This window comes from Pseudomonas sp. RGM 3321 (assembly GCF_022836805.1).
Lineage (GTDB): Bacteria > Pseudomonadota > Gammaproteobacteria > Pseudomonadales > Pseudomonadaceae > Aquipseudomonas.
In genome coordinates, this window is the sequence record NZ_JALHBH010000115.1 from 57,672 (window position 1) to 115,342 (window position 57,671).

A 57,671-nucleotide genomic window follows, 5' to 3' on the forward strand; every position below is an offset into this window, starting at 1 on the left:
CAACGGCGTCGGTGCCGTGACCCTGCGTCGACTGGAAGACGCTTTGCGTGACGGCGATCCGGTGCTGGCGGTACTACGTGGCAGCGCGATCAATAACGACGGTCATCACAAGGTCGGCTACACCGCTCCCTCGGTGGTCGGTCAACGTGAAGTCATTGAGGATGCCCTGCTGCTGGCCGATATCGACTGCGCCAGCATTGGCATGCTCGAAGCACATGGTACCGGCACCCCGCTCGGCGACCCCATCGAGGTTCAAGCGCTGCGCGATTCGTTCGCACGACGCACGGATATCGGTGGATGTGCCCTGGGCTCGGTGAAAGGCAACCTTGGCCATCTGGATACTGCCGCCGGCATCGCGAGCCTGATCAAGACCATTCTGGCGGTCAATCATGGGCGTATTCCGCCAAGCATCAATGTCGAGCAGATCAACCCGGCGCTGCAGCTTGAACAGAGTCCGTTTTATATTCCTACCCAGGACCGGGCATGGCCAGCAGGGCCGCGCCGTGCCGGTGTGTCGTCATTCGGCATTGGTGGCACCAACTGCCATGTGATCGTCGAAGCCCTGCCCGACGCATTGCGCGCACCAGGCCCGAAAGCGCAGGCCAGTGCCCTGTTACTCAGCGCCGCCAGCCAGCACTCGTTGCGCCAGCTGGCGGGCCTTTACGCCGAACGTCTGCATGCCGCAGACGCTGCCGCTGACCTTGCACACACGGCGCTGCATGCCCGGCAACTGGACATGCCGTTCCGTCTGGCGGTGCCGTTGCACGAAGAAACCGCCCCGGCGCTCCAGGCGTTTGCCCAGGGTGGCAGCGATGCCTTGCTGTATGAAGGCCAGCCAGGCCAGGGCGCGCAGGTCTGGCTGTGCAGTGGTCAAGGCAGTCAGTGGGCCGGAATGGGCAAAAGCCTTTACGGTCAGTCAAAAGCCTTCAGCGAGAGCCTGGACCGCAGCTTTGCAGTCTGCGCCGCACACCTGCAACCCTCGTTGCAGTCGGTCATGTTCGGCGAGCACGAAGCGCTGATCGATCGCATGGATTACGCGCAACCTGCCATCGTTGCCTTTGAAGTGGCCATGGCAGCTCACTGGCGCGAAGCGGGTATGACCCCGGACCTGTTGATCGGCCATTCGGTAGGTGAGTTTGCCGCGGTGGTCATCGCCGGGATTTATCGGCTGGAAGACATTTTGCCGTTGGTGATCGCCCGTGGCCGGTTGATGAATCAGTGCGCGGCGCAAGGTTCAATGCTCGCGGTATTCTGCGACGTGGCAACACTCCAGCCTCTGGCGCTCGAACATGGCGTGGAAATCGCCGTGCACAACGCCGAACAGCATCTGGTGGCCTCAGGTGACCGTCACGGCATCGATGCGCTGGCGCAAGCGCTGCAAGAGCGACACGTTCGTCATAATCGCCTGAGCGTGGCGGGCGCAGCACATTCTCGCTTGCTGGAGCCGATTCTCGATGAATTCCAGCAGGCCGGCGCGGGGCTTCGCGCGGCCCCTGCGAAAGTACCGCTGATCTCGACCCTGACCGGCCAACCCCTCGCCCAGGCTGAACTGGAACGCGGCGATTACTGGCGCAGGCACCTGCGTGAACCGGTGCGCTACCACCAGGCGCTGACTCATGCATTGCAAACGGGCCTGACGATCGCACTGGAGCTGGGTGCCGATGCTCCGCTGACCGGGATAGGCACGCGCCTGGAACACGCCGGTGTGCACTGGATCGCCAGCGCACGCCGACACAAACCGCACACCGCCGTCCTGCATGACAGCCTGCTGCGCCTGTTCGCCGCCGGTGCCAGCTTGCCCTGGCGCACCCTGTTGCCCTCGGTCGGCACGCGTGTCCAGGCTCCGCTGTATGCCTTCGATGAACAACGCTACTGGTGCGATGCGCCGCAGCAGCCTGTCGCGACGCCGCAGGATCTTTTGCTGGAAGCCGGTCGCAAGGTTGCGTTGCAGGAAGGTGCCCACCTAGACCTGCCACGCCTGCAGCGCCTGTATCAATGTGTGACCCGACTGCATGCGATCTATGTTGACCAGATGGTTCGCCAGTGTGTGCAGGACACCATCGACCGGGGCGTCGACCCGCTGAGCATTCTGCGCGGCGGCCGGCTGTTGCCACGTCATCGGCAACTGTTGGTGCGGCTGCTCAATGCCTGTGTCGAGGATGGCTACTACGCCAATGAGCGTGGCCTTTATCGAAGCGCCCGACCCGTGCCGCACGGGCAGTACCCGACATTGCTCGCAGAACTGCGCAGTTGCTGCGAAGGGCTGGACGTGATCGCCGAAACCGTTGAGCGGGCAGGCGAGCAACTTTTCGCCATGATGAGCGGAGCCGTCGAGCCAGTCTCGGTAATTTTCCCGGAAAGCGCCTCCAGCGGCGTGGAAGTGCTGTATCAGCAATTCAGCTTCGGCCGTTACTTCAACCAGATCGCAGCAGGCGTGGTCAGCGGGCTGATCCGCGAACACCAGCAGTCCGGGCGCGGTCCGCTGCGGATTCTGGAAGTCGGTGGTGGCACAGGTGGCACCACGGCCTGGCTGCTGCCGGAGCTGAGCAGCGTCGCCGATGTACGTTATTGCTTCACCGATATATCAGCGTTGTTCAGCCGTCGTGCCGAAGAAAAGTTCAGCGAATACGACTTTGTCGAGTACGCCCTGTTCGATCTGCAAAAACCTGCCGCCGAGCAGGGTTTTCCAGCTGAACACTATGATCTGATCGTCGCCGCCAACGTGATCCATGCCACGCAGCATATAGGTCATACGCTGCAAAACCTGCGCCCGTTGCTCAAGCCGGGTGGCGCTTTGCTGATGCGTGAAATCACTCGCCCGATGCGCCTGTTCGATTTTGTCTTCGGTCCGCTGGTATTGCCGCTGCATGACGAGCAGGCACGCGGCGGCGAGTTGTTTCTGTCCACCGAACACTGGCAGCAACAATGCATGGAGCACGGCTTCGAACGCCTGGACTGGCTGCCTGACGATGGCAGTGCCACCTCCGGCATCAGCGAACACATCCTGCTGGCGCGGACTCAGGCAGCGAACATTGCGCGCGCCCCGCTCAGTGTCGGTCACGACAGCGGCAACGCGGTACTGGGCAGGCAGCTCGGCGAACACTTATATCAACCTGACTGGACGGATTGCGCAGGCCAGCCGCAGCGCTGGCAGACCCGCTTGCAGCAAGCATGCGAGCAACTGGCGGCGCGCCACGGCGATACCCGTCGCACGCCGGTATTCGCCCGGAGCGTACCGCTGCCCGAATCCTTGGCAGACCTGACCCTGCGCTGGAGCGCCGACCCGTTCGGGGTTGCACGGGTCGAACTCGGACATTGCAACAATCAAGGGCTTTGGCAGCTACTGGGCAGCGCCGATAATCAGCCTGCGCCCCGCTCTACGCTGCTCGCGCCGCAGACCGCCGTTGGCACCCATTACACCTGGCAGTGGACAGCGACCAAGGTGCCCGATACCTCGAATGCGCCGCTGTGTATCGAACCGGCCAGTGTCCGGGCGGCCTTGGCCGAGGCTGGTATTGCCCATGACCCAAACGCCACAGCGTGCCTGCTGATCGTCGAGGACGGCACGCTGGCAGAAGTTGCCAGCCAGGTGCTCAAGGCCTTGACCGCCACTGACCACCCCTTGCTGGTGGTAACCCGCAACGCCTGGTCACTGGGTACACATCGCACTGTATGCCCCGAGCAACGAGCGCTGTGGGGGTTGCTGCGGGTTGCCTGTGCCGAACAACCACAGCGCGCTCTGGCTGTCATTGACCTGGACGGCAGCGAATGGCAAGACCTTCTACCAGGCTTGAGCGCTGCGCAGACCGGTGAACGCTGGATTGCGGTGCGCCAGGGTGTCGCACAGGTGCAGACACTGAGCGTCCAGCCTCATCAGAGCGCCAGCCTGCCTGCGCAAAGTTTCAAGGACACTGGCTGGCATCTCGTGACCGGCGCATTTGGCGGCCTGGGTCGTCTGAGCACTCATTGGCTGATCGATCAGGGGGCATCGCGGATCGCCCTGCTCGCACCGCGCTGTCCGCATGATGGCGAACAATGGATCGATACGCTGCAACAGCAATACGGCTGTGAAATACGCTGGGTAGTCTGTGATATCAGCGACCAGGCTGCGCTGGCGACCTGCCTCGACGAACTACACGCCGACGGCGGCCTGAGCGGCGCGATTCACAGCGCCGGCCTGCTGGACGACACCCCGCTGAGCAACCTCGACGCTGTGCGCATGCAACCACTGTTGCAGGTCAAATGCTCGGCAGCCCACCAGTTGCAGGCTGCACTTGCCGACCAGGGTCGCTACCTGCTGCTGTATTCCTCGGCAGCCGCCAGTCTGGGCGCAGCTGGTCAAGGGGCTCATGCACTGGCCAGTGCCTATCTGGACGGACTCGCCGAATCGCAGGTCGACGCCCGCCTGCACATTGTCAGTATTGCGTGGGGTGCCTGGGGTGAAACCGGACGCGCAGCCGACGATAAACTGCATGCCCGGCTGGCGCAGGGCGGCATGGGTACGCTGACAACCGGCGAAGGCCTGTGGCACCTGGAACAGGCAGTCATGCGCGGTGTGCCGTGGCATCTGGCGATGCGCATAGACCCTGAACGCATCGATGCGCGCCGCCGACTGCTGGCGCAGACTATCGAGCAACCCGTGACTCGTTCGCCCATAAAAGGCTCTTCCCGGAACGATGCTCTCCCTGCACCTGACATGACCGGCGATCAGCAGGTCGATCAGCAGGCGCTTAGCCAATGGCTAAGCGCCTGCATCTGCCGTCAGTTGCGTCTGAGCCCTGACGCTGCACCCGCGCAGCATCAGGATCTGATGCAGCTGGGTCTCGATTCGTTGCTGTTCCTTGAGCTGAGCAGCGACATCCAGCGCCAACTGGGCATTCGTCTGGACGCCGGAGAAGCCTATAGAGACCTGAGCATTCGCGGCCTGAGCGCACTGTTATCGTCGAGTACAGCGAAAACGGCAGCTGCCGACAGTGCCCCTTCAATCGTGCCGCAGCCTGACAGCCGTTTCGAGCCCTTCCCGCTGACGCCGATCCAGCACGCTTACTGGCTGGGTCGTACCGACCTGATTGATTACGGCGGTGTAGCCTGCCATGTGCTGTTCGAATGGGACAAGGCATACGCCGATTTTGACCTGAGCCGCTTCGAGCACGCCTGGAACGCTCTGATCGCCCGCCATGACATGCTGCGCATGGTGATCGACAGTGACGGCCGTCAGCGCATCCTGCAACACACACCCTGGTATCACCTGCCACGCAACGACCTGCGCGAACTGCCCGCAGAACAACAGCAACAACGCCTGCTCGGCATCCGTGAAGACATGTCTTATCGTGTGCTGCCCAGCGACTGCTGGCCGTTGTTCGAAGTCACGGTAAGCGAACTGGACGCCGGGCGTTGCCGCCTGCACATGAACCTTGATCTGTTGCTGTTCGATGTGCAGAGCTTCAAGGTGATGATGGACGATCTGGCCACCGCCTACGCCGGTCAGGCACTCGAGCCTCTCGAACTGACCTTCCGCGACTACGTAATGGCTGACCTGGCGCAGCGCAACAGCCTGCAATGGCGACAGTCCTGGCGCTACTGGCAGGACACCCTCGAGCAACTGCCTGGCGCGCCGCAGCTGCCGCTGGTAGACGAACTGCCCAAGGGCCAGCCACGTTTCCGGACCGTTCAGGCCCGCCTCGACGCATTGCGATGGAACCGCTTCAAGGCGCACTGCCAGCACCTGGGCGTGACGCCGTCTGCCGCGCTGCTGGCGTTATTCGCGCAGACCCTGGAAAGCGTCAGCCGCACTCCGGAATTCACCCTCAACCTGACCTACTTCAACCGTAGAGCCTTGCATCCGCAGGTTCAGCAACTGATTGGCGACTTCACGTCAGTGCTGTTGATCGATTTCCAGTTGGGACACGGTGAGAGCCCGAGCCAGGTCATGATCGACACACAGGCACGACTCTGGCAGCGCCTGGCACACACCGCAGTAAACGGCGTAGAGCTCATGCGCGAGCTCGGACGCCGCCAGGGCCAGACCCGTCAACCAGCGATGCCTGTAGTGTTCACCAGCATGCTCGGCATGTCGCTGGACGGCAAAGCCATCGATCAGGCCATGACCTCGACCCTCGGCGACCCGGTGTACGTCTTTACTCAAACGCCGCAAGTCTGGCTTGACCATCAGGTGATGGAAATCGACGGTGAGCTGGTGTTCAGTTGGTATTGCATGGAAGACGTGCTTGCCGACGGCTTGATTGACAGCCTGTTCCAGACCTATTGCGACCTGTTGAAAACGCTGGCCGACCAACCGCAAGGCTTCGACCGCCCGCCCGAGCTGCCGCGCCACGACTGGTCGGTAAACCTGGACGGCGAGCGTTTTGACCCGCAACGGCTTGAAGCGCAATTGCGCCGTGCGCCGGGTGTGCAGACCGCGCGCGTCAGTGTCGACAGAGAAAAACGCACCCTGCTTGGGGAGTTGCTCAGCCAGCAGCCGAGTACGTTCGATGATGGCATTCATGCACCGCTGCCACTGCCTCTGAGCGAATTGCCGCGGCTGAGTGAAGGGCAACGCCAAGAGGTTGATCTGACCTGGCAGGCCCTGGAAAGCCGTGCTCGCAAGGGCATTCTGAGCACCCTGCAAAAACACGGACTGTTCAGCGAAGCCGGTCAGCGCCATGACCTGGCGCAGGTGATGACGCGACTGGGAGCGATGCCGCAATTTGCGGGACTGTTGCGCCAGTGGCTGGCGATGCTTTGCCAGCAAGGTCGCTTGCAAAAGGAAGGACAGTATTATCTGGCCCTGCCACAGCTGGCTGCTGATGGCTACGGCGAAACACTTCCCGACGCCGAGTGGAGCCAGACACTCGGCACGTATCTTGACGCCTGTATCGAGCAGCACACAGAACTGTTGCGTGGTGATCGTTCGCCGTTAAGCCTGTTGTTCGGTAACAGCGATGCCGTTGTGAAGGCCCTCTACAGCAACAACCCGGTGCTGCACTGCCTGAACAGCGCACTGGCGCAGACCGCCAAAGCCCTGGCAGGAACGCGACGCGACTTGCGAGTGCTGGAGGTCGGTGCCGGCACCGGCGCGACAACCCGTCATGTGTTGCCGATGCTTGAAAGCCATCTGAGTGAATACCGCTTTACCGATGTTTCCAGCCTGTTCCTCACCCAGGCGCGGGAAGATTTCGCGGCCTGGCCGCAGCTGACCTGCTCGATTCTCGATGTCAACCAACCGATGGATTTCAGCCAGCATCCGGCGCAAGGCTACGACCTGGTGATAGCGGTCAATGTGATGCACGACGCCGCGCATGTCACACGCTCGCTGAAGCGTCTGCACCGTCTGTTGCGCAGCGGCGGACATCTACTGTTGCTGGAGGCCACCGAACGTGACAGCGCGCTGCAACTGGCGAGCATCGGTTTTATCGAAGGACTGAGCAACTTTGCAGACGAACGCAGCGAGGACGACAAGGCCATGCTCGATCTGCCGCGCTGGCGCAGCGCCGTGCAGGCGTCGGGATTCAGCTGGGTCATGAACTGGCCGCAACGGGCTGACGACAGCATGCGTCAGCACTTCATGCTCGCCCGTGCCGAAGGCGTCAGCCATCTGGACCTGGCTGCCGTGGCTGAACAGCTGGAGCCACATCCAGCACAATGGCCCCTGACCTTGCGTCAGGTTGAGCATGTGTTTACTGCGCCTGCAACCAGACAAACCCCGCAACAGACCGGCGAATCCACGCCGCGTCAGGACGTTGATCCGGTACTGCAGGATGCCGTCTTGCAACTCTGGCGGGAACTGCTCGGGCAAGACATTGACGCTGACAGCAACTTTTTCCTCAGCGGCGGCGACAGCCTGATTGCCACGCGCATGATCGCTCGCCTGAACCGCATGGGGCATTCCGCAAGCAGCCTGCGCAACCTGTTCGATAACCCTCGGCTGAGTGATTTCTGCTCCACGCTGGTCAACCCCAGCGCCCTGACCGATGACAACCCTCTGGCACTGGTCAGAGGTCGCAACGAACGTACGCTGTTCGTGTTCCATGCTTCGGATGGCGAAGTCAGTGCCTATCTGCCGCTGGCAAAGGCGCTGGACATGCAGGTATTCGGCCTGCACGCGACGGATGCTCTGGGCAGCGACTCGCTGAAGGCGCTGGCCGCTCGGTATCTGCAGGCGATTCGTCGTCAACAGGCCAGCGGGCCCTATGTGCTGCTGGGCTGGTCTTACGGCACCTTCGTGGCCGAAGAAACCGCGCGCCTGCTGCGGCACCAGGGCGAGCAGGTCCGCCTGATTCTCCTCGACCCGGTCTGCCGTCAGGACTTCAGTTTCGAGGATCGCCCGGGCCTGTTGCGCCTTATGGCCGAGGGATCGAAAAGCATTGCACTGCCTGACGATCTGGAACGGTTGCCGCCCGCTGAACAATTGAACGTCTTCATGAACAGCGCCACGCAGGCCGGCGTGCTGAAAAACCCACCGCAACCGCAGCAGGCCGAACAGTGGCTGCAACGCATCGAGCACCTGATGAAGCTGCTGGCGCAACACCCGCAGCCACCACGGCTGGACCTTCCCTGTCTGTGGCTGAGCGCCGAAAGCCGTCCGCGGCACTGGCGACCTGCAGAGCAGGACTGGCAGGACCGGGCTGCGACGGCGCACCGCGAATCGATGCCGTGCGATCACTGGCAACTGCTGCTCGACAGGGATCAGGTCCAGCGTACTGCGGCGTCGATCAGCGCCTGGCTGGCCGCCACTCAATAAGGAGAGTCACCCATGAATACACCATTGAAGGTGCTTATTGTCGGCGCCAAGTTCGGAGAGCTGTACCTCAACAGTTTTCTCGTCGAACAGCCCGGCTTGCAACTGGCCGGGCTGCTGGCCAACGGCAGCCCACGTGCCAGAGCGCTGGCCAATGCGTTTGGCATTGCGCTGTATACCGATGTCGAGCAACTGCCGGACGATCTGGATATTGCCTGCGTGGTGGTGCGCTCGGCCGTGGTCGGCGGGGCTGGCGGGCAATTGACCGACAGCCTGCTGCGGCGTGGGCTGCATGTCATTCAAGAGCACCCGGTACACCCGGATGAAATCGTCCGGCATCAACAACTGGCCGCCCGAATGGGCTGTCAGTACATCGTCAACAGTTTTTACCCGCACACCGATGCAGGCCGCTGCTGGACAGGGACAGCGCAGCGCATCTCGCGGCTGCTCGACGGCCGCAGGCCCAATCTGGCACAACTGACCACCAGTCGACAGCTGCTCTACTCGGGCCTGGACCTGCTGTTTCAGGCACTCGGCTGTGATCTGGCAGGACACGTCAGTGTCAGCCGGCTCGATTGCGACGATGACTTTCATACCCTGTCGCTTAACCTGCCGGACAGCCGCGTGCTGCTGCGCCTGCAAAGCTGGATGGCGGCCGATGATCCCGACCTGCACAGCCTGGTCATGCATCAGTTGAACCTGGCATGGCCCAGCGGCTACCTGTCGCTGGATGCCAGCTATGGGCCGGTAAACTGGACACCTGTGCTGCATGCCGAAGCACATGACGATGATCGGCAGACCCTGTACACCAGCAAGGCCGACTATCTGCAGCAAGCCACCGCGATGCCGTTGCACCCGGCAGCGAGCCACTGGCGAAGCGCTCATGAAATCGAAGGCCCCGCCGGCGTAGGCTGGCTGCTGCAACAACTGTTGGCAATCCTGCAGGGCCAGCCCCGTATCGAAGGGCTGCAGGCTGATTATCAGTTAGCGGTGGCCAGACTCTGGCAAGACATCCTGCGCTGTGCCGGACCTGCCGAACAGCGCACGGTCAGTAAGCCGCCGACCATCGACGCCGTGCAACTGCGGGCGGAGGGTTGATCGCATGGGGATGTTGCGACCCTTTCTGCAAACAGATCAGTGCCAGAACCACATACTGCTGTGCCCGTTTGCCGGTGCCAGCGGCGGAGCATTTCACAACTGGCGCGGGCTCGACGAACCGGGCCTGGACCTGACGCTGGCGATCTACCCGGGCCGCGATCAACGTATGCACGAGCCTTGTCTGCGTCATGTACAGCCTCTCGCCGAAAGCCTTGCTACCGAAATTCAGGCGATATCAGCCACACAACGCCAGCCCCTGATACTGGCCGGGCACAGTATGGGCGCGCAGGTTGCCTTCGAAACCTGCCTGTTGCTGGAACAGGCAGGCACGCCGCCCGCAGGACTGGTGTTGTCGGCCTGTCATGCCCCCCACCTGAGCGGCAGGCGCCTGCTCAGTCACCTGGACGACCAGCATTTTATCGAACAATTGGTGGCCATCGGTGGTGTCAGCCAGGCGCTGCTGGCAAACCCGGACCTGCTGGCACTGTTCATGCCCTTGCTGCGTGCCGATTTTCAAGCCACTGAAAGCTATCACCGTCCGTTGCATCCGAGTCGTCAGCGCCTGCAGACGCCGACCCTGTTGCTGCATGGCAGTCACGACCCCGAAGCCGATCAGGACGAAGTCAGTGCCTGGCAACACTGGCTGTGCGGCGAATCTCAGCAACACGTCATGGCCGGCGATCATTTCTACCTCACGCAACGCCCCAGAGCTTTCGCCACGCGCGTGCTGACGTTCATCGAGCAGAGCATCAGCCCTTTCCATCCGTAACGGGAAACGACCATGCACACCGAACATCTCTTTGCAGACCCGCTACACGCCTTCGCCGACCAGACTCTCCCGCAACGCCTGCGTCGATGGGCGAGCCAGCACGGCGCACGTACCGCGCTGGTCGCAGGTGCTGTGCGCCTGAGCTATGCGCAACTGGACCTGCAAGTCGACCGTCTGGCCGGAGGCCTTTCCACGCTGGGTATCAAGGCCGGTGACCGGGTCATGCTGCAACTGCCCAACGGCGTCGGCTTTGTCTGTGCATTCTTTGCCACGATGAGGATTGGCGCGGTGCCCGTATTGGCCATGCCCACCCAGCGTGCAGAGGACATCGCGGCCCTTTGCCGATTGGCCGAGCCGGTGGCCTACCTGATTCCCGATCGCCTTCGGGACTTCGATTTTCGAGACATGGCCGCCGGAATTATCGAACATCAGCCCTCACTGATGCATGTCATCGTCGACGGCGAACCAGGACCGTTCAACGCGATGTCGGCGCTGGATGCGCCCTGCCCGGCCGATCCCATGACAGACCCGCGCGACATGGCTCTGCTGCTGCTTTCGGGCGGCACCACGGGCACCCCGAAACTGATCCCGCGCAGCCATGCCGACTACGCCTACAATTTTTCCCTCTCGGCCAGACTTTGCGAGCTGGACAACGACAGCGTATATCTGGCGGTGCTACCGACCGCACACAATTTCACCCTCGCCTGCCCCGGCGTGCTTGGCAGCCTGGCCGCAGGTGCAACCGTGGTGCTGAGTGACAGCGCCAGTTGCGACGTGGCCATGCCGTTGATACAGCGTGAAGGTGTCACCCATGTGGCGCTGGTTCCGCCGCTGGCGCAGCTCTGGGCACAGGGACGCGACTGGCAAGACAGCGACCTGTCCAGCCTGACGCTGCTACAGGTCGGAGGCTCGCGACTCGACCCGGCACTCGCGACACAGGTACTCGAGGCACTGGACTGCCGAGTGCAGCAAGTGTTCGGCATGGCTGAGGGCCTGCTGTGCTACACCCGGCCGGACGATTCGCTGGAGGTCGTGCTCAACACTCAGGGACGGCCGCTGTCGCCGTTCGACGAGGTTCGTCTGGTCGATGCCGACCTGCACGACGTTGCTCCCGGCCAGACCGGCGAACTGCTGACCCGCGGCCCCTACACCATTACCGGGTATTACCAGGCGGCAGAACACAACGCGCGCAGTTTCACCCGCGAGGGCTACTACCGCAGCGGAGACCTTGCGCGCTGGACGCCGGACGGCAACCTGATCGTCGAAGGACGTATCAAGGAGCAAATCCAGCGCAGCGGTGAAAAGATCTCGGCGGCACATATCGAAAATCACCTTACAGCCCTGCCTGACATTGAATCGGCGGTGGTGGTCGCCGTGCCGGATTCGCTGTTGGGCGAGCGTATCTGCGCGTTCATTCTGGGCGACAAGCCAACGGGTGCAGCGCAGCACATTCGCGACCAGTTGCATCTGCACGGGCTGGGCGAAAACAACCTGCCTGATCAGTTCGAGTGGGTTGCTGCGTGGCCACTGACGGCCGTGGGCAAGATCGACAAACGCCAACTCGCCGTTCTGGCCCAATTAATCCGGGAGTAACCCATGAGTGTTGTGAAGTCTGCACCCGAATGCGAAAACCTCGGCGATATACGTCAGGGCATTGATGAGCTAGACCGGCAGATTGTGCAAATCCTTGCCCGGCGCCTGACCTATGTGCAGGCCGCTACCCGCTTCAAGGCCAATCGACGGGCTATTCCGGCACCCGAGCGGGTGCGCGCAATGCTTGAAGAGCGACGCCAGTGGGCCAGCGATGCCGGCTTGCCCGTCGATGAGACTGAGGACTTCTTCAAGGATCTGATCCACTGGTTCATCAACCAGCAGATCACCCATTGGCAACTGCTGAACCCGGAGGATGAGTCATGAATCGACTGCCGTCGTTCATCGGTCTGCAGGGGTGCCTGCAGAAAGCCCGGGCGCAAGCCAGCTCCCGTCAGCTTCGAATCCTGGCGTCGTTCTCCACGCCCTCGCCTTACGTCGAACCGCTCGGATTATTCGCCGCCAATCGCGAGCAGGTTCAACCGGCTTGCCTGTGGCGTGTACAGGCACAGTATCGCTATCGTATCGGCCTTGGCCTGGCACATGAGTTCAATGCCGGGCCTGCGGACAGTTGGCAGACGCTGGAAAAACGCTGGCGGGACATGGCAGCGACTGCGGTGGTGCACGGCGAACATCGCCCTACCCTGTTTGGTGGGTTTGCCTTCGACCGACGGCAGCCTGCAACACGGCTATGGCGCGACTTTCCCGAGGCGGCATTGACACTGCCGCGCTTCGAACTTCATGAATCCGATGGCCGGACGCAATTGATCGTCAATGTGCTGATTGATGAACACAGTGATTGCGGGCAACTGGCCAGAATGTTGGCAGACGAATGGACTGGCATTCTTCAACGGCCCTTGCCCGGTGGACCCAGGGCAATGGATCGATTCGTGCGTTTGTCCATGGCCCATCTATGGAAACAGGATGTGCTTCACGCGGTCGGCCGGATCGAGCGTGGCGGACTGAAAAAAGTCGTCCTGGCCCGCTCACAGAATGTTCCCGTGGCCAATCCGCTGGAGCAGGTCATGCAATACCTGACGCTCAGGCAGCCCAACGCCTACCTGTTCGCGTTCGCTCGCGGCAGCAGTTGTTTTCTGGGTGCATCGCCTGAATGCCTGTTGACCGTGCAAGGCGACCAACTGCAGACCATGGCCCTGGCAGGCACCGCGCCACGCGGAACGACCAGCGCCGACGACGTGCGCCTGGGTGAACAACTGCTGGCCAGCGATAAAGACAACAGCGAACACGCCATGGTGATCGACTGCATCAGACAGGGTCTGGCTGAACATTGCCTGGAACTGGACATTGCTTGCCGGCCTCGACTGCACAAATTGCCGCATATCCAGCATCTGCTGACCCCCGTCAAAGCGACCCTCGCCTCGAATGCCAGCCTTTTGCAGATCGCCCAAAGCCTGCACCCGACCCCGGCAGTCGGCGGCCTGCCGCGCAGTGAGGCGCTGGACTATATCCGCAGCCATGAACAACTCGACAGAGGCTGGTACGCAGCGCCGATCGGCTGGCTGGACGACCAGGGCAACGGCGAGCTCGCGGTCGCCCTGCGCTCGGCATTGCTGAAAGGACACAGAGCTACCCTGTTTGCAGGCTGCGGGCTGGTCAGCGGTTCCGAGCCGGAAAGCGAGTACCGGGAAAGCGATCTGAAAATGCAAACCATGAGGGAGGCATTGGGGGAGACGTCCAACGAAGCGTTATGGATGTAACCGAACGCAGACTGCCTACCTGACCGACGCCGCGCCCTGCAGAAAAAACTGGATCAACAGCGCGCTCATCCCCGCGCGCGCCACTCGGCCACGGCGTTCGGCGTCGACCAGGCCGGACAGCAGCGACGCGAACATCTCGGTAAGGACGGTGGCACTGATGTCGATTCTGAACAGCCCTTCGCGCTGGCCACGTAGAAAAAATGTGTCGAGGGCGTCGGAGTAAGGCAACCAGCGGCCACCGCCGGAGCTTTCGTCAAGCGAGTCAGGACGCCACTGAAACACCAGAAAGACCAGCATTTCGCGGTGCATGAGGTGGTTGTCGACCAGTCGCTGAAGCGCTTCCAGCGGCGGAGCATGCTGCAGATCCGCGTCGGCGACCATCTGGTTCATCAGGTCCGAGGCGTGATTGAGCAACAGTTCCACGAGGTTGGCGCGAGTGCCGCAGAAGCGGTTGAGCGTCGCCTTGCTGACGCCAGCCGCTTGAGCAATGTCCTTGAGCGTACCGTTGGAATGGTCAACCAGCGCAACGGCCAGGGCTTTCAGAAATTTGTCGTCAGCAGCAGGTAATTCCATTGGGTACGTCTTCAACTCGTATAAGTGGCAGGCGGCGCATTGTGCAGAAACCTTACCGCGTTCTCAAAGCCTATACACAATTAGTCACTAAAGTCTCACATGAGTCAATATTGACTCACTCTCGTACACAGTAGATCATTCGCGGCTTTAGTGTCTGATGGGCTGCGCCCGGGTGAGCGATGAGTAGTTTGAGCGATTGGCGTGTCATGCCTGCAGTAGCCCTGCTGGCAGTGTTGGGTCTGGCCGGGTGCGAGCAGAAACAGCAGCAGGATCACGCTGCATCGACAGCGCCCAAAGAGGTGGAAGCCATCGAGGTCAAAGCCGAATCATTCACTGTCGTCGACGAACTGCCGGGCCGTATAGAACCGGTTCGTGTGGCACAGGTACGCGCCCGGGTGGCCGGTATCGTGCTCACGCGCAATTTCGAGGAAGGCGCCGATGTGAAAGCGGGCGCGGTGCTGTTCCAGATCGACCCGGCACCGTTCAAGGCCGCGCTGTCCAAGGCTCAGGGCGACCTGGCCCGTACAGAAGCCACGCTGTTCGAGACTCAGGCTACAGTCAAACGTTACGAATCGCTGGTCGAAATCGAAGCGGTCAGCCGGCAGACCTTCGACACCGCCCGCTCTGCGTTGCAAAACGCCATCGCCGCTAAAAAGTCGGCTCAGGCAGATGTCGAAACGGCCCGACTGAACCTGGGCTATGCCACGGTCAAGGCGCCTATTTCAGGGCGCATCGGCCGCGCGATGGTCACTGAAGGCGCGCTGGTCGGTCAGGGCGAAACCACGCTGCTGGCAACCATTCAGCAACTCGACCCGGTCTACGCCGACTTCACCCAGCCGGTCGCCGACGCCTTGCAAATGCGCGCGGCCATTCAGGAAGGTCGCCTGCCCAAGGGTGGCGAAGACGCGCTGTCGCTGAGCGTCGACGGCACTGATTATAAAAGCACCGGCACCCTGTTGTTTACCGACGTTGCAGTAGACCGGACCACCGGCCAGGTTTCGTTACGCGCACGCTTCGCCAACCCCAAAGGCGTGTTGCTGCCGGGCATGTATGTGCGGGTGCGCACACCGCAGCGGGTCGATGCCAATGCCATCCTCGTCCCACAACGTGCCGTTCAGCGCTCCAGTGATGGAGCAGCCCGCGTACTGGTGATTGCCCAGGACGGTACGGTCGAAGCCCGCCCGGTCAAAACCGGCGCAATGCAGGATTCGCGCTGGCAGATCACCGAGGGGCTGAAGGCAGGTGAACAGATTGTCGTCGGCAACATGACCGGGCTCAATTCCGGTGACAAGGTCGTCGCCAAATCGCCCTCCGCCCAGCCGCAATCCAAGTCGCAATAAAGCCGCCTTCAGCGCGATCGAGGATCACCGTTCATGTCTCTGTTCTTTATCAAGCGACCCAACTTTGCCTGGGTGCTGGCCCTGTTCATTCTGCTGGCAGGCCTGATGGCCCTGCCCGCCTTGCCAGTGGCGCAGTACCCTGATGTGGCACCGCCGCAGATCACCATTACCGCTACCTATCCCGGCGCATCCGCGAAAGTGCTGGTCGATTCGGTGACCAGCGTCATCGAGGAAGAGCTGAACGGTGCCAAGGGCATGCTGTATTACGAGTCGACCAGCAACTCGACCGGCAGCGCTGAAATCAACGTGACATTCGTACCGGGCACCAACCCGGACATGGCACAGGTTGAAGTTCAGAACCGCATCAAGAAAGCCGAAGCGCGCCTGCCGCAGACGGTACTCAGTCAGGGCCTGCAAGTCGAACAGGCCAGCTCCGGGTTCCTGTTGATCTTTACCCTGAACTACAAGGACGGCTCGGCCACCAAGGATACGGTCGCGCTGGCCGACTACGCGGCCCGCAACGTCAATAACGAAATCAGCCGGGTGAACGGCGTCGGCCGGTTGCAGTTTTTCGCCGCCGAAGCCGCGATGCGGGTCTGGATCGATCCGCAGAAACTGGTTGGTTTCGGGCTGTCCATCGATGACGTGAACGCGGCCATTCGGGCGCAGAACGTACAGGTTCCGGCAGGCAGCTTCGGCAGCAGCCCCGGCTCGTCACTGCAGGAGTTGACTGCGACCCTGGCGGTCAAGGGCACACTGGACAACCCGGAGGAGTTCGGCCGCATCGTTCTGCGCGCCAACGAAGACGGCTCGGCTGTGCATTTGTCCGATGTGGCACGTGTGGCCATCGGCAGTCAGGATTACAGTTTTGAATCACGCCTGAACGGGCAGCGTGCAGTGGCCGGTGCCGTGCAACTTTCACCAGGTGCCAATGCGATCCAGACCGCCCGGGCAGTCAAGCAGCGCCTCACCGAGCTGTCAGTCAATTTCCCGGAAGGCGTCGAGTTTTCGATACCGTACGACACTTCGCGTTTCGTCGACGTGGCCATCGATAAGGTGATCTATACCCTGATCGAGGCAATGGTGCTGGTGTTCCTGGTGATGTTCCTGTTTCTGCAGAACATTCGCTACACGCTGATCCCGACCATTGTGGTGCCGGTGTGTCTGGCCGGGACCCTGGCGATCATGTACCTGATGGGCTTCTCGGTGAACATGATGACCATGTTCGGCATGGTGCTGGCCATCGGTATTCTGGTCGACGACGCCATTGTGGTGGTGGAAAACGTCGAGCGGATCATGGCCGAAGAAGGCCTTTCTCCAGCAGCCGCAACGGTCAAGGCAATGCAGCAGGTCTCCGGCGCGATTTTCGGTATCACGCTGGTACTGGCCGCCGTGTTTCTGCCATTGGCGTTCATGGGTGGGTCGGTCGGGGTCATCTACCAGCAGTTCTCGCTGTCGCTGGCCGTGTCGATTCTGTTCTCGGGTTTCCTGGCCCTGACCTTTACCCCGGCACTGTGTGCCACGTTGCTCAAGCCGATCCCGGCCGGGCACAGTGAGAAACGCGGGTTCTTCGGCGGCTTCAATCGGCTGTTCGGTAAATTCACCGACCGTTACGAGCGGGTCAGTTCCAGCATGATCAAACGCGCTGGCCGCTATATGCTCTTGTACGTCGGTATCGTCGGTCTGCTGGGCTTTTTCTACCTGCGTCTGCCGGAGTCCTTTGTGCCCGTGGAAGATCAGGGCTACCTGATCATCGACGTGCAATTGCCGCCCGGCGCGACCCGGGCGCGTACCGACGCCACCGCGCAACTGCTGGAAAACTACATGCTGTCGCGCGAGGCAACCGGCGCGGTGACCATGCTGCTGGGCTTCAGCTTCTCCGGTATGGGTGAAAACGCTGGTCTGGCGTTCCCGACCCTCAAGGACTGGTCGGAGCGCGGCAAGGGCCAGTCGGCGGCTGAAGAAGCGGCAGCGTTCAACCAGCATTTTGCCGGGCTAGGCGACGGTACGGTGATGGCGGTGACGCCACCGCCCATTGACGGCCTGGGCACCTCGGGCGGCTTCTCGCTGCGCCTGCAAGATCGCGCAGGCCTGGGCCGTGAAGCGTTGCTGGCGGCGCGCAACGAGCTATTGGGCAAAGCCAACGGCAACCCGAAAATTCTCTACGCGATGATGGAGGGTCTGGCCGAAGCGCCACAATTGCGCCTGAATATCGACCGCGAAAAAGCCCGTGCGCTTGGCGTCAGTTTCGAGTCGACCAGCAACGCGCTGTCCACTGCATTCGGCTCGTCGGTGATCAGCGATTTCGCCAATGCCGGACGTCAGCAACGTGTGGTCGTGCAGGCAGAACAGAGTTCGCGAATGACCCCGGAAAGCGTGCTCAAGCTCTACGTGCCCAATAGCAGCGGCACGCTGGTGCCGCTGGGCGCGTTCGTTTCGACGCACTGGGAACAAGGCCCGGTGCAGATCGCCCGCTACAACGGCTACCCCGCGTTCAGGATTTCCGGCGATGCAGCACCGGGGGTCAGTACCGGTGAGGCGATGGCGGAAATCGAGCGGATCGTTTCCGAACTGCCGCAAGGCATCGGCTATGAATGGACCGGCCTCTCCTATCAAGAACGAGTCGCCAGCGGCCAGGCAGCCGGACTGTTCGGCCTGGCGCTGCTGGTGGTGTTCCTGCTGCTGGTTGCGCTGTATGAAAGCTGGGCGATTCCGCTGGTGGTGATGCTGATCGTACCCGTCGGTGCGCTGGGCTCCGTGCTGGCAGTGACTGCGGTCGGCATGCCCAACGATGTGTATTTCAAGGTAGGGTTGATCACCATCATCGGGTTGGCAGCAAAAAACGCGATTCTCATCGTCGAATTCGCCAAGGAGCTGTGGGATCAAGGCCATTCGCTACGTGACGCGGCGCTTCAGGCTGCGCAACTGCGCTTTCGGCCGATTGTCATGACATCGCTGGCCTTCATCCTTGGCGTCGTGCCCCTCACGCTGGCGACCGGCGCAGGCGCTGCGAGCCAGCGCGCGATCGGCACCGGCGTTATCGGCGGCATGCTCAGCGCTACGCTACTGGGCGTGATTCTGGTGCCGATATTTTTTGTCTGGGTCCTGTCAGTGTTGCGCCGCAAGCCGCACGTACAGCAGGTTGGTGACGATGCACTGCTGCCTGAGAAGCCATAAACGACCGGCGGCCAGCGGGCTGTCGGGCTTCAAACCCGTCACTCCGCCGTTGGCCCGCTGCCGGTTTGCGGGTCCGCCGATGCCTTGACGCGGGTCCAGGCCGGCAGTGTGCTGGTAGCGATTTCCGACGCCACATTCACCCGGTTGCGGCCTTGCGACTTGGCGGCATACAGCGCACGGTCGGCAAGTTCGATCAGGCTGCGCTGGTCAAGTTGTCGATCCGTGCCGACGAATGTGGCAACACCGAGGCTGACCGTCACGATGCCAAACGGGCTGGCGGGATGCTTGATCTGCTCGTCGCGGATAGCCTGCAGGATGTTCTCGGCCACCTGACGAGCGCTCGACTCGTCAGTACCGGGCAGCACCACCGCGATCTCTTCACCGCCATAACGAGCAGCGACATCACCGGGGCGGCGAATGCATTGTTCGACCACACGGGCCATTGCCACCAGGCACTCGTCACCAGCCAGATGGCCGTAATGATCGTTGTAGCGCTTGAAATGATCGGCATCGATCAGAATCAGTGACAGCAGGCTGCGCTCGCGTCTGGCGCGCTTGAATTCAACCTCCAGAAACTGATCGAACCTTCTGCGATTGGCCAGCCCGGTGAGCTTGTCTTCCGAGGCTATGAACTCCAGATGCTGATTCAACTGGATGAGGGCTGCCTGAGAATCGAGTAACTGATCTTCCGCGCGTATACGGCTGTGAATGTGCCCGATGAGGCGGATGCCGAGGCCGACCACCAGCCCGAGCAGCACCAGCATGACCAGAATCGACTGCTTGGTCTGGCCCAGCCAGTCGAGCATGGCCTCTTTCTGGCCCAGCGCGACGACAGTGACAATCGGGTACACGGCGCTGCGCTTGAAGGCATAAAAGCGCGCAACGCCGTCGATTCTGGAGACAAACTGAGTGGTGCCAGACGGTCGATTACGCTCAGAAGTAAAGATCGGCGTCGACGAGAGGTCACGGCCTATTTCCGCTTCCAGGTGCGGATAGCGCACACGCAACTGCCCGGCCGTCGACGTCAGGCTGATTATGCCGGTTTTCCCGACCTGAATATCCGAATAGAACTTCAACAGATGATCGACACCAATGGTCACGACCATCAGCCCGGCAAAACTCGAATCAGGGTGGTTGATGCGCCTGCTGACCGATATGACCCATTCGCCGGAGGCGCGACTGCGAATCGTCGGGCCGATGTAAGGTGCTTTGTCAGGCGTCTGCAGGTGGTGCTGAAAGAACTCGCGCTGGGTACTGTTGACGCCAATCGCCTTGGGATTGGTTGAAAAGGTGCAAATACCGTCAGCGTTGTACAGCGAAACCGTACCGATTTGCGGCAACGCGCCCATTTCACGGGCAATGACCCATCTGAGACGCTCGATCTGCTCGGGTCCGGCACCGTCTCTTTCGACACGCTCCGTCAGGCCGATCAGCATCAGCTCGCTTTGTTTGAAAATGCCGTCCGTGTAAGTGCTCAGCGCCCCAGCCAGATTAATCGTGCTGGTCTGGATGTTCTCCAGCGTGTTACGGCGCGCGGTCCATGCTTGCCAGGCCATCAACATCACCACGCAGGCGCACACTACGAAGATCAGCCATGACGCAAGCCGAAGGTCGCGTTTCAAAACTTGCCTCCACAACAGGTGAGAACCAGTGCATCTGGTTTTTCTGAAAACCGGACCTGATTGCTCAGGGGCCATCGACAATCCTTTCGCTATCAACTGCCATTGTCGGCAAGCGCTCGGCCGTACCTGAAGGCCTGGCATCAATGAAGCATGCCAGAGAGTGGCATCATAATGCCACGTACAGCGGTCTATTGGTTGATCGGGGTTCAACATACGCAGGCAGGCACGCACTGGATCACAGTGGTGCCTGATTTTCTGGAGGGCTGTTTACTGAAGGGGCTGGAAGCGAAGCTAGCTTACAGGGGCAAGGCAGGACGCTGGTATTCGCGAGGCTTCAGGCCGTTTCGGCGACAGGTTTGCGCAGTGCTGCGGCTTCCAGTTCGCGCACTAAAGGCAATACATGTTCGCCGAAATAGGCGACTTCTTCCTGGAAATGCAGAAATGCGGAAAGTACCAGGTCGACGCCAACGGACTTGAGCTCGACGATGCGCTCGGCAATCTGGCGCGGCGTGCCGATCAAATTGGTCTTGAAGCCATCGTTGTACTGCACCAGATCCTGAAAGGTGGATTTGGCCCAGTTACCTTCGCCTTCCGGGCTGGCCTTGCCGGCCTGTTTCGCGGCATCACCAAACGCATTGACGGCTTCCGGGTCTGCCTTGTCGACAATTTCGGCCAGCACCGCTCGCGCTTCTTCTTCAGTGTCCCGGGCAATGATGAAAGCATTGACGCCGATCTTCACCGAATGGCCGTTCGCGGCAGCCTTGGCTCGAATGTCATCGACCTGGGCCTTGATGCCTTCGACGGTATTGCCATTGGTGAAATACCAGTCCGACACCCGGGCCGCCATATCCCGCGCAGCACGTGAACTGCCACCCTGAAAGATCTCGGGATGAGGACGCTGAATCGGCTTGGGTTTGAGGGTGTAATCGTGGAAGCGATAGAAGTCGCCCTTGAAGGTGAAATTATCGGTGGTCCAGATACCCTTGAGAGCCCGAATAAACTCTTCGGAACGGCGATAGCGCTCGTCGTGCTCCAGCCAGGGTTCACCGATGGCCTGAAACTCGCCCTTGAACCAGCCGCTGACGATATTGACCGCCACGCGCCCGGCGGTGAGCTGATCAATGGTTGCCAGTTGCTTGGCCGCCACAGAGGGCGTCCACGGTCCTGGCAATATTGCTGCAATGACTTTGAGCTTTTCGGTGGCCGCCAACAGGGCATGGCTGAACGCTACGGACTCATGCTGGAATTCCGCACCGTAACCGGCGGTGAAGCGAATTTGCGTCAGCGCGTATTCGAAACCGGATTGCTCGGCGATCTGCGCCAGCTTGCGGTTGTAGTCGATGGTCCAGCTGGTGCGCTGTTCGATCTTGCTGACGACCAGCCCACCGCTGACGTTCGGCACCCAGTACGCAAATTTTATGGAAGATTGGCTCATATCGGCACTCCTCTGACTGCAGGCTTCCCGAGCGCATTAATCGAACGGGCTTGCATAACCACAGAGCAGCAACCGTGCCAGACAGTTAAATGAATATAGATCAAAGGGTTGCAGCGCCTGGAGGGTAGCGTCAACTGTTTGCACTTCGGCAGGCTGTCGAAACGCTGTTGCCAGAGCAACAGTGCCTGGCCGGGTTACTCACTCGCGCAACGGTTAATTACGCAGAAACAAACCGACGGATGGCTGACCGCGCAGCTATCCAGAATCAAATGGCTAGGGTAATTTTGGATCCAATGAAACCGCATTCATCCGCAGGAGCACCGATGAAACTGCATGCCTGTTTTCTGGCCTTGATGATCCCAGCGCTGTCGGCACATGCCGAAGGCAAGACCATATCCGTCCCCCATGACCCGACCGGGCAGCACGCGCTGGTGGAGAAAAGCGGCAGCGCCCAAGCGCGCGTTGTCGTTACCCGACGTGAAGGTCTGCTGGGCGTGATCTACTCCAAGCGCGTCTATAACTGCGCCAATCACACGGTGAACCTGGTGGGCACCGGCTCTACCCTCGAAATCATGGAACAGGCTCAGGCCATCAGCGGCATGGGACCGGTGATACGTGATTCCACAGCCGACTATATCGAGTCCGAAGCCTGCAGCTGATCTCCCACTGATCAAGCACCTCCCCCGGCTGAATTCACCACGCCCGAAAGCGCCTCTCATGAGGCGCTTTTTTCGTTTCGGCTGCCTCGCCATTCAGCCAATACGTCGGGCGCAAAAAACGCTTGCACGTAAAGTATTACGGTATACCATCAGACAGAAATAACTCACCATGCCCGTGCAGGCAGCAGGATTTAAGCGAGGTAAGTGTCATGAAGTTTTCGTTGTTCGTGCACATGGAACGCTGGGATGAAAGTGTCAGTCATCGCCAGCTTTTCGAAGACCTGACCGAGCTGACGCTGATGGCCGAGCAAGGCGGTTTCAGCACCGTATGGATCGGCGAACACCACGCGATGGAATACACCATCTCGCCAAGCCCTATGCCGCTGCTGGCCTATCTGGCCGCCAGAACCACGCGCATTCATCTGGGCGCGGGCACCATTATCGCGCCGTTCTGGCATCCCTTGCGGGTGGCGGGAGAATGCGCGTTGCTGGATGTGATCAGCAACGGGCGTATGGAAGTCGGCCTGGCACGCGGAGCCTATCAAGTGGAGTTCGACCGCATGGCGGGCGGCATGCCGGCCTCCGAAGGCGGCAAGGCGCTGCGCGAAATGGTGCCGGTAGTCCGTGCGCTGTGGCAGGGTGACTACGCCCACGACGGCGATATCTGGAAATTCCCGACTTCGACCTCCGTGCCCAAGCCGATCAACACGCCGCCCATGTGGATCGCTGCGCGCGACCCTGATTCGCATAACTTCGCCGTGCAGAACGGCTGCAATGTGATGGTCACGCCATTGATGAAGGGCGACGAAGAAGTCGTCGATCTGAAGAATAAGTTCGAAGCAGCCCTGGCCAATAATCCTGACGTACCTCGTCCACAACTGATGGTGTTGCGCCACACGCATGTGCATGCTGCGGACAACCCTGAAGGCTGGAAAACCGGTGCTGCCGCCATCGCGAAGTTCTATCGCACCTTCGACGCCTGGTTCGGCAACAAGCAGACGCCGGTGAATGGTTTTCTGGCACCCAGCCCGGAAGAGAAATTCAAGGAGCGTCCGGAGTTCGAGCTGGAGAATATCCGCAAGAACACCATGATCGGCACGCCGGAGGAGATCATTCCGCGCCTTCGTCACTATCAGGAGTTGGGTGTCGACGAGTTCAGCTTCTGGTGCGACAACAGCCTGCCGCATGCCGAGAAGAAAAAGTCGCTTGAGCTGTTCATCAAGCACGTGGTGCCGGTGTTTCGTTGAGTGTTGAGATTGCCTGAGAAGCCCAGGAAAATGCTGCTCAGACCACAATATTGATCGTCCCCATGCTCTGCGCTCATCGTTATGCGCAAGTCCTGGAGGCTCCAAATAAAAAGCTTCCAGGCTTCTGCCAGAATCAAAAATCACGTTGGGACTCTCGTTCCCACGCTCCGCGTGGTAATGCATTTCGTGACGCTCTGCGTCACACAACGGTTCTGTGATGTCAGGTAGATTTGGGTTCGACTCAGGTCACCTTTTCGCCCCTCGGCGACCTACTTTGATGGGGCCAAAGTAGGCAAACCCCCTCGCTCCTGTTTCCGGCCCGACTTCGTCGGGTTCCTTCGCCCTGTCACTAACGTCGCACACTGCGTCGTCAGTACCATCGCGATTAAAAGGCGCTTTTATTATGGGCAAGACAGCCCTCTCAATGGTTGTAGGCCCGTTCGTTGTGCTCGGCCAGGTCCAGGCCCATTTCTTCGACTGACTCGTGAGCGCGCAGGCCGATCAGTGCCTGCACGGCTTTGAGGATGATCCAGCTGACCGCGAAGCAGTAGGCGGTGGTGAACAGCACGCCTTTGATCTGGGCAATCACTTGGGCGCCCATGCTGACATCGGGCACCAGACCGCCCAGTGCGGGTACGCAGAACACGCCGGTCAGTACTGCACCGATCATGCCGCCGATGCCGTGCAGGCCGAAGACGTCGAGGCTGTCGTCGTAACCCAGGCGTTTCTTCAGGACGGTCACGCTCAGGTAGCAGAACACCCCGCACAGCACGCCGATGGCCAGTGCTCCGCCGACTCCGACGTAAGCACACGCCGGGGTGATGCCGACCAGACCCGCCAACGCACCGCTTGCCAGGCCCAGCGCGCTGGGTTTGCCGACCTTGAACCACTCGGTGAACATCCAGCCGAGTATTCCGGCACAGGCACCCACTTGCGTATTGAGCATGACGATGCCGGAAGTGCCGTTCAGGCCGCCACCGGAGCCGATATTGAAACCAAACCAGCCGACCCAAAGCATCGCCGCGCCGGCCATGGTCAGGCTCAGGTTGTGCGCAGGCATCGGGGTATTCTGATAGCCCTTGCGTTTGCCCAGCACCAGACAAGCCGCCAGTGCTGCAACACCGGCATTGATGTGCACAGCGGTGCCACCGGCAAAGTCCAGCACGCCCCAGTTATGCATCAGCGCACCTGCCCCGCCCCAGACCATATGCGCCACCGGCGCATACACGAGGGTGAACCACAGCGCCATGAACAGCAGCGCGGCCGAGAATTTCATGCGTTCGGCAAAGGCTCCGGCAATCAGCGCAGGCGTGATAATGGCGAAGGTCATCTGGAAGGTCACAAACACGCCCTCCGGAATGTCACCGACCACACTGTCGGGGGTCATGCCGGCCAGAAACGCGCGGCTCAGTCCGCCGACAAAGCTGTTGAAGCTCACCTGCCCTTCGACCATGTTGCTGGTATCCACCACCATGCTGTAACCGTAGATGACCCACAGTACGCCGACCACTCCGGCAATGCCGAAGCATTGGGTGAACAGCGACAACATGTTCTTGGCCCGTACCAGCCCGCCGTAAAACAGTGCCAGCCCCGGAAGGCACATGAACAGCACCAGCACGGCTGCGGTGATCATCCACGCCGTGCTGCCGGTGTTCAGAACGGGGGCGTCCGCTGCCTGCGCCAACGGGGCAAGAGCGCCGAGCGCGAGTAAAGCTGTAAGGGATTTGCCGTGTAGACGATTGACCATGTTCAAAGCTCCCGCAAATGAATGGAAAGTGTCTGGCAGCAAAGAGGGTCATTGAGACAGGCGAGGCTCTTCGGCCTCTTTGGGGGCAAGCTCTCGTTCCCACGCTCCGCGTGGTAATGCATTTCGTGACGCTCCGCGTCACACAGCGATTCTGCGACTTGAGAAGGATTGAGGTTCGGCTCAGGTTACCTTTTCGCCCATCGGCGAGCTACTTTGATGGGGCCAAAGTAGGCAAGTCCCTTCGCTCCTGTTTCCGGCCCGACTTCGTCGGGTTCCTTCGCCCTGTCACTGATCCGGGGGTCGCCGCAACGGGCCACCCATGGCCCGGTGCGGCTAGCCTGGCGTCCTCCCAGGCTACCCCCGGATCAGCGCCAGGACTCAGCCGTCACTAACGTCGCACTCTGCGTCGTCTGTGCCATCGTGATCGAAAAGCACGTTATGGCGTCAGTCGGCGCCATCGCGGTCGAAAAGCACGTTATCGAATCAGTATCCAGAACCCGAACCAGGAATCCACGACGTCCCGGCCAAGGGCACTCGGGCCATCGCCGCAGACTCGACGGTCAGCGCCACCAGGTCTTCCGGGTCGAGGTTGTGCAAGTGCGACTTGCCGCAGGCGCGGGCCATGGTCTGGGCTTCCAGGACGAGTACGCGCAGGTAGTTGGCCAGACGCCGCCCGCCTTCGACGGGGTCGAGACGTTTGGACAGTTCCGGGTCCTGCGTGGTGATGCCCGCAGGGTCGCGGCCGTTCTGCCAGTCATCGTAATAGCCCGCTGCCGAGCCGATCTTTTTCAGCTCTTCGTCGAGACGCGGATGGTTGTCGCCCAGGGCTATCAATGCAGCAGTCCCTATCGCCACTGCATCAGCGCCCAGCGCCATGGCCTTGGCCACGTCGGCGCCGTTGCGGATACCGCCGGAGACGATCAATTGCACCTTGCGGTGCATGCCCATTTCCTGCAATGCCTGCACCGCTTGCGGGATGGCGGGCAGAATCGGGATGCCGACGTGTTCGATGAACACTTCCTGAGTGGCCGCAGTACCGCCCTGCATGCCGTCGAGCACAATCACGTCAGCACCAGCCTTCACCGCCAGCTTGACGTCGTAGTATGGGCGGCTGGCACCTATCTTCACGTAGATCGGCTTTTCCCAGTCGGTGATCTCGCGGATCTCGGCAATCTTGATCGCCAGATCGTCGGGGCCCGTCCAGTCCGGGTGACGGCACGCAGAACGCTGATCGACGCCGACTGGCAAGGTGCGCATGCCAGCCACGCGCTCGGTGACTTTCATGCCCAGCAACATGCCGCCGCCACCGGGTTTGGCGCCCTGCCCCAGGACGATTTCGATGGCATCGGCCTTGCGCAGATCGTCGGGGTTCATACCGTAACGCGATGGCAGGTACTGGTAGACCAGATGCTGCGACTGACCGCGCTCTTCCGGGGTCATGCCGCCATCGCCGGTGGTGGTGCTGGTGCCGGCAATGGTCGCACCGCGGCCCAGCGCTTCCTTGGCGTTGGCCGACAATGCGCCGAAGCTCATGCCTGCAATAGTCACCGGAATTTTCAGGTACAGCGGCTTTTTGGCGAAACGATTACCCAGCACCACGTCGGTGCCGCACTTCTCGCGATAGCCTTCCAGCGGGTAGCGCGAGACGCTGGCGCCAAGCAGCAGCAGGTCGTCGAAGTGCGGCAGTTTGCGTTTGGTGCCGCCGCCGCGAATGTCGTAGATGCCGGTTTCCGCAGCACGCTGGATTTCCTGAATGGTCAGGCGATCGAAGGTGGCCGACTCGCGCAGGACTGGAGCAGGTTTGTGGCTGATAGGGTCGCTCATGGTAGTGCTCCTGGATCAGTACGCGGAGGCGTTATCGACTTTGAAGTTGTAAAGCTGACGGGCCGAGCCGTAGCGTTTGAAATCCGCGGCCTTCTCTTTGAAGCCCGCGCGATTGAGCAACTCCTGCAACTCCTGCAGATGCTCTTCGCGCATCTCTTTGGCGATGCAGTCAGAGCCCAGCGACTCGACCTTGCCTTTGACGTAGATCCGCGTTTCGTACAACGAGTCGCCCAGCGCATCGCCTGCGTCGCCGCAGACCACCAGCCGACCGGCCTGCCCCATGAAGCAGCTCATGTGGCCGATGCTGCCGCCGACCACAATGTCGATGCCTTTCATGGAAATGCCACAGCGTGCCCCGGCATCGCCTTCAATCACCAACAAACCGCCGTGCGCTGTGGCACCTGCGGCCTGCGAAGCGCTGCCCTTGACGCGGACTGCGCCGGACATCATGTTCTCCGCGCAGCCAACACCGACATTACCGTGCACGGTAATCGAGGCTTTCTGGTTCATGCCCGCGCAGTAATAGCCAGCATGGCCTTGGATATCGATGGAGATGGCCTCGTTGACGCCGACCGCCAGGTTATGCGCGCCATCGGGATGCGTCACCAGCCATTCGCGGTCCTGTAGCTCCTTTACCTGGTCGTGCAGGGCCTGATTGAGATCACGCACGGTGGCGCTGGAAAGATCGACGGTTTTCATGAGCGTGCTCCCTCGGCTGGCTCGCGTTCCCAGATGTACATGGTGGCCGGGACCGGTTCCCAGACCCTGGCGTTTTCGATCCCCGGCAGGCTGGACAGCGCCTGGTACTCCGAGGCCATGGCGACATAATCGTCGGTTTCGGCGAGAATGGCCGGTTTGCAGGCAATCGGATCGCGAATCACCGCAAACCCGTTGCGCGTGCCGATGGCGAAGGTAAAAAAGCCATCGAGGTCCTCCAGCGATTTGTCGAGCGCCTGCTTGAGGCTGTCGCCCTGTTGCAGGCGCCAGGCCAGGTAACCGGCGGCCACTTCGGTGTCGTTGTCGGTCTCGAAGTGAATGCCTTCAAGGCGCAGGTTCTGGCGCAGGCGAAAGTGATTGGACAGCGAGCCGTTGTGCACCAGACACAGGTCCGAGCCCGTGGAAAACGGATGACTGCCTTCCATGGTCACCGCACTTTCAGTGGCCATGCGCGTGTGGCCGATGATGTGGCTGCCCTTCATGGACGCCAGACCGAAGCGCTCGGAAATCTCCCTCGGCAACCCCATGCCCTTGAGGATCTCGATACTCTGCCCGGCGCTCATGATGCGTACGGTGGGCGCCAGCTCCGCCAGCGCGGCACGCACTAGGGCTTCTTCCGCCTGAATCTTCAATACCGCGGCGCTGGCATTCTGAAACCAGTCCAGTGGCGCGCTCAACCTGTCTTGCAGCGCCGCGATCAGCGCTTTGAAATCATACTGTTCGGTGGTGGCCTGCAAGGTCAGCTTGACCCAGCCCTGCGCTACTTCATCGCCATAGATGGCGAACCCGGCACTGTCAGGTCCACGGTCGGTCATGGCTTCTAGCATCGGCTCGAACAACTTGCCGAGTTGTGATTCCAGCGCCGGGTTTTTCAGATACAAACCAACGATTCCGCACATAAGCCTCACCTTGTTCGGGAGCGGCAAGCTTCACGCTGCAAGCCAACCGCATAGACAGAAAAAATCAAATTCGCCGCAATCCAGCTTCTTTTTGCAGCCTGAAGCTTGAAACGTGCAGCTAGAAAAACTCGATATAACGCTTCACTTCCCAGTCGCTCACGTGGCGGCTGTACTCCACCCATTCCATGCGTTTGAGACGGATGAACTCACCAACGATCTCGTTGCCCAGCACCTCGGCGAACAAGGGGTCGGCTTCGAGTGCATCGCAGGCTTCCTTGAGTGACTGCGGCAGGGTCTTGATGCCCCGTGCGGCGATTTCTTCGAGGCTCAATTTGTAGAGGTTCTCGTTGCAGACGTGATCGATTTCCAGTTGCCGGTCGATGCCGTCCAACCCTGCGGCGATGATCGCGGCGCTGACCAGATACGGGTTGCAACCGGCGTCCGGCAGGCGAAACTCCAGACGGCCATAGGGCACGCGCACCATCGCCGAACGGTTGTTGGCGCCGAAGGCAATGAAGGCCGGGGCCCAGGTGGCTCCCGACAGCGAATTGCCGACCACCAGGCGTTTGTAGGAGTTGACCGTGGGTGCCGCGAAGGCACACAGCGCGGGGCCGTGAGCCAGCAGGCCAGCCGCAAAGTGATAGGCCATCTTCGACAGGCCCATGCCGCTGGGGTCGCTGGCGTCGTGGAACAGGTTCTTGCTGCTGGCACTGGCAATCGACAGGTGAAAGTGCATGCCGTTGCCTGCACGCTTCGGATCGGGTTTGGGCATGAACGAGCAGATCATGCCCATGTCGTTGGCGATCTCCCCGGCCGCCATGCGGAAGAAAGTGAAGCGGTCCGCCGACTCCATGGCCTCGCTGTAGGTGTAATTGATCTCGAACTGGCCGTTGGCGTCTTCGTGATCGATCTGATAAATGTCGAAGCCCACCGGCTGTAGCGCCTCGGTCAAGCGCTCGAGAAACTCACGCGAACGCGACAGCCCCTTGTAGTCATAGCAAGGCTTGTCGAGGTTATCGCTGGCATCGACCATTTGCAGGCTGCCCGCGGCATCGCGCTTGAACAGGCTGAACTCGGGCTCCAGCCCGGTATTGAGGGTCCAGCCACGCTGCCTGAGGCGTTCGACCTGGTGCTGCAACACATAGCGGCTGTCATAGGGCCACGGCTTGCCATCCACATGACCGATGCACACCACCCGCCCATACCCCGGCTGCCATGGCACCGGGGTCAGCGACGACAGGTCGCCCCTGGCCATGAAGTCCGGGCCGTGGGGTTCCATGCCCATGCCGCAGATAGCGAAACCGGCGAACCCGGCACCGTCCTCTGCAACCATTTCCAGGCCGGTCACAGGAACCGACTTGGTCTTGGCCGAACCATGAATATCCACGAACTGAGCCAGCACGTACTTGATGCCGTGCTGTTCGATCAGGCGCTGTGTTTCGGGTGGCAGCATGGGACGTGTCTCCTGGCATGGCAAAACGTTTCAGGGAAGGACCGTTGTTTCACTACCTGCCGAGAATATATTCTGAACAGGAAAGTTAATTTCCCTCTAGGAATGCAAAGCGCTTGCCAGTTTGGTATGCCAGCAAATCGAAGAGACGTGGAAGGGGCAATTCAGCTGTTTATATGGGAAACTCGTTTTCCCTCCGGGAATAATCTGCAACTGATAGCACGCGATGACAGCGGCGAAATGCACATTCCCGGTGCGAAATAAAAATTATTGAACGGAAACTGTGCGCAGCCGATGAATATGCCGACCGAACCGCATCCCAAACTGAAGCTTGAGCAATACCTGGGTATTCAGATCAAACGCCAGCGCCAGGCTCAAGAGCTGAAGCTTGCCGATGTTGCGCGCATTGCCGGTATCAGCCAGGGCATGCTGAGCAAGATCGAGAATGCGCAGGTGTCGACCAGCCTCGACAACCTCAGCCGTCTTTGCGACGTGCTGGGCATGCCCATGTCCAAGCTGTTCAGCCAGTACGATCAGCAAGGCAGCAGTGCACTGCTGGTGAAAGCCGATGAAGGGCTTGAGGTGGTGAGGCGCGGCACCGAGAAAGGCCACACCTATCACTTGCTCAACCATACCCGCGGGCCGAAAAAGAGTTTCGAGGCGTACATGGTGACGATGGACGATGCCAGTGAGGAGTTTCCGACCTTCTCACACCCCGGCACCGAGTTTCTCCACCTGCTGGAAGGTGAACTGATCTACCGCCACGGCAACCAGCTGTATCCGATGCAGGCCGGTGACAGCCTGACCTTCGACGGCGACATTCCCCATGGTCCCGAACAACTGGTGCAGGTGCCGATCAAGCTGCTGTCGATCATGAACTATGGTGCGCAGGGCGATTGAGGCCAGGCCGGCAGCGGCGCGCCTGCGGTGGTTACAGGTATTTCAACCAGCTGATATCGCGACGACGCGCCTTCAGCGCAGCGAACCAGCGCACCGCTGGAAACAGCAGCACCGCCAGTACCACCGAGGTCAGCCAGACGCCCCACATGTGGTCGAAACCGAAGTACTTGCCCTGATTGGTTCCCCAGATCGCTACGGCAATCAGGTACAGAATCTTCAGGACATAAAGGTGCAGCAGGTAGAAAAACATCGGTGCAGAGCCGAGCACCACCAATGGCCGCAACCAGCTTTTTTCCTGACTGAGCTCAAAGGCGATGAGAATCAGCAGACCGATCCCCAGCGTCAGGCTGATGAACAGCAACGACGGTGGGTATTTGGTGATGTTGAAGAAGCTCATGACCGTTTGCACGCCGGTCTCGCCAACGCTCCACGGCTTTTCACCGTAGCCGTTGATCATGCGCAGGACCACAAAGCCCGACAGTGCTCCCCCACCCCACATCCACAGGTTTGCACGTCGTTTCGCAGCGTCATAACGACCGGCAAACCAAGGGCCTGCGGCATAGCCCAGCGCGATAATGCCGATCCACGGCAATAACGGGTAAGAGGTACGGAAACGCAGGTTATCGGACACTTCGATCCAGCCCCGATCATGCAGAATCGCCCACGGGGTGTGCATGGCCGACTCGACCCCGAAGTGCAGTGAGTCCAGCAGGTTATGCCCGGCAATGATCACCACACCAATGACCACCAGCGCCCAGCGCGGCAGAAACACCATCAGCGACAGCGCAACCATGCTCAGGCCGATGGCCCAGATCACTTGCAGGTAGATGATGGTCGGCGGGAACTGGAAGGTCCAGGCGAAGCTCACCAGGGTGAACTCCAAGGCAATCAGGAACAGCCCACGCTTGAGCAGAAACGCCGACACGTCGGTCCTGCCCTGGTATTTCTCACCATACAAGTACGCCGAAAGCCCGGTCAGCAGAACGAACAGCGGCGCACATAAATGCGCCAGTGTGCGGCTGAAAAACAGGGCGGGTTCGGTGCTTGCGACCTCCATCGGGTCGAGGACCTGGCGGTGCAGGAAGAAGGTTTCCCGCACGTGGTCCAGCAGCATGAAGAGAATGATCAGCCCGCGCAGAGCATCGATAGAGCGCAGCCGTGATGCTGGCGCGCGGGTTGGTTGAACAACTGCTGTCATGAAAAATCCAGATCCGTCGCCGGAAGTGCAATGAGTCGATGGTGTTCTGTGTCAGAACTCGTTCTGAAGTGCCTTGTAGCCGCGCACCAGGTCAATGTTGGTGTGCGCCACGTCTTCGGAAAACTCAGAAGCCGAAATGCTCACCGGTGGGAACTGCGATAGATCAGTATTAGGCCCGATCCGGGTGGTGGACGGCACGTAAAAATCCTCCGGCAAATCGCGACCGTCGACCACCGAGTTGTGTCTGACCACACTGCCGTTGCCGATCTGGCAGTTGAACAGCACGCTGTTGAAGCCGATGAACACGCGATCTCCGACCATGCAAGGTCCGTGCACGATGGAGCGGTGGGCGATAGAGGTGAACTCACCGATGGTAACCGCAGCACCCGATTTGGAGTGAATCACCACGCCATCCTGAATATTGGAATTGGCGCCGATGACGATCGGCTCCATGTCCCCTGTCGCGTCGACTTCGTCGGCGCGGATCACGGCATAGGGGCCGACAAACACGTTGTCCTTGATGATCACCTTGCCGCAGATGATCGCGGTTTTATCGATGTAAGCGGATTCGGCGATGACCGGCAGATGGCCGGAAGGATTTTTACGGATCAAGGTATGAAGCCTCAGGACAGGTAGTTGGAAGTCTGGGCGGCCGCATCGTGCGGATGCAGGCTTTCGAAGTGACGCACACTGACGCTGGAGGCTGCATAGCGGCCTTCCAGGGCTTGCTGGACCTTGCGTGCGGCGTCTTCGACGTACATCAGGTTCTGGCCGTTGAGCCGGGCGAATGCCTGCTCGTCGGCACGCTTGACCGCGGTTTGCACCGGGGTGCCCAACGCCTGCTCGACCGCGTCGATCAGCGTCATCAGGCCCAGTTCGGTCGCCTGCTCTGCCACCCGCACCTGGACGGTAGCCACGCTACGCTGGCTGTGCGGCGTGGCGAATGAGGCGTTCTCGCGCAGCCAGGTCGCAACCTGCATCGGGTCGACAAACGACTGCCTGCCAAAGCGTGCCGTAAAAGCGCCTTCCAGCAATTGTCGAGACAGTGCAGCCGAGCACGGGCAAGTAGACGAATAAGTGATGTCGGCTGAAACGTCGAGGCACAAACGGCCAGCGTGCCAAGTGGCGTCAAGCTTCACCGGGTAGGATTTCCAGCCGCTGAGCCCTTCGGTAATCAACGCCGGGCGACGGCACAGCAGATTGAAGCTCAGGGTGAGCCGGGCGCGGCTGGAATGGCAGTCCAGGTGGCTTTCAACCATGGCTTCCATCAGCGCAGACAACGTATCGGGGCTCAGTATCTGGTGCTCGGCAAACCTGTAGAGGAGCCGGTAGAGCCGCGACATATGGATACCCTTGACACTCGGATCGGCCAGATCGACTTGCAGATCGACATGCGCATGGACCGGGTGCCGGACGCACGCTTCGGCCAGCCTGACGGGCACTTCGACGCCCTGCATGCCGACCCAGTCAAGTGAAACCAGGGCCGAGGAAACTTCCGTCAGGGCAACGTCTGGGAGGGGGTTGTTCATGTGCGTCAGTCGTCTCTTTGGCGAACCTCGCCGAGGGGGCGAAGCCTGATGTTGGCGGTTCACGGCCGCACAGCGTGCAGCCGCAAATTCGTTACACTATAACATCATGCTTATAGACTTCATCAACCAAACGCTAGCGAACCTTTACAGCGCAACACCGACGCAACCTGCCTATTAGGTCTTTGCCAGTTCCTCGATCAGAAAATTCCGAAAGGCCGCAACCGCTGCGGGCAGGTTGCGGCCGGCCATGCTTTGCAGTTCGATACGACGCGCCTTCATGCCTTCGTCGCTGATCGGCAGCGACTTGAGCTGTTTTTCGTGTGCGCGCTTGTCCAGCGTCATTTCGCTGGACAGGCTGATACCGCCCTCCTCACGCACAAACCGCAGTAGCGCGCCAATGTAATTGCTGGTCAGCACCGGATCGAACAGCAGACCCTGCACCCCGCAACAGATGTCGAACAACTGGCGCAAGGTCGTATCAGTATTGGTCAGGGCGATGGCATAGGGTTGCAGCTCGGCCAGCGAGACTTCGGTGCGTGAGGCCAGCGGATGGTTATGACTGACCACTGCGCAGATTGCGCCGCTGTGGATGTGCTCGACCTTGATCTCGTTCTGCGGTGTCAGGCTGAAGGTCAGACACAGGTCCGCATCCCCGGAGCGCACCCGCTCGGTGGCCTGGGCCGGCGCGCAGACCTCCATCGAGAAATGGATGCCTTGATACAGCCGCCGGAACCGCGCAATGCACTGAGGCAGGAAATCCAGGGCAAAGCCTTCCGAGCAGGCAAGTCGTACATGACCACGCTGCAAGCCTTGCAGCTCGGTGATTTCCAGTACGACCTGCTCGGCTTCCAGCTGTGATTTGCGCGCATAGGCTGCCAAACGGATACCCGCCTCGCTGAGCATCATGCCGCGTGCCTGGCGCTCGAACAGCACGGCATCCAGCTCGCGCTCCAGCTTGCTGATCTGCCGACTGACTGCCGAGGACGCGACATTGAGCCGGATCGACGCCTCGCTGATCGACCCGCAACGCGCCACTTCAAGGAAGTAGCGCAACGCGGTGGACTGTACGCCGTAGAGTTGCATCGCGGCTCCTGCGTTGCCTTTTCGGCAATGAAAGGTTCGAAATATTGTGCTTGTGGCATTGATACGCTTTGCCTAGAGTCATGTCGAGGCGCAACATCAATACAACGCAATCAAAAGAACACTGCAGCCTCGTTTCTCCCCTCTTCTCGCATTTGCGACCCCACTGCCCTTTGATACATCCACTTTGCCTTTTGGAGACGACGGCATGGGAATCAAGGGTTTCGCTCGCAGCATCGCGCTATTGAGCCTGTTCAGCAGTTTTTCCGCCCTGGCTGGCAAGGCCGACGACACACTGGTCTACGCCTCCGACAGCGAGCCGGAGAACATCAGCCCCTATCACAACGACCTGCGCGAGGGCGTGATTCTCGGTCGCCTGATCTGGGACAACCTGGTCTATCGCAACCCGGACAATGGCGAGTACCAACCCATGCTCGCCACCAGCTGGAAGCAGGTCGACGACACCACCATCGATTTTCAGCTGCGCGAGGGCGTGAAGTTTCACAACGGCGATCCGTTCACGGCAGATGACGTGGTGTTCACTCTCAATTACGTGGTATCGCCCGAATCCAAGGTGGTCACCGTACAAAACGTCGACTGGATCAAGAGTGCCGAGAAACTGGGTGACTACAGCGTGCGCCTGCACCTGAAAAAGCCCTTCCCGCCTGCGCTGGAGTATCTTTCCAACGCTGTGCCGATGTTCCCGAAAAAGTATTTCGAAGAGGTCGGGATGGCAGGCTTCAGCCGTAAACCGATTGGCACGGGGCCTTACAAGGTGACGGCCATTGCCACCGGTGAAGGCGTGAAGATGAACAAGAACCCGGATTACTTTCAGGGCAGCCCACAAGGCCAGCCGAAGATCGCTCACATCAACTTCCGGGTGATTGCCGATGCAGAAACACGTCTGGCCGAACTGATGACCGGTGGCATCGACTGGACCTGGCGCGTAGCGCCGGATCAGGCAGAAAACCTCAAAGCCATGCCCAACCTGGTGGTCACCAGCGGCGCGACCATGCGTATCGGCTTTCTGATTCTGGATGCACGCGGCACCTCCAGCGCCGACTCGCCGATGAAGCACCTGAAAGTACGCCAGGCCATCAACTACGCGATCAACCGTGACGGTCTGGCCTCGCAACTGGTCGGTGGTGAAAGCAAACCATTGCAGGTCGCCTGCTACCCCGGTCAGTTCGGTTGTGACACCACGGCAGCCACGGTCTACAACTATGACCCGGCCAAGGCCAAGGCGCTGCTCGCCGAAGCCGGCTACCCGAACGGCTTTGAAACCGAAATATTCGCCTACCGCGACCGCGACTACGTTGAAGCAATCATCGGCAACCTGCGTGCAGTCGGCATCAACGCCAAGCTGCGCTACCTGAAGTACGCGGCCCTGCGTGATCAGCAACGTGGCGGCAAAGTGCCAATGTCGTTTCAGGCCTGGGGCTCGTTCTCGATCCTCGATACCTCGGCCTCGGCCGGCACCTGGTTCAAGGGCAACCCGGACGACAACATCAAGGACCCGCAAGTCCAGGGCTGGCTGCAGACCGCCGACAATGCGCTGGACCCACAGGTGCGCAAGGATAATTACCGCAAGGCGTTGCAGCGCATCAGCGAGCAGGCGTACTGGGCGCCGCTGTTCAACTACTCGATGAACTATGCCTACGTCTCGGACCTGAACTTCAAGCCGTATCCGGACGAGCTGCCGCGCTTCGTGCTGTCGAGCTGGAAATAGGCCGTTGGTGAAGTCAATTGGCGAGACCGGCTGTGAGGTGCGTGATGCGCCTTGCAGCATCGGCAGCCAGCCCGTCATTCCCTGAACACAAGGTCACTTGCCATGTTCGGATTTCTCTTGCGCCGCCTGGGCATCGCCCTGTGCGTAGCGATCACCGTGTCGGTGATCAGCTTTTCCCTGCTGCATCTGTCCGGCGATCTGGCCACTGCCATCGGCGGACCGGAAGCCAGCAGCGAGCAGATCGAACAGATCCGTGTGCAATACGGCCTCAACAAACCATTGGTGACGCAGTATTTCGAATGGTTGGCCGACGTGGTACGCCTGGATCTGGGCGACTCGTTCTTCTTTCAGGAATCGGTCTACAACCTGATCGCCTCGCGCCTGTCGATCACCCTCGGGCTAGGGGCAATGGCCCTGAGCATTGCGCTGCTGATTGCCATTCCGTTGGGCGTACTGGCCGCCGTGAAGCGCGACACGTGGATTGATCGCCTGGCGTTGAGTATTGCGGTATTGGGTCAGGCGATGCCGAGTTTCTGGTTCGCGCTGATGCTGATCGTGGTGTTCTCGGTCACCCTGAAATGGCTGCCGGTATCGGGCAACTCGACCTGGGCGCACTTCGTCATGCCTGCCATTGCGCTGGGTTATTACGCCACACCGGCGATCATGCGCCTGACCCGCGCTGGCATGCTCGACGTGCTCAATTCCGATTACATCCGCACCGCGCGTGCCAAGGGCCTGCACCCCACCACGGTGCTGTTCAAGCATGCCTTGCGCAACGCGTTGATCCCGGTGGTCGCGCTCGCCGCCGTGGAGTTCGGTTTCATGCTCGGCGGCTCGGTGGTCATTGAAACGGTCTTCTCGCTGCAAGGCATCGGCCAACTGGCCTGGGATGCGATTGCCCGTGACGACTTCCCGGTGGTGCAGGCGGTCGTGCTGTTGATCGCGGTGATCTACATCGTCCTCACCCTGCTGGCCGACATGCTCAACGCATTGCTCGACCCGCGCATTCGCGTGAAATAGGAGGCCCGTATGAGCACAACCACCTCATCGCCGCTGCTGATCAACGATTACCAGCCACCGGCGCGCAGTGTCTGGCGCACCCTGCGCAACAGCTTCGCGCACCGCGGTTTTGCCCTCGGCGCGGTGTTGTTGCTGATCATCCTGTTCGGCGCACTGTTCGCCCCCTGGCTGGCCCCCTACGACCCTTACGCGCAGGATGTAATGCTGCGCATGAAACCACCTGTATGGGTGGCCAACGGCACCTGGGACTATGTGCTGGGCACCGACAAACTGGGCCGCGATTACTTGTCACGCCTGCTGTACGGCGCACGCATCTCGCTATTCATCGGTTTCTCGGCGGCGCTCATCTCTGGCGTCATCGGCACCATCATGGGCCTGCTGGCCGGCTACTTCGGCGGCAAGACCGACGCTGTGATCAGCTACCTGATCACCACGCGCCTGGCAATGCCAGTGGTGATGATCGCACTGGCCTCCGCATCGCTGATCGGTGGCTCGCTGAAAGTGGTGATCGTGCTGCTTGGCTGCCTGCTCTGGGACCGCTTTGCCGTGGTGGTCCGCGCTGCCGTACAGCAGATTCGCGACGCTGAATACGTGGCTTCGGCCCAGGCGCTGGGCTGCTCGACGCTGCGCATTCTGGCCAGCGAAATTCTGCCTAATCTGGTCGGCGCACTGATCGTGGTTGCCACGCTGGAGATGGCCCACGCGATCCTTCTGGAATCGGCGCTGTCGTTCCTCGGGGTCGGCGTACAGCCACCGATTCCGTCCTGGGGACTGATGATCGCCGAAGGCAAACCGTACATGTTCTTTTCCCCTTGGGTTATCGCGATTCCCGGCATCGCCCTGATGGTGCTGGTGCTGGGCATCAATCTGGTCGGTGACGGCCTGCGCGATCTGATCCTGCCCGACGGGCGCAACTGACAGAGGAGATACGCGCATGGCCCTGTTACAGGTTGAAAACCTGCGTGTCGAGATCCCGCTGGGACAGGACACGCTCCACGCAGTGCGCGGCCTGGATTTTCAGGTCGAGCGCGGCGAAATGCTGTGCATCGTCGGCGAGTCCGGCTGCGGCAAATCCCTGACTTCGCTGGCACTCATGGACCTGCTGCCGCGCAAGGCCCGGCGTACCGCAACGACGCTGAGCCTGGATGGCATTGACATGCTGACCCAGAGCGAGCGGCAGATGTGCGACCTGCGCGGCAACCGCCTGGCGATGATCTTTCAGGAGCCCATGACCTCGCTGAACCCGGCCTACAGCATTGGCGATCAGCTCAGCGAAGTGCTCACCCGACACCGCAAGGTGTCGCGCAAGGAAGCCCTGCAACGTGCGGCGCAGATGCTTGAAAAAGTCGGGATCAGCAACGCTGGCGAACGCCTGCGTCAGTATCCGCATCAATTGTCGGGCGGCCTTCGTCAGCGGGTGATCATCGCCATGGCCCTGATGTGCGAACCGGACGTAATCATCGCCGACGAGCCCACCACCGCACTGGACGTGACCATACAGGCACAGATCCTGCGCCTGATTCGCGACATCCAGAAGGAGCTGGGTCTGGCCGTGATCTTCATTACCCACGACCTTGGCCTGGTGGCGCGCATTGCCGACCGGGTTGCGGTGATGTACGCCGGGCAGATCGTCGAAACCGCCCCGGCCGTCGAGTTGTTCGAGAACCCGCAACATCCTTACACCCGAGGCCTGCTGGCGAGCATTCCGATCCCAGGACGCACCCAGCCAGGCCAGCCGCTGGGGTCGATTCCGGGGCTGGTGCCCAGCCTGGTCGGCGAGCAGCACGGCTGTGCCTTCCGCAATCGCTGCCCGCAAGCAATCGCAGCGTGTGCCGATGATGTCCCTCAGGTTCACAGCCACGACCACATGACCCGCTGCCTGTTTGCTTCAACGGGCGCAGAAACTGTATTGCATCGTGAGGGCATGACGTCATGAACAATCAGGCCTTTAACACGAGCGTCAAAAAAGACATTGCTCTGGAGCTGTGCGACATCCGTCGCGAATTCAGCATCAGCCGTGGTTTTTTCAAACCCAATGCCACGTTGAAAGCCGTCGACGGAGTGTCGTTGCGCCTGATGCGCGGCGAAACCCTCGGGCTGGTCGGCGAATCAGGGTGTGGCAAGAGCACTCTGGCCAAGATGCTGCTGGGCCTGCTCGCGCCCAGCAGCGGAGACGTACTGGTCAATGGCAAACACCTCGCCGGAACCGACCGCAAGGAGATGGCACGGCGCATCCAGCCGATCTTTCAGGATCCTTACTCGTCGCTCAACCCGCGCAAGACCCTGCGCGAAATCGTCACTCTGCCATTGATCGTGCATGACATCGGCACCCATACCGAACGCCGCCAGCGTGCAGAAGTAATGATGGACGTGGTCGGTCTGCCCAAGCGCGTGATCGACAGTTACCCGAGCCAGCTTTCCGGTGGCCAGCGCCAGCGGGTAGCGATTGCGCGGGCGCTGGTGATGCGGCCGGATGTGTTGATCTGTGACGAACCGACTTCGGCGCTGGACGTTTCGGTGCAGGCGCAAATTCTTAATCTGCTACAGGACCTGAAACAGGAATTCGGCCTGACGTACTTGCTGATCAGCCACAACCTGGCCGTTATCGAACACCTGGCCGACCGCGTCGCGGTGATGTACCTGGGGCGGATTGTCGAAGAGCGCAGCCGCGAATCGCTGTTCGCCAGACCCGGTCATCCCTACACCCAGGCCTTGCTGGACTCAGTGCTGACCCCTGACCCGCATCTGGGCATTCCCGATCTGGGTTTGCACGGGACCTTCCCCAACCCCATGTCGCCGCCGTCCGGCTGCGCCTTTCACCCGCGCTGCCCGGCCTGCATGGCGGTGTGCAAGGAGAAGTCTCCGGTGATTGGCCGCATGGAAGGCGGAACCGTGCGCTGCCACTTGCGCGACACCTCGAACACCCTGGAGCTGATGCCCTCATGAGTAGCCGTTCGCACGCCATCGAAAACGTCACTGAACAGTTCGACAACGGCGCGTTTTTCGCCCTGCTTGGCGAAAGCGTCGCCTATCCGACCCAGAGCCAGGAGGCCGAGAGCCTGCCGGAGCTTTATCGCTATCTGCACGAATTCATTACACCGCATGTCGAGCGTCTGGGTTTCAGCGTGGCGGTGCATGACAACCCGGTCGCCGGGCGTGGCCCCCTTATGATCGCGACCCGTATCGAAGACCCGGCCCTGCCGACCTTGCTCAGTTATGGTCATGGCGATGTGGTTCGCGGTTATGACGCGCAGTGGCAACCGGGCTTGTCGCCGTGGCAGGTGATCGAACGTGGCGAACGCTGGTACGGACGTGGCACTGCGGACAACAAGGGCCAGCACCTGATCAACCTGACCGCTCTGGAGCAGACCCTCAAGGCACGCGACGGCAAGCTGGGTTTCAACGTCAAACTGCTGCTGGAAATGGGCGAAGAAGACGGGTCGCCGGGCCTTAGCGCGTTCTGCCAGGCGCATGCAGAAGAACTCGCTGCGGATATTTTCATCGCCTCCGACGGCCCACGCCTGGCAGCGGCGCGCCCTACCCTGTTTCTCGGCTCACGCGGGGTGTTCAATTTCGAAATGACGGTGAACCTGCGTGAAGGCGCGCACCATTCCGGCAACTGGGGCGGGCTGCTGGCAAACCCTGGCATCATTCTGGCCAACGCAATTGCCAGCATGGTCGATCAGCATGGCCGAGTGAAAATCGCGGGCCTGATGCCGACAGCCATCCCAGAAGCCGTGCGCGCTGCGTTGGCAGATATAAAGGTCGGCGGCGGCCCCGGCGACCCGGACATCGACGCTGACTGGGGCGACCCGGCGCTGTCGCTCAGCGAAAAAGTCTTCGGCTGGAACACCCTCGACGTTCTCGCCTTCAAGACCGGCAACCCGGATGCCCCGGTACACGCCATTCCCGGCAAAGCGCACGCGCTATGCCACATTCGCTTTGTGCTCGACAGCGATTACAACGCGTTCATTCCAGCCGTGCGTGCGCACCTGGATGCGCACGGTTTCACCCAGGTCGAAGTCCGTCAGACGCGCATGGACGTGATGCATGCCACGCGCCTGTCACCCGACAGCCCGTGGGTCGGTTGGGCACTGGAATCGCTGGCCGCCACCACCGGCAAGAAGCCGGCACTGCTGCCCAATCTGGGCGGTTCGCTGCCCAATGACGTGTTCGCTGAAGTACTGGGCCTGCCGACCGTCTGGGTGCCACACTCGTACCCGGCGTGCTCGCAACATGCCCCCGACGAGCATTTGCTGGCACCGGTGGTCAAAGAAAGTCTGCAAATCATGGCCGGACTGTTCTGGGATCTGGGAACGGACGGCGCACGGCTGACCCGCGAGCATCGGGCACAGGAGCTGAGTGAATGAATGAAGCACAGCGGCAGGCCAGCGACTGGCTAAGCGGGCAGTATGAGACGATGGAGGCGCTGTTGCAGAGCCTGGTCGATACCGACTCCAACAGTTACGACAAGGCCGGAGTCGATGCGGTCGGCGAACTGCTCGCCGCGCAATTGCAGGCCGACGGGATCAGCATCGAACGTATCCCGGTTGAGGGTTTCGGCGATGTGCTGCTGGCTGAGTTGCCCGGCGGACCCGGCAAGCCGGTGCTGCTGCTCGGCCATCGCGACACGGTATTTCCCAAAGGCACCACGTCCACTCGCGGCTATACCAAAGATGCCGAACTGGCCTATGGCCCTGGCGTGGCGGATATGAAAGGCGGACTGGTGCTGAACTGCTTTGCGCTGAAAGCGTTGAAACGCATCGGCCCGCTGCCGTTTCCGGTACAGATCCTCTATACCGGCGACGAAGAAATCGGCTCCGCCAGCGCTCGCGTGCACATCGAAAAGTACGCCCGCGAGGCCCGCGCGGTGCTCAACCCGGAACCGGGACGCGCCAGCGGTAATGTGGTGAGTGCCCGCAAAGGCGGTGCCACGCTGATCATCGAAGTGAACGGCCGCGCGGCGCATTCCGGGGTCAATCACGCCGACGGTGCCAGCGCGATTCAGGCGCTGGCGCACAAGGTGATCAAGCTGCATGCGTTGACCGACTACGCAGCAGGCATTACCACCAACGTCGGCTTGATCTCGGGCGGCACCTCCAGCAACACCGTTGCGCCCAGCGCGACGGCGAAACTCGACGTGCGCTTTGTCGAACTGCGCCAATGGGATGAGATTCTCACCGCCGTCCAGGCCATCGTCGCCGAAGAGGAGCTGCCCGGCACATCGGCCAGACTGCTCGAAGCCACGACCTTCCTGCCCATGGAAGCCCGGCACAGCACTGAACTGCTGAGTATTTATCAGGGTCTTGCGCAGGAACTGGGTTTCAACGTGGAAGGCGAATTCACCGGGGGCTGCGCCGACTCCGGCTTCACCGCCAGCCTGGGCATCCCCACGCTGTGCGGCCTCGGCCCGGTCGGCGGCAAGGTACACACCGACCGTGAATATCTGGAGCTTGATACCCTGGTGCCCAGAGGCCAGGCGCTGGTGGCGACGATATTGGCGCTGGGGGATGTTTGAAGAGACTGCCCACGTGCTGCGCCCGACCTGGAAAAAGAGGCGCGACGCAGATGTGTGACGCAGAGCGTCACGAAATGCATTCCCACGCGGAGCGTGCGGAACGATGAAATTCGGGAGAACACTCCATGCAAAACCCATCCGAGCTGCTCGGCAAATCCGCCACTGAACTACGTGCGTTGATCGGCAGCAAACAGATCTCGCCAGTGGAATTGCTCGACGCCTGCATCGAGCGCATTGAAACCCTCAATCCGAAAATAAATGCGTTCGCCGCCACTTGTTTCAAGCGCGCCCGCGACGAGGCGCTGCTGGCCGAGCATGCAGTCCTGCAAGGCAAACCGCTGGGGCTACTGCATGGCCTGCCGATCGGCATCAAGGACCTGGAAGAAACCGCCGGGGTACTCACCACTTACGGCTCACAACTGTTCCGCGACAACATCCCAGCGCAGGATAACCTGTTCGTGGCCCGCCTGCGTGCTGCCGGGGCAATCGTCGTCGGCAAGACCAATGTCCCGGAGCTCGGTGCCGGAGCCAACACCCGCAACGTCGTCTGGGGCGCGACCGGCAACCCGTTCAATCCGGAACTCAACGCAGGCGGTTCCTCGGGCGGTTCAGCCGCCGCACTGGCCGTGGACATGGTGCCGTTGTGCAGCGGTTCAGACACCGGTGGTTCGTTGCGCATTCCTGCAGCACTGTGCGGTATCGTCGGCCTGCGGCCTTCACCCGGGTTGGTGCCGAGCGAACGCAAAAAACTCGGCTGGACGCCGATCTCCGTGGTCGGCCCGATGGGTCGTAATGTCGCCGACACGCTGCTGCAACTGCGCGCCAGCGCCGGGCTGGGGCAGTCTGATCCGTTGAGTTATGCCATTGCCGATGACGCGTTTGCACCACGCACCGTCGACCTCAGCCAACTGCGGGTCGGCTATAGCGAAGACTTCGGCGCGTGCGCAGTCGATGACACAATCCGTGCCGTCTTCCGGGAAAAAATCAACGCACTGAAGCCGCTCTTCAAATCCTTCGAAGCCATCGACCTGAACCTGGGCAGCGCCCATCGCACCTTCGATGTGCTGCGTGCCGAAGCCTTCGTTGCCGGGTTGCAGGACGCCCACGACTGCGACCCTGATGCGCTGGGACCCAACACCCGCGCAAACTTTGAGATGGGCGCCGCCATGTCGCTGCAGGACTGCGTAAAGGCACATGGCGAGCAGAGCCGGATCTTCCGCGGTTTCCAGAAGCAATTCGAACACTACGACCTGATCCTCGCGCCGACCACACCAGTCTCGCCCTTCCCCTGGAGCGAACTGTACCTGCGAGAAGTCAACGGCGTGCAATTGGACAACTATTACCGCTGGCTGGCGCTGTGCTACACCATCACCCTGACCACCAACCCTTCACTGTCCCTGCCCTGCGGCACTGATCACCACGGCATGCCGTTCGGGTTACAGGTGATCGGCGGGTTCCGCAGCGACGCAAAACTGCTCGCCTGCGCAGCGGCGCTCGAGCAGGCAACACTGAATGATCCACGCCTGTCACGTCCGCGTCCCGACCTGCAGAAACTGCTGGCCTCGGCGGTCGACCTGACCCACATCGTCACGCATCCGCCAGTTTATGGTGGGTCGAGAACGGGCAAGCCGGAGATTGGGGCGATGTAGTTGGGGATATGTGAAGGAGCAAGACCAATACCAGGCGCTCGACAAACGTGCCGCACTTCACTTTTTAGCGATCAACCAAAAAAATTTTCAAACCACAGCGGTGAGGAAAAGCGCCGGGAATTCAATGCGTCACCTAGCTATCACAGTCGTGAACACCCAACTGCCATCTCATTGACATCATTGCGGTCGTCGCATAAATGAGAAAAATGGCATTAATTGAGATCGAATTGACATGCCAGACGATCAGGCAAAGGTTACCTCTAGCGCAGGCTGTAGTCCGATGACTCAAGGACCGAGAATCGGAATTTACTCTTTTCAAGGACAGAGATGACTAAATGGATCTTTTAGCCAACGTCCCCAAGTGGGACGACATCGAGCGAACCCTCGATAACAAATTCAACCATCTGAATCAGTCTTTCGATCAAGGCTGGGAAAGCGCTTTCGATGGTTGGAACGGTTTCACTCGACGAGTCAGTAACGAGGCCACACTGGCATTCGGCAGTATCGGCGGAAACCGCATTGAGTCGGTGAAGCTGGCGATGTCCAAGTCTTACCCAATCATTCAGCTGAATCTGATGCGCAAGTGGGCTTCCATAGACATTACGGAAATCCTTCCTGTCTTGCTGCAATTGGTAAAAGAGGTCGCCATGATCATGGGCGGCAGCGTAGCCGTAGGAACTCTTGTTGGAGGTGCGGCTGGATCGCTAGCATTCGGGGCAGGCGCTGTACCAGGGGCCATAGCAGGCAGCGGCATAGGCTTACAGATCGGCAACCTAATTTTGCTGGGCATGGGGCTTTCAGCCATTGCCGAGTACTTTTATCAAGGGCTCCCTGCCTGTCTTGCAACTCTCTATGAAGGTATTGTGACTGCCTGGAATGCAGAGGAAGGTGTCAAACCGCCAGGGCTTGATCCCACAGGAGCCTCCGCGTGGCTGATTGATGAGCGTATAGATGCTGCCGCGCGGCAACTTGCCAGAGGTCAGGAGCAATTAGTCATGCTCCTACTGACTGCCATTGTTACCTACATCACACGAGGTCAGATCAAGGCAGGAGTCGTAGGCAGCCTGGACGGCATCGCCGCAAGAAGCGCGAAGCTTCAAGCAGACATGACCAACAAGCAAATTGCGGGTTGGTTGGCTCGGAATGAGCAGAAGTTGCTGGCTCATCCTGAGTTGCGGAGGAGTGAGCCTTCACCGCTCCGGGGAGTGATGGACACCCAAGAGCCGCCAACTACACCCTCGCCATCTGATCGGCCAGATGCAAAAAAGAATCCAACGACGTGGCAAATACCTCATCAAAACCAGAGTGACTGCAACGACTCGATGCAGGTAACGAGTTTAATAGAGTTCAATCAAAAAATTACCCCTACAATGAGGTCTACATACAGAGGCCTGACGGCAATGGCTATTACCGACTAGATTCATACAACCCAACAACTGGAGAAATCATATCACGTAAATTAACTCAATTTTCAAAAATATCTGAATCCACCGCCAAAAGCTATATAAATGAAGCAACATCAAAGTACCCGAGCGGCTCTACTATAGCGAATGTTCCATCCAGTGGCTCTTTGGCAGGACAAAAATTACAGGGCGCTGTGATACTGGAAGTTCCACCTCAAACGGGTATAATACCCCAAACTATTTTAGACTCTGCAGGCAAAGCAGGAGTTTTAATTAGAGATATCAACGGAAAGGTGTATTGATGAGTCCTTCTATTTTTTATTGCAAGTCCTGGTTCCGCCTCAAGCATCGTGCAATCGACCCTATGGACGAGGCTACCGCCAACGCTTTGCATTTGGCTAAAAAGCCTTATACAGCGTTGATAGGCTCAGGCTCAAAACCAGCTTGCTTCGTAGAAATGATTTTAGACAAGAACATGGTGGGCGTTGGATTTCTGGATGACCATCAGCGCGAATACCTTTCCTATCAGTTTCAATGCCTGGATTCAGAAACGCTTTTCCTCACGATGGCAACCCATCGTGAATTTGATGACGCTGGGAAAATCTCAGCTGGAACCAGCTACATCTTCAAAGAAAGCGGCGAGCTTTTGATTCGTCGGGAGCAGCTAAACCCACATAAACTTGAGGAAGCCAAATCGAATTTCGAGCCTAAAGACAATTACGAAAAAATCCCCGGGTTCGGCGATTACTCAAACGTAACCAAAGTCAACAGATGAGCGTGGAAAGCCTCTAGTAATTACTGAACTATTTGAATTTTCAGGAGCAGATACAGGAGGTGGAACTGGATTTAACTGCGCGAATACTCACGAGTAATGACATGACTAATTTGACAGAATTTGATCTTGAAAACTTTATAAAGACAAATGAGGATGTAGCAGCATTTGGAGCACCTGCCGACGCTGTAGCCGATGAGTTGATTATTAAGGCAGAGCAGCGTTTAGGTCACCCACTGCCTGACGCCTACAAATAGTTTTTACGAAATTATGCGGGAGGAGAAGTAGGCACCGAGGAGATTTACAACATCTACGGCATGGACGTCGATGACCTACAGGGTGGGGATATTGTCTTCCAACACATTAACAGACTCAAAAACAAGTCGACCACCCCAAAAAAACTGGTCATCAGCAGAACGGACCTGGGCGAAGCTTTCTTTTTCGACTGTAATACTTACAAAAACAATGAATGCCAGATCTTCTTGAAAATACCATCAGGAGCAGCGATCTTTTATGCAGAGAACTTTTATGAGTATCTTATCAAAAGAATAATCGCCCATTCCTGAACGCAAAGCCAAACTGCAGCCTAATAACATCCCATCAACAATTCCGCCTCGCCCATTCATATCAAATAGATTCACACCTTATATCATCATTTATCAAAAATTGAAGCCTGCCCCAATAACAAAAAGCCGGACACCCTCATGAAAACAAATCAATACGCCAACCTGAGCCGATTACTAGGCTCCTATTTTCATCAGGACTGGACGAAAGAGTTCTCGGACAGCAATCACGTGCTTGAAGAGATCGTAAAATGCGAACCCTTGAGCTGTTTGCGAGGTAGCGTAAAAGAAATTGAGCATCTGTTAAGCCAGCCCATGACGGAAACAGACTACAGCGAATTAATGGCATCCTCATTGGAATGCTATTTCGAGCCCAGCGGTGAAAACACCCATTATTCGGATTGGCTATCCAAAATGGCCATTTAATTCAAAAGCCAACAGTAGCATCCATCCATTAGCGAGACATCCAGCGTGTGACAAAACGAATCGAGGGGCAAAACCTGCCCCTCAACGTTAAAGCACGTTACTTGGGCAACGCGTAAGCAATCACGTAATCGCCACGGTCAGGCGATTGGCGGGCACCACCGGCGGTAAGCACAATGTACTGCCTGCCGGTTTTGGGCGACACGTAGGTCATCGGGCCGGACTGGCTGCCGACTGGCAGACGGGCCTTCCAGATTTCGTTGCCGTTGCCGCTGTCGAAGGCGCGCAGGTAGAAGTCTTGAGTACCGGCGAAGAACAGCAAGCCCGACTGGGTGGACAACGATGCGCCCAGCGTCGGCATGCCGATCGGAATCGGCAGGCCCATGCGGATGCCCATCGGGCCTGTATCTTTCACGGTGCCGACCGGCACCTGCCACATCAGTTTTTTGGTTTTCAGGTCAATCGCCGACATGGTGCCGAACGGCGGTGCCTGGCACGGTATGCCGACGGCAGACAGGAAGCGCTGGCGCATGGCACCAAACGGTGTGCCGGTCTGTGGCACAACGCCCATTTCGATACCGCTGGCACCGGCGGCGATCTTGTCGCGCGGGATCATGTAGTTGGCCAGGCCCAGGCGCATGTCATTGACGAACATGTAGTTGTTGGTCGGGTCGACCGAGACGCTGCCCCAGTTCATGCCGCCCAGCGAGCCGGGGAACTGCAACGCAGGGTCCAGGCCTGGCGGCGTGTAAACACCCTCGTGACGCATGCCTTTGAAAGCGATGCGGCACATCAACTGGTCAAACGCCGTGGCACCCCACATGTCGGACTCTTTGAGGGTCTGGTTGCCAATCGACGGCATGTCCACCGAGAACGGCTGAGTCGGCGAATAGCGCTCGCCCGGCACATTACCCTGCGGCACAGGGCGTTCTTCGACACGCGAAATTGGCACGCCGGTTTCGCGGTTGAGCAGGAAAATCTCGCCCTGCTTGGTGACTTGCGCCAATGCTGGCTGCGTACCGCCCTTGCCGTCCGGGATGTCATACAGCAACGGTTGCGCCGGAATGTCGAAGTCCCACAGATCGTGGTGGGTCATCTGGAAGTTCCAGCGCACCTGACCGGTTTGGACGTCCACCGCAACGACTGACGAAGACCATTTGTCGTCCTGCTCGGTGCGCGTCCCGCCGAAGAAATCGGGTGTGGCGTTACCGGTTGGCAGGTAGATCAGGCCGAGCTTGTCATCGTAGGACATGGCCGACCAGACGTTCGGCGTGCCACGCGTGTAGGTTTCGCCTGCTGGCGGACGCTTGTTGGTATTCGGGTTACCCGGATCCCAGGCCCAGACCAACTCGCCGCTGTGTACGTCGAAAGCACGCACCACGCCTGGAGGTTCGCCGGTGGAGAAGTTGTCGGCAACACGACCGCCCACCACAACCACATTGCCCGCCACCAGCGGCGTCGAGGTCTGCTGGTAGTAGCCTTCCTTGACTTCGCCCATGTCGGTTTTCAGATCGACTACGCCTTGATTACCAAAGTCCTTGCAGGTCTCGCCGGTCCTGGCGTCGAGTGCGATCAGGCGAGCGTCGCCAGTCGGCAGGAACACGCGTGTAGCGCACGCGGCGGCTGGCTGGGCTGGTGCGTCGGCTACGGGTGCGGCGAAGTAGCCCAGGCCGCGGCAGCGCTGCCAGTTGGGCGCACTGCCCTGCGGGTCGAACTTCCAGCGCTGGGTGCCGGTGTCAGCATCCAGTGCGAACACTTTGCCGTAGGCGGTGCAGGTGTACACCGTGTCGCCGATCTGCAGCGGGGTGTTCTGGTCTTCTGCACCGGCACCTGTGCTCTGCGGAATGTCGCCGGTGTGGAAGGTCCAGGCAACCTGCAGCTGGTCGACGTTGCTCTTGTTGATCTGATCCAGAGCAGCGAACCGGTTACCTGCCGGGGTGTTGCCCCAGTGTGCCCAGTCCTTCTGCTCGGCACCCGGTGCTACCGGGACAATAGCCGGCACGCTGCTGGCGCTGATCACATGGCTCGGAACGAACATGTAACCGATGGTAGTCACAACACCAATGGCCAACAGACCGGCCAGACCATAGGCACCGCGGCCTGCCCGAGCACCCGAAGCGCGAACCAGTGTCGGGTAGATCAGCGCAATCACCAGGCCGATCACGGCAAAGGTCAATAGGCGGGACACCAGCGGCCAATAGTGCAGGCCTGCATCCCAGATAGCCCAGACGGCTGTCAGTATCAGGGCGATGCCATACAACACTGCACCTTTGGGTTTGCGCACAGCGATCAGCGCACCACTGACCAGCATCGCCAGCCCCATCAGCAGGAAGAACCAGCTCCCGCCCAATGTCACCAGGTAGCCGCCGCCACCTGCCAGACCGAGCCCGATCAGGGCGATCAGTACTCCCAGCCCGAGCAGCAGCAACCTGCCGCCAGTTCCTGTGTCTTGCTTGTTTGTCATTTTTCAAACCTGTCGGATTTTTACAGCCGAACAGAATGTACCAAACGGTCCATAATGACAAATTGTCGCAGCCTGCCAAGCGTCTGGAACAGGCGTTTGCGGGCGATCAGCGCACAGTTTTTGCGTTTATGCGGACGCCTGTAGCGCCATACCGTCCCGGCCGATCAGTACATGCCCCGGCAGTCCTTGCGGCAGCCCCATCAACCACGCATCCAGCGTGTGGCCGATGTGCGTCAATACCGCCTTGCCCGGTCGCAACTGGTCGATGGTTTCCAGCGCCAGGGTCAGGTCATTGTGATTACGTGGCGGCTGAGGCTGCGGGGGCATGGAGCAATCGAGAATCAGCACGTCCAGCGGCTGGCGTTGCAGGAATTCACGGGTGTCGTCAGGCAAGCCGACGGTGTCGGTCAGGTAGGCAAAACGTTGCCCCTCGCCTTCGAACATGTAGCCGAAGGTGGGCTTTGAGTGCGTCAACGGCAGCGCCGTGACGTGCAGTGCGCCCAAGGCTCTGGTTTCGAAGGCTGCAAACGGCTGGCTGAAATCGAGAATGCCGGGGTGCTTGTAGAGGTCGGCCAAGCCTTCCGGATCCGCCGGGCCGTGGACTGGAATCACCAGCCCCTGGCCCCAGCGCAGATGCAACAGGCCCTGGGCATGGTCGGCATGGTAATGCGTCTGCAGGATGCCACTCAGGCTGCGCGGCGGGAAACGGTCGGTAAGGTCGGTCAGGCCGCTGTCGATCAACCAGCGCTGATCGGCGCATTCAATCAGCGCACTGCACGGCAAGCGCCGCAGGTCCTGATTCGCCCGCGCCGCCGAGCAGGCCGGGCACTGGCAACCGTAGACCGGCACCTGTCGTGCATCACCGGTGCCCAGCAGGGTCAGGCGCATGCGTCACGCCGCTCCATCAAGCCGATAAGCGTGGCGACGGTCTGTTGCAGATCGCCCGAATTATCCAGCGGGAAGACCTGCGGATTATTCGCCAGTAAATCCCCGGTAAACCGCGAGTTGCGCGCAAGACGCTCCTCGATTTGCGCAAGGGTTTCCCTGTTGCGCGCCAACAGCCGTTGGCGCAGCACGTCCTGGTTGACGGTCAGCAGCACCGCCAGCAGCGTCGGGTAACGCATTTGCGACTTCTGAAGATGCGCCCGGGAGCCGTTGATCAACACGTCGTGGCCCTCCAGCAGCCACTGATCGATCTCGATGGGAATGCCGTAGTGCAAGCCATTGGCCTGCCAGCTCAAGGCAAACGCGCCACGCTCGCGCATCTGCTCGAACTGTTCGACCGTCACCGCTTGTGCCGCCTCACCCACCGCTTCGGCAGAACGGGTGATCACCCGCCGTACAACCCGGCAGTTGCGTTGCGCCAGCGTTTCACGGGCCGCATCCAGCAGGCTGTCCTTGCCTGAACCGGACGGCCCGATGAGATAGATCAACCTGCCAACCATCAAAACACCCTCTTGCCTTGTCGCCAGACCTTGTCGATAACCGGCAGGCCTGCATGATTGCGCGCCTGAATCAGATCCGCGCGCAGGCCGATGCGAATCTCGCCACGATCCGCCAGCCCTGCCGCAACAGCGGGCGTGCGGCTGACCATATTGATCGCTTGCGGCAGCTCGCAGTCGTTGTCCTGTTCGGCCAGCATGAACGCGGCCTGCAATAGGCTGGCCGGGTAGTAATCGCTGGACAGAATGTCCAGCAGCCCGTGTCGGGCCAGCGATGCTGCCGCCACGTTACCGGAGTGTGAGCCACCGCGCACGATGTTCGGTGCGCCCATCAGCACGCTCATGCCCAGTTGCCGACAGCCGCGGGCCGCTTCGAGTGTGGTCGGGAATTCGGCGATGTTCATGCCGAAACCTGCCGATTCCTCGACATGCGCCATGGTCGCGTCGTCGTGGCTCGCAATCGACAGGCCACGCGCCAGGCACAGTTCGACAATCGCGCGCCGGTAGCGGTCGGCGTACTCGGTGGAGTTGGCGACCTGTTCGACGATGAAGCGATCCATTTCCTCATTATTCATGTGGTACTTGCCCATGTAGTACTCGCGGTACTTGGACTCCAGGGCAAACTGACGCTGCCCAGGCGCGTGGTCCATCACCGAAACCAGTTGCACCAGCGGCTGGTCCACCAGGTCGCGAAACACGCTCAGGGTGTCCGGATGACTGACCTCGCAACGCAGGTGCAACAGGTGCTCGGCGCGGGTCAGGCCCTCTGCGTTGGCGTCGGCAATCGCCTGAAGCATCGCGGGCAGTTGCTGCATGCGCTTGCCTTTGGGGTTGATGTCGCCAATCGACAGCGCATCGAACACCGTGGTAATACCGGCCGCGACGATTTGCGCATCATGGCTGATCACCGCCGACATCGACGGCCAATCGACACCCGGCCGCGGTGACAGGTGCTTCTCCAGGTTGTCGGTGTGTAATTCCACCAGCCCGGGCAGCAGGTAATCGCCCTGCATGTCCTGAGCCTGGCTCAGTTGGCTACGCCCGCTCTGAACCTCGGCAATCAGGCCGTCACGGACCACAACTGTGCCGACGAACACCTGCTCGGCAGTCACCACATGGGCGTTACTGAAGATCTGTTCGTTCAGCATTGCAGCAACTCCTTGGCGGTGAGGTCCACCGGGCTCATGTCGAGTTGACGATTGGCGACCGCCTCGCGGGCGTCGCGGTCATGAAAAATACCGATCAGTGCGGCACCGGCCTGTTTGGCCTCATCGACCAGATCCAGCACCACCTGACGGTTGGCGTCGTCCAGCGAAGCCGTCGGTTCGTCGAGCAATAAAACCGGCCACGGCACCATGAATGCCCGGGCGATGTTGATACGCTGCTGTTCACCACCGGAAAAGGTGCTGGGCGCCAGTGGCCACAGGCGCTGGGGAATGTTCAGCCGGCTCAGCAGCAGTTGCGCACGCTCCTGAGCCTGTTCGCGCGACCAGCCGCGTGCGAGTGCCGGCTCCATCACTACATCCAGGCTGGAGACACGCGGAATGACGCGCAAGAACTGACTGACGTAGCCGAGCGTTTTGCGCCGCACCTCAAGCACCTGGCGCGGCGTTGCCCCGACCAGTTCAGTCCACTCGCCTTCGTGCTGTACGCGGATGCTGCCAGCGGCAGGCAGGTAGTTGCCGTACAAAGTGCGCAACAATGTGCTTTTGCCCGCGCCGGACTGCCCGCTGAGCACCAGGCATTCGCCAGCGCGCACCGAAAAATTGAGCCCGCGCAGCACATTGAGGACCACGCCATTGTGCTGATGCAGGGTGAAGGTTTTCGACAGATCGCGGACCTCGATCAACGTCGTCATCGGATTCACCTCTTGTCTGTGAACGGTGTCTGATCGGGTTGTCTGGTTCATGGCTGCAATACCGAGGACACCAGCAGTTGTGAATACGGATGCTGCGGGTCATCGAGAATCTGATCGGTCAGGCCGCTCTCGACCACTTCCGAGCGCCGCATGACCATCAGCCGATCAGCCAGCAACCGCGCGACTGCCAGGTCGTGAGTGACGATGACCACGGCCAGGTCCAGCTCCCGAACCAGGCCACGCAACAGATCGAGCAACCGCGCCTGCACCGACACATCCAGCCCACCGGTGGGTTCGTCCATGAACACCAGTCTGGGACTGGACACCAGGTTGCGGGCGATTTGCAGGCGTTGCTGCATGCCGCCGGAAAATGTGCGCGGCAGATCGTCAATGCGCAGCGGGTCGATCTCGACCTGGCTCAGCCAGTCCACCGCTGCACTGCGCAATTGCTGATAATTGCGCACACCCTGGGCCATCAGGCGCTCGCCGATATTGGCTCCGGCAGAGACGCCCATGCGCAGGCCATCACGCGGGTTCTGTTCGACAAAGCCCCACTCGGTACGTAACAAGGTGCGACGTTGCGCCTCACTGGAACTGTACAAATCAAACCAGTTGCCATCCTTGCTTCGATAATCGATGTTGCCGCGATCCGGCGGGCAGCGCCCGCTCAACAGCGACAGCAGCGTAGATTTCCCCGAGCCGGACTCGCCGACGATGCCCAGCACTTCGCCGGGATAAAGGTCAAAACTGACGTCCTGACAGCCCTTCTGTACCCCGTACAAACGGGTCAGGCCGCGCACCTTGATCAGCGGTTGCGCAGGTTCGGGCTGGCGGTCGCCCGCCGGGTTCAATGAGAGGGCACTGATCATCGGGCGTTCTCCTGCTGTTTGACGCGTTGGGCGCAGTAATCGGTGTCGGAGCAGACAAAGCTCTGCGTCCCGGCGTCGTCAAGAATCAGCTCGTCGAGAAAGGAGTCATGGCTGCCGCAGATCGCGCAACACTGCTCCCAGCGCTGCACTTCAAACGGGTGATCTTCAAAGTCCAGACTTACCACTTGGGTAAACGGCGGCACGGCGTACAGACGCTTTTCCCGTCCAGCACCAAACAGCATCAGCGCAGGGCTCATGTGCAGCTTGGGGTTGTCGAATTTAGGAATCGGCGACGGGTCCATCACGTAACGCTCATCGACCATGACCGGGTAGGCGTAACTGGTCGCGATGTGGCCGAAGGTAGCGATGTCTTCGTAGAGCTTGACGTGCATGACACCGTAATCATCCAGCGCGTGCATGGTGCGGGTCTCGGTTTCCGAAGGCTCGATGAAACGCAGCGGCTCGGGAATCGGCACCTGATAGACCATGATCTGATCGGCGTGCAACGGTGTTTCCGGAATGCGGTGACGGGTCTGGATGACGCTCGCCTCCGGCGTGCGCTCGGTGGTGGCGATGCCTGCCGTACGGGCAAAAAAGCGCCGGATCGAGACAGCGTTGGTAGTGTCGTCAGCGCCTTGGTCGATGACCTTGAGCACATCATCGGCCCCCAGGATTGCAGCGGTCAGTTGCATCCCGCCGGTGCCCCAACCATAAGGCAGCGGCATCTCGCGTCCGCCGAACGGCACCTGATAACCGGGAATCGCCACCGCCTTGAGCAAGGCACGGCGAATCATGCGTTTGGTCTGCTCGTCCAGATACGCGAAGTTGTAGGCGTTATCCCGTGCGGGCCTATGCTCTGCGGTGTTAATGGGTGCATTAGTCATTGGTCGCTCTCCGGTTGCGGTGCGGACTTGCGCAGCTTGCGGATCAACTCCAGCTCGGACTGGAAGTCCACGTAATGCGGCAGCTTGAGGTGCGAGACAAAACCGGCCGCCTCGACGTTGTCGCAATGCGCCAGCACGAATTCCTCCTGCTGGGCCGGCGAGCGGACTTCTTCGTTGAATTCCCCGGCGCGCAACGAGCGGTCCACCAGCGCCATGCCCATTGCCTTGCGCTCTGCGTTGCCGAATGCCAGACCGTAGCCACGGGTGAACTGCGCAGGTTCGCTGGCCGAGCCGACGAACTGGTTGACCATCTCGCATTCAGTCACTTCGATGTCGCCGATCACAATCGGAAAACCCAGTTCTTCAGGCTCTATCCAGACCTCTACCTCGCCGATGCGGATTTCCCCGGCGAACGGATGGTTGCGACCGTAACCACGCTGGGTCGAATAACCCAGCGCCAGCAGGAAACCCTCGTCGCCACGGGCCAGCGCCTGCAAACGCTGGGCACGACTGGACGGATACTCCAGCGGTTCGCGGGTGATGTCCGCAACGCTATCGCCGTCGTCCACTTCAGGTTTGATCAACCCTTCTTTGGCCAGCAACCCCAGCACTCGCGGACAGGGTTGCAGCGCTGCGTCCGGCACCACGTCCGGGCCAGGGTGGTCGCCTTCGGCCAACAAGGTGAAATCCAGCAAGCGGTGGGTGTAGTCAAATGTCGGGCCCAGCAATTGCCCGCCGGGTACGTCCTTGAACGTGGCGGACAAGCGCCGGTTGAGCTGCATGTTCGAGGTGTCGATGGGCACGCTGGCGCAAAAACGCGTAAGCGTCGTGCGGTAGGCGCGCAGCAGGAAGATCGCTTCGATCAAATCCCCCGCCGATTGCTTGATCGCCAGTGCGGCCAGCTGCGGGTCGTACAGCGAACCCTCGCTCATGACTCGCGCAACCGCCAGTGGCAACTGCTGGCGGATCTGCTCGACATCGAGCTCGGCAATGCTTGTATCGCCACGGCGCTTGTTGGCCAGCAGGCGGTGGGCGTTATCGATGGCCTGTTCGCCACCTTTCACGGCGACGTACATCAGGCACACTCCTGCACGCGGGTGCTGCGTGGCAAGCCGAGCATCTGGTTGCCCGACACAAAGAACACGTCCAGCCCGCTGGGGAAGACATTACATGCTTCACGCTCGGTCCAGAACGCTTCGTCCAGCGGCAAGGCCACAGAATTTTGCTGCTCGATGCCGGGACCGCTCCAGGCAAGGGCCGGTCCGCCTTGCAGGTCTGGCAGTTGAATCAGCAAGGTGCAGGACTGATCAGGGTAACGGTCGTTGCCGGTATCGAAACCGTGCAGGTCCCCGACAGTCAACGCATCGAGCAACGCGAAGCGGGCAGCACTCCGGTCAGTGACAATCGGGCTGCCGCAATGAAAGGCAATGTTCGTGCGAATCGCCGGGGTATCAAATGCAGGGGCGAGCCAGAGCGGAGTGTCCAGGTCCAGCAGCGCCAGGCACAAGGCATGAGTTGCGCTGTCCAGGCCCTGCAAGGCAGGCGGCTGATGCCTGGTGGGCAGGGTCTGAATCACACCCGGACCGGACAAGGCCTTGAGCGCTACGCGAAAACTGCGCTGGGCATCCAGCACCGGATCGGTGAAGGCAGGTTGCAGAAGTACGGCATTCATCAGTCTTCTCCTCGGACCAGGGTAAAGAATTCCACTTTGGTTGCAGCGGCTTCGGCGTCCTTACGTGCCCGACGCTCGGCTTGCGCACGTGCCAGG

Annotated in this window: 45 protein-coding genes and 1 pseudogene (2 of these 46 cut by a window edge); 24 read left to right on the forward strand and 22 right to left on the reverse strand. The window is 60.3% G+C overall.

Annotation, left to right across the window (positions count from 1 at the left end):
- The 6 genes in view from RGM3321_RS18445 to RGM3321_RS18470 are tightly spaced (at most 12 nt apart) and all read left to right on the forward strand, a layout consistent with a single transcriptional unit that may run on beyond the window.
- Positions 1 to 8,740, forward strand: partial view of a type I polyketide synthase gene (locus RGM3321_RS18445; protein ID WP_244394289.1) — the 3' portion only. It extends 740 nt beyond the left edge of the window; only the last 8,740 of its 9,480 coding nucleotides appear in the window; its start codon lies off the left edge, out of view; it ends in the stop codon at positions 8,738 to 8,740.
- 12 nt (positions 8,741 to 8,752) lie between these two features.
- Complete coding sequence (locus RGM3321_RS18450; RefSeq protein WP_244394290.1) at positions 8,753 to 9,835, forward strand: Gfo/Idh/MocA family oxidoreductase; 1,083 nt, start codon at positions 8,753 to 8,755, stop codon at positions 9,833 to 9,835.
- A gap of 4 nt (positions 9,836 to 9,839) precedes the next feature.
- A complete protein-coding gene (locus RGM3321_RS18455) occupies positions 9,840 to 10,604 on the forward strand; it encodes an alpha/beta fold hydrolase (RefSeq protein ID WP_054988060.1) in 765 nt (254 codons plus the stop codon).
- Positions 10,605 to 10,616: 12 nt separating this feature from the next.
- A complete protein-coding gene (ybtE, locus tag RGM3321_RS18460) occupies positions 10,617 to 12,197 on the forward strand; it encodes a yersiniabactin biosynthesis salycil-AMP ligase YbtE (protein ID WP_244394291.1) in 1,581 nt (526 codons plus the stop codon).
- A 3-nt stretch (positions 12,198 to 12,200) separates the two neighbouring features.
- Positions 12,201 to 12,521 (forward strand): isochorismate lyase, encoded by a 321-nt coding sequence (locus tag RGM3321_RS18465; protein ID WP_122392325.1) that lies wholly within the window; start codon positions 12,201 to 12,203, stop codon positions 12,519 to 12,521.
- Positions 12,518 to 13,912, forward strand: a complete 1,395-nt coding sequence (locus tag RGM3321_RS18470; protein ID WP_244394292.1) for an isochorismate synthase — start codon at positions 12,518 to 12,520, stop codon at positions 13,910 to 13,912. The genes RGM3321_RS18465 and RGM3321_RS18470 overlap by 4 nt, the downstream gene beginning before the upstream one ends.
- A 15-nt stretch (positions 13,913 to 13,927) precedes the next feature.
- On the opposite strand, the gene RGM3321_RS18475 is transcribed toward RGM3321_RS18470, so the two are convergent.
- The gene (locus tag RGM3321_RS18475; RefSeq protein ID WP_244394293.1) at positions 13,928 to 14,485 is read right to left on the reverse strand and encodes a LacI family DNA-binding transcriptional regulator; all 558 of its coding nucleotides are present in this window, start codon (positions 14,483 to 14,485) and stop codon (positions 13,928 to 13,930) included.
- Between the two features lie 179 nt (positions 14,486 to 14,664).
- On the opposite strand from RGM3321_RS18475, the gene RGM3321_RS18480 reads away from it, so the two are divergent.
- Positions 14,665 to 15,825 (forward strand): efflux RND transporter periplasmic adaptor subunit, encoded by a 1,161-nt coding sequence (locus RGM3321_RS18480; protein ID WP_244394294.1) that lies wholly within the window; start codon positions 14,665 to 14,667, stop codon positions 15,823 to 15,825.
- Positions 15,826 to 15,858: 33 nt separating this feature from the next.
- The gene (locus RGM3321_RS18485) at positions 15,859 to 19,002 is read left to right on the forward strand and encodes an efflux RND transporter permease subunit (RefSeq protein ID WP_244394295.1); all 3,144 of its coding nucleotides are present in this window, start codon (positions 15,859 to 15,861) and stop codon (positions 19,000 to 19,002) included.
- Positions 19,003 to 19,040: 38 nt separating this feature from the next.
- On the opposite strand, the gene RGM3321_RS18490 is transcribed toward RGM3321_RS18485, so the two are convergent.
- Both RGM3321_RS18490 and sfnG read right to left on the reverse strand, forming a co-directional pair.
- Positions 19,041 to 20,624: a sensor domain-containing diguanylate cyclase gene (locus RGM3321_RS18490; RefSeq protein WP_244394296.1), complete on the reverse strand. Its 1,584-nt coding sequence runs from the start codon at positions 20,622 to 20,624 to the stop codon at positions 19,041 to 19,043.
- Between the two features lie 334 nt (positions 20,625 to 20,958).
- A complete protein-coding gene (gene sfnG / locus RGM3321_RS18495) occupies positions 20,959 to 22,059 on the reverse strand; it encodes a dimethylsulfone monooxygenase SfnG (RefSeq protein ID WP_044322159.1) in 1,101 nt (366 codons plus the stop codon).
- Positions 22,060 to 22,382: 323 nt separating this feature from the next.
- Here sfnG and RGM3321_RS18500 point away from each other — a divergent pair, with 323 nt between their 5' ends.
- Complete coding sequence (locus RGM3321_RS18500) at positions 22,383 to 22,718, forward strand: hypothetical protein (protein WP_219171407.1); 336 nt, start codon at positions 22,383 to 22,385, stop codon at positions 22,716 to 22,718.
- Between the two features lie 209 nt (positions 22,719 to 22,927).
- Positions 22,928 to 23,965, forward strand: coding sequence for an LLM class flavin-dependent oxidoreductase (locus tag RGM3321_RS18505; protein WP_244394297.1), 1,038 nt, complete (start codon positions 22,928 to 22,930; stop codon positions 23,963 to 23,965).
- Positions 23,966 to 24,386: 421 nt separating this feature from the next.
- Here RGM3321_RS18505 and RGM3321_RS18510 read toward each other — a convergent pair whose 3' ends face one another.
- From RGM3321_RS18510 to glnT, 5 genes are all read right to left on the reverse strand, one after another.
- Complete coding sequence (locus tag RGM3321_RS18510; RefSeq protein WP_244394298.1) at positions 24,387 to 25,712, reverse strand: ammonium transporter; 1,326 nt, start codon at positions 25,710 to 25,712, stop codon at positions 24,387 to 24,389.
- 483 nt (positions 25,713 to 26,195) lie between these two features.
- A complete protein-coding gene (locus RGM3321_RS18515; protein WP_003423978.1) occupies positions 26,196 to 27,536 on the reverse strand; it encodes an FMN-binding glutamate synthase family protein in 1,341 nt (446 codons plus the stop codon).
- Positions 27,537 to 27,551: 15 nt separating this feature from the next.
- Complete coding sequence (locus tag RGM3321_RS18520; protein WP_244394299.1) at positions 27,552 to 28,235, reverse strand: protein glxC; 684 nt, start codon at positions 28,233 to 28,235, stop codon at positions 27,552 to 27,554.
- A complete protein-coding gene (locus RGM3321_RS18525; RefSeq protein WP_244394300.1) occupies positions 28,232 to 29,152 on the reverse strand; it encodes a glutamine amidotransferase family protein in 921 nt (306 codons plus the stop codon). The genes RGM3321_RS18520 and RGM3321_RS18525 overlap by 4 nt, the downstream gene beginning before the upstream one ends.
- A gap of 118 nt (positions 29,153 to 29,270) precedes the next feature.
- Entirely contained in the window at positions 29,271 to 30,605 is a 1,335-nt protein-coding gene (gene glnT / locus RGM3321_RS18530; RefSeq protein WP_244394301.1) for a type III glutamate--ammonia ligase, read from the reverse strand.
- Positions 30,606 to 30,896: 291 nt separating this feature from the next.
- Here glnT and RGM3321_RS18535 point away from each other — a divergent pair, with 291 nt between their 5' ends.
- Entirely contained in the window at positions 30,897 to 31,502 is a 606-nt protein-coding gene (locus tag RGM3321_RS18535) for a helix-turn-helix domain-containing protein (RefSeq protein WP_004665568.1), read from the forward strand.
- 31 nt (positions 31,503 to 31,533) lie between these two features.
- Here RGM3321_RS18535 and RGM3321_RS18540 read toward each other — a convergent pair whose 3' ends face one another.
- The 4 genes from RGM3321_RS18540 to RGM3321_RS18555 form a co-directional block, all read right to left on the reverse strand.
- A complete protein-coding gene (locus RGM3321_RS18540) occupies positions 31,534 to 32,700 on the reverse strand; it encodes a DUF1624 domain-containing protein (RefSeq protein ID WP_244394302.1) in 1,167 nt (388 codons plus the stop codon).
- Between the two features lie 51 nt (positions 32,701 to 32,751).
- Complete coding sequence (locus tag RGM3321_RS18545; RefSeq protein ID WP_244394303.1) at positions 32,752 to 33,312, reverse strand: carbonate dehydratase; 561 nt, start codon at positions 33,310 to 33,312, stop codon at positions 32,752 to 32,754.
- A gap of 11 nt (positions 33,313 to 33,323) precedes the next feature.
- Positions 33,324 to 34,229, reverse strand: a complete 906-nt coding sequence (gene folE2, locus RGM3321_RS18550; protein WP_244394304.1) for a GTP cyclohydrolase FolE2 — start codon at positions 34,227 to 34,229, stop codon at positions 33,324 to 33,326.
- Positions 34,230 to 34,403: 174 nt separating this feature from the next.
- Entirely contained in the window at positions 34,404 to 35,312 is a 909-nt protein-coding gene (locus RGM3321_RS18555) for a LysR substrate-binding domain-containing protein (protein ID WP_244394305.1), read from the reverse strand.
- Between the two features lie 205 nt (positions 35,313 to 35,517).
- On the opposite strand from RGM3321_RS18555, the gene RGM3321_RS18560 reads away from it, so the two are divergent.
- From RGM3321_RS18560 to RGM3321_RS18615, 13 genes and pseudogenes are all read left to right on the forward strand, one after another.
- Positions 35,518 to 37,038 carry an ABC transporter substrate-binding protein gene (locus RGM3321_RS18560; RefSeq protein WP_244394306.1) on the forward strand — a complete coding sequence of 507 codons (1,521 nt, stop codon included), beginning with the start codon at positions 35,518 to 35,520 and terminating at the stop codon, positions 37,036 to 37,038.
- Between the two features lie 102 nt (positions 37,039 to 37,140).
- Positions 37,141 to 38,058: an ABC transporter permease gene (locus RGM3321_RS18565; protein ID WP_244394307.1), complete on the forward strand. Its 918-nt coding sequence runs from the start codon at positions 37,141 to 37,143 to the stop codon at positions 38,056 to 38,058.
- 9 nt (positions 38,059 to 38,067) lie between these two features.
- Positions 38,068 to 38,976 carry an ABC transporter permease gene (locus RGM3321_RS18570; protein ID WP_244394308.1) on the forward strand — a complete coding sequence of 303 codons (909 nt, stop codon included), beginning with the start codon at positions 38,068 to 38,070 and terminating at the stop codon, positions 38,974 to 38,976.
- Positions 38,977 to 38,992: 16 nt separating this feature from the next.
- The gene (locus RGM3321_RS18575) at positions 38,993 to 39,994 is read left to right on the forward strand and encodes an ABC transporter ATP-binding protein (RefSeq protein ID WP_244394309.1); all 1,002 of its coding nucleotides are present in this window, start codon (positions 38,993 to 38,995) and stop codon (positions 39,992 to 39,994) included.
- Positions 39,991 to 41,004: an oligopeptide/dipeptide ABC transporter ATP-binding protein gene (locus RGM3321_RS18580; RefSeq protein WP_244394310.1), complete on the forward strand. Its 1,014-nt coding sequence runs from the start codon at positions 39,991 to 39,993 to the stop codon at positions 41,002 to 41,004. The genes RGM3321_RS18575 and RGM3321_RS18580 overlap by 4 nt, the downstream gene beginning before the upstream one ends.
- Positions 41,001 to 42,428, forward strand: a complete 1,428-nt coding sequence (locus tag RGM3321_RS18585; protein ID WP_244394311.1) for a M20 family metallopeptidase — start codon at positions 41,001 to 41,003, stop codon at positions 42,426 to 42,428. The genes RGM3321_RS18580 and RGM3321_RS18585 overlap by 4 nt, the downstream gene beginning before the upstream one ends.
- Positions 42,425 to 43,576 (forward strand): M20 family metallopeptidase, encoded by a 1,152-nt coding sequence (locus RGM3321_RS18590; RefSeq protein WP_244394312.1) that lies wholly within the window; start codon positions 42,425 to 42,427, stop codon positions 43,574 to 43,576. The genes RGM3321_RS18585 and RGM3321_RS18590 overlap by 4 nt, the downstream gene beginning before the upstream one ends.
- 125 nt (positions 43,577 to 43,701) lie before the next feature.
- Positions 43,702 to 45,225, forward strand: coding sequence for an amidase family protein (locus RGM3321_RS18595; protein ID WP_244394313.1), 1,524 nt, complete (start codon positions 43,702 to 43,704; stop codon positions 45,223 to 45,225).
- A gap of 335 nt (positions 45,226 to 45,560) precedes the next feature.
- Positions 45,561 to 46,930, forward strand: a pseudogene (locus RGM3321_RS18600) (DUF6861 domain-containing protein).
- Entirely contained in the window at positions 46,930 to 47,403 is a 474-nt protein-coding gene (locus RGM3321_RS18605; protein ID WP_244394315.1) for a lytic transglycosylase, read from the forward strand. Before RGM3321_RS18600 ends, RGM3321_RS18605 begins: the two are co-directional and overlap by 1 nt.
- A gap of 101 nt (positions 47,404 to 47,504) precedes the next feature.
- A complete protein-coding gene (locus tag RGM3321_RS18610; protein ID WP_244394316.1) occupies positions 47,505 to 47,657 on the forward strand; it encodes an SMI1/KNR4 family protein in 153 nt (50 codons plus the stop codon).
- Between the two features lie 60 nt (positions 47,658 to 47,717).
- Positions 47,718 to 47,966: a hypothetical protein gene (locus RGM3321_RS28510; protein ID WP_347880978.1), complete on the forward strand. Its 249-nt coding sequence runs from the start codon at positions 47,718 to 47,720 to the stop codon at positions 47,964 to 47,966.
- Between the two features lie 138 nt (positions 47,967 to 48,104).
- Positions 48,105 to 48,389: a contact-dependent growth inhibition system immunity protein gene (locus RGM3321_RS18615; RefSeq protein ID WP_244394317.1), complete on the forward strand. Its 285-nt coding sequence runs from the start codon at positions 48,105 to 48,107 to the stop codon at positions 48,387 to 48,389.
- Positions 48,390 to 48,486: 97 nt separating this feature from the next.
- On the opposite strand, the gene RGM3321_RS18620 is transcribed toward RGM3321_RS18615, so the two are convergent.
- The 10 genes from RGM3321_RS18620 to phnG all read right to left on the reverse strand — a co-directional run.
- Positions 48,487 to 50,850: a glucose/quinate/shikimate family membrane-bound PQQ-dependent dehydrogenase gene (locus RGM3321_RS18620; RefSeq protein WP_244394318.1), complete on the reverse strand. Its 2,364-nt coding sequence runs from the start codon at positions 50,848 to 50,850 to the stop codon at positions 48,487 to 48,489.
- 126 nt (positions 50,851 to 50,976) lie between these two features.
- Positions 50,977 to 51,738, reverse strand: a complete 762-nt coding sequence (gene phnP / locus RGM3321_RS18625) for a phosphonate metabolism protein PhnP (protein ID WP_244394319.1) — start codon at positions 51,736 to 51,738, stop codon at positions 50,977 to 50,979.
- Positions 51,729 to 52,295: a phosphonate metabolism protein/1,5-bisphosphokinase (PRPP-forming) PhnN gene (gene phnN, locus RGM3321_RS18630; protein WP_244394320.1), complete on the reverse strand. Its 567-nt coding sequence runs from the start codon at positions 52,293 to 52,295 to the stop codon at positions 51,729 to 51,731. Before phnN ends, phnP begins: the two co-directional genes overlap by 10 nt.
- The gene (locus RGM3321_RS18635; RefSeq protein WP_244394321.1) at positions 52,295 to 53,440 is read right to left on the reverse strand and encodes an alpha-D-ribose 1-methylphosphonate 5-triphosphate diphosphatase; all 1,146 of its coding nucleotides are present in this window, start codon (positions 53,438 to 53,440) and stop codon (positions 52,295 to 52,297) included. Before RGM3321_RS18635 ends, phnN begins: the two co-directional genes overlap by 1 nt.
- Positions 53,434 to 54,150, reverse strand: a complete 717-nt coding sequence (phnL, locus tag RGM3321_RS18640; protein WP_244394322.1) for a phosphonate C-P lyase system protein PhnL — start codon at positions 54,148 to 54,150, stop codon at positions 53,434 to 53,436. Before phnL ends, RGM3321_RS18635 begins: the two co-directional genes overlap by 7 nt.
- Before the next feature lie 47 nt (positions 54,151 to 54,197).
- On the reverse strand, positions 54,198 to 55,016 hold the full coding sequence (gene phnK / locus RGM3321_RS18645; protein ID WP_244394387.1) for a phosphonate C-P lyase system protein PhnK: 819 nt from the start codon (positions 55,014 to 55,016) through the stop codon (positions 54,198 to 54,200).
- Positions 55,016 to 55,903 carry an alpha-D-ribose 1-methylphosphonate 5-phosphate C-P-lyase PhnJ gene (locus RGM3321_RS18650; protein ID WP_244394323.1) on the reverse strand — a complete coding sequence of 296 codons (888 nt, stop codon included), beginning with the start codon at positions 55,901 to 55,903 and terminating at the stop codon, positions 55,016 to 55,018. The genes phnK and RGM3321_RS18650 overlap by 1 nt, the downstream gene beginning before the upstream one ends.
- Positions 55,900 to 56,979 carry a carbon-phosphorus lyase complex subunit PhnI gene (locus tag RGM3321_RS18655; RefSeq protein ID WP_244394324.1) on the reverse strand — a complete coding sequence of 360 codons (1,080 nt, stop codon included), beginning with the start codon at positions 56,977 to 56,979 and terminating at the stop codon, positions 55,900 to 55,902. Before RGM3321_RS18655 ends, RGM3321_RS18650 begins: the two co-directional genes overlap by 4 nt.
- Positions 56,979 to 57,575 carry a phosphonate C-P lyase system protein PhnH gene (gene phnH, locus RGM3321_RS18660; protein WP_244394325.1) on the reverse strand — a complete coding sequence of 199 codons (597 nt, stop codon included), beginning with the start codon at positions 57,573 to 57,575 and terminating at the stop codon, positions 56,979 to 56,981. Before phnH ends, RGM3321_RS18655 begins: the two co-directional genes overlap by 1 nt.
- A protein-coding gene (gene phnG / locus RGM3321_RS18665) for a phosphonate C-P lyase system protein PhnG (RefSeq protein WP_004658080.1) crosses the window boundary here: on the reverse strand, positions 57,575 to 57,671 show its 3' portion. Its footprint extends 368 nt past the window's final position; the window shows 97 of its 465 coding nt (coding positions 369-465); the start codon falls outside the window, past its right edge — the gene reads right to left on this strand; the stop codon is at positions 57,575 to 57,577. Before phnG ends, phnH begins: the two co-directional genes overlap by 1 nt.

Bases quoted from the DNA above. Each gene is read 5' to 3' on its own strand.
- folE2 (WP_244394304.1), bottom strand. From the start codon at position 34,229: ATGAACAACCCCCTCCCAGACGTTGCCCTGACGGAAGTTTCCTCGGCC.
- RGM3321_RS18565 (WP_244394307.1), top strand. From the start codon at position 37,141: ATGTTCGGATTTCTCTTGCGCCGCCTGGGCATCGCCCTGTGCGTAGCG.
- RGM3321_RS18585 (WP_244394311.1), top strand. From the start codon at position 41,001: ATGAGTAGCCGTTCGCACGCCATCGAAAACGTCACTGAACAGTTCGAC.
- RGM3321_RS18500 (WP_219171407.1), top strand. From the start codon at position 22,383: ATGAAACTGCATGCCTGTTTTCTGGCCTTGATGATCCCAGCGCTGTCG.
- RGM3321_RS18470 (WP_244394292.1), top strand. From the start codon at position 12,518: ATGAATCGACTGCCGTCGTTCATCGGTCTGCAGGGGTGCCTGCAGAAA.
- RGM3321_RS18450 (WP_244394290.1), top strand. From the start codon at position 8,753: ATGAATACACCATTGAAGGTGCTTATTGTCGGCGCCAAGTTCGGAGAG.
- RGM3321_RS18620 (WP_244394318.1), bottom strand. From the start codon at position 50,850: ATGACAAACAAGCAAGACACAGGAACTGGCGGCAGGTTGCTGCTGCTC.
- RGM3321_RS18575 (WP_244394309.1), top strand. From the start codon at position 38,993: ATGGCCCTGTTACAGGTTGAAAACCTGCGTGTCGAGATCCCGCTGGGA.
- glnT (WP_244394301.1), bottom strand. From the start codon at position 30,605: ATGCTGCCACCCGAAACACAGCGCCTGATCGAACAGCACGGCATCAAG.
- RGM3321_RS18525 (WP_244394300.1), bottom strand. From the start codon at position 29,152: ATGTGCGGAATCGTTGGTTTGTATCTGAAAAACCCGGCGCTGGAATCA.
- RGM3321_RS18570 (WP_244394308.1), top strand. From the start codon at position 38,068: ATGAGCACAACCACCTCATCGCCGCTGCTGATCAACGATTACCAGCCA.
- RGM3321_RS18635 (WP_244394321.1), bottom strand. From the start codon at position 53,440: ATGCTGAACGAACAGATCTTCAGTAACGCCCATGTGGTGACTGCCGAG.
- phnH (WP_244394325.1), bottom strand. From the start codon at position 57,575: ATGAATGCCGTACTTCTGCAACCTGCCTTCACCGATCCGGTGCTGGAT.
- phnN (WP_244394320.1), bottom strand. From the start codon at position 52,295: ATGGTTGGCAGGTTGATCTATCTCATCGGGCCGTCCGGTTCAGGCAAG.
- RGM3321_RS18505 (WP_244394297.1), top strand. From the start codon at position 22,928: ATGAAGTTTTCGTTGTTCGTGCACATGGAACGCTGGGATGAAAGTGTC.
- ybtE (WP_244394291.1), top strand. From the start codon at position 10,617: ATGCACACCGAACATCTCTTTGCAGACCCGCTACACGCCTTCGCCGAC.
- RGM3321_RS18610 (WP_244394316.1), top strand. From the start codon at position 47,505: ATGACTAATTTGACAGAATTTGATCTTGAAAACTTTATAAAGACAAAT.
- phnP (WP_244394319.1), bottom strand. From the start codon at position 51,738: ATGCGCCTGACCCTGCTGGGCACCGGTGATGCACGACAGGTGCCGGTC.
- RGM3321_RS18475 (WP_244394293.1), bottom strand. From the start codon at position 14,485: ATGGAATTACCTGCTGCTGACGACAAATTTCTGAAAGCCCTGGCCGTT.
- RGM3321_RS18650 (WP_244394323.1), bottom strand. From the start codon at position 55,903: ATGACTAATGCACCCATTAACACCGCAGAGCATAGGCCCGCACGGGAT.
- RGM3321_RS18555 (WP_244394305.1), bottom strand. From the start codon at position 35,312: ATGCAACTCTACGGCGTACAGTCCACCGCGTTGCGCTACTTCCTTGAA.
- RGM3321_RS18520 (WP_244394299.1), bottom strand. From the start codon at position 28,235: ATGAAAACCGTCGATCTTTCCAGCGCCACCGTGCGTGATCTCAATCAG.
- RGM3321_RS18480 (WP_244394294.1), top strand. From the start codon at position 14,665: ATGAGTAGTTTGAGCGATTGGCGTGTCATGCCTGCAGTAGCCCTGCTG.
- RGM3321_RS18590 (WP_244394312.1), top strand. From the start codon at position 42,425: ATGAATGAAGCACAGCGGCAGGCCAGCGACTGGCTAAGCGGGCAGTAT.
- RGM3321_RS18595 (WP_244394313.1), top strand. From the start codon at position 43,702: ATGCAAAACCCATCCGAGCTGCTCGGCAAATCCGCCACTGAACTACGT.
- RGM3321_RS18580 (WP_244394310.1), top strand. From the start codon at position 39,991: ATGAACAATCAGGCCTTTAACACGAGCGTCAAAAAAGACATTGCTCTG.
- RGM3321_RS18560 (WP_244394306.1), top strand. From the start codon at position 35,518: ATGGGAATCAAGGGTTTCGCTCGCAGCATCGCGCTATTGAGCCTGTTC.
- RGM3321_RS18655 (WP_244394324.1), bottom strand. From the start codon at position 56,979: ATGTACGTCGCCGTGAAAGGTGGCGAACAGGCCATCGATAACGCCCAC.
- RGM3321_RS18615 (WP_244394317.1), top strand. From the start codon at position 48,105: ATGAAAACAAATCAATACGCCAACCTGAGCCGATTACTAGGCTCCTAT.
- RGM3321_RS18485 (WP_244394295.1), top strand. From the start codon at position 15,859: ATGTCTCTGTTCTTTATCAAGCGACCCAACTTTGCCTGGGTGCTGGCC.
- RGM3321_RS28510 (WP_347880978.1), top strand. From the start codon at position 47,718: ATGGACGTCGATGACCTACAGGGTGGGGATATTGTCTTCCAACACATT.
- sfnG (WP_044322159.1), bottom strand. From the start codon at position 22,059: ATGAGCCAATCTTCCATAAAATTTGCGTACTGGGTGCCGAACGTCAGC.
- RGM3321_RS18465 (WP_122392325.1), top strand. From the start codon at position 12,201: ATGAGTGTTGTGAAGTCTGCACCCGAATGCGAAAACCTCGGCGATATA.
- RGM3321_RS18540 (WP_244394302.1), bottom strand. From the start codon at position 32,700: ATGACAGCAGTTGTTCAACCAACCCGCGCGCCAGCATCACGGCTGCGC.
- phnL (WP_244394322.1), bottom strand. From the start codon at position 54,150: ATGACGACGTTGATCGAGGTCCGCGATCTGTCGAAAACCTTCACCCTG.
- RGM3321_RS18605 (WP_244394315.1), top strand. From the start codon at position 46,930: ATGAGTCCTTCTATTTTTTATTGCAAGTCCTGGTTCCGCCTCAAGCAT.
- RGM3321_RS18515 (WP_003423978.1), bottom strand. From the start codon at position 27,536: ATGAGCGACCCTATCAGCCACAAACCTGCTCCAGTCCTGCGCGAGTCG.
- RGM3321_RS18510 (WP_244394298.1), bottom strand. From the start codon at position 25,712: ATGGTCAATCGTCTACACGGCAAATCCCTTACAGCTTTACTCGCGCTC.
- RGM3321_RS18535 (WP_004665568.1), top strand. From the start codon at position 30,897: ATGAATATGCCGACCGAACCGCATCCCAAACTGAAGCTTGAGCAATAC.
- RGM3321_RS18455 (WP_054988060.1), top strand. From the start codon at position 9,840: ATGGGGATGTTGCGACCCTTTCTGCAAACAGATCAGTGCCAGAACCAC.